We start from the raw sequence: 54,648 nt of genomic DNA, 5'->3' as shown, positions 1-54,648 counted from the left end.
CTACCGCACGTTCAAGCCCGAGCGTGACGGCCTGTTCTGCGCGCGCATCTTCGGTCCGATCAAGGATTACGAGTGCCTGTGCGGCAAGTACAAGCGCATGAAGTACAAGGGCATCGTCTGCGAGAAGTGCGGCGTCGAGGTGACCGTGTCCAAGGTCCGCCGCGAGCGGATGGGGCATATCGAGCTCGCCGCGCCCGTGGCCCATATCTGGTTCCTGAAGTCGCTCCCCTCGCGCATCGGCCTGTTGCTCGACATGCAGCTCAAGCAGCTCGAGCGCGTGCTGTATTTCGAGGCGTATATCGTCACGGAGCCGGGGCTGACCCCGCTCGAGAAGTACCAGCTCATGACCGAGGACGAGCTGCTCGAGGCGCAGGACGAATATGGCGAGGACGCCTTCTCGGCCGGCATCGGCGCGGAGGCGGTCCGCAAGATGCTCGAGGACCTGGACCTGGTCGGCGAGCGCACGCAGCTCCTCGAGGAGCTTGCGGTAACGAAGTCCGAGCTCAAGCCCAAGAAGATCATCAAGCGGCTGAAGGTCGTCGAGAGCTTCATCGATTCGGGCAACCGCCCGGAGTGGATGATCCTGGAGGTCGTGCCGGTCATCCCGCCCGAGCTGCGCCCGCTGGTGCCGCTCGACGGCGGCCGGTTCGCGACGTCGGACCTGAACGACCTGTATCGCCGCGTGATCAACCGCAACAATCGCCTGAAGCGGCTGATGGAGCTGCGCGCGCCGGACATCATCGTCCGCAACGAGAAGCGCATGCTCCAGGAGGCGGTCGACGCCCTGTTCGACAACGGCCGCCGAGGCCGGACGATCACGGGCGCCAACAAGCGTCCGCTCAAGTCGCTGTCCGACATGCTCAAGGGCAAGCAGGGCCGCTTCCGCCAGAACCTGCTCGGCAAGCGCGTCGATTATTCGGGGCGGTCGGTCATCGTGACGGGTCCGGAGCTGAAGCTGCACCAGTGCGGCTTGCCGAAGAAGATGGCGCTCGAGCTGTTCAAGCCGTTCATCTATGCGCGCCTCGACGCCAAGGGTCTGTCGATGACCTTGAAGCAGGCGAAGAAGTGGGTCGAGACGGAGCGGAACGAGGTCTGGGACATCCTGGCCGAGGTGATCCGCGAGCATCCGGTGATGCTGAACCGCGCGCCGACGCTCCACCGTCTCGGCATCCAGGCGTTCGAGCCCGTGCTGATCGAGGGCAAGGCGATCCAGCTGCATCCGCTCGTCTGCTCCGCGTTCAACGCCGATTTCGACGGCGACCAGATGGCCGTCCACGTTCCCCTGTCGCTCGAAGCGCAGCTGGAAGCGCGCGTGCTGATGATGTCGACCAACAACATCCTCTCGCCCGCCAACGGCAAGCCGATCATCGTGCCGTCGCAGGATATGGTGCTCGGGCTCTATTATCTGTCGATGATGAAGGAAGGCGAGCCCGGCGAGGGCATGATGATCTCCGACATGTCGGAGGTCCATCAGGCGCTCGAGGCCAAGGCGGTGACGCTGCACACCAAGATCATCAGCCGCGTTCCCCAGACGGACGAGGCGGGCAAGCCCTATATGAAGCGCGTGGAGACGACGCCGGGCCGGATGCTGCTCGGCGAGACGCTGCCGCAATCGTCCAAGGTGCCCTTCGAGACCGTCAACCGCCTCCTCACCAAGAAGGACGTGGGCGACGTGATCGACGAGGTCTATCGCCACACCGGCCAGAAGGAGACGGTGCTGTTCGCCGACGCCATCATGGCGCTGGGGTTCCGCCACGCGTTCAAGGCCGGCATCTCGTTCGGCAAGGACGACATGATCATCCCGGGCGAGAAGATCGCGCTCGTCGACGAGACGCGCGGCCTGGTGAAAGACTTCGAGCAGCAATATCAGGACGGCCTGATCACGCAGCAGGAGAAGTACAACAAGGTGATCGACGCCTGGAGCCGCTGCGGCGACCAGGTGGCGGCCGCGATGATGAACGAGATCAAGGCGGTCAAGAAGCTCCCCAACGGGCGCGAGGCGCCGATCAACTCGATCTACATGATGGCCCATTCCGGCGCGCGTGGTTCGCAGGCGCAGATCAAGCAGCTCGCCGGCATGCGCGGCCTGATGGCCAAGCCGTCGGGTGAGATCATCGAGACGCCGATCATCTCGAACTTCAAGGAAGGCCTGACCGTCCTCGAATATTTCAATTCCACCCACGGCGCCCGCAAGGGTCTCGCGGACACGGCGTTGAAGACCGCCAATTCGGGCTACCTCACCCGCCGTCTCGTCGACGTGTCGCAGGATTGCGTCATCATCGAGGAGGATTGCGGCACCGAGCGCGCGCTGGAGATGAAAGCGATCGTCCAGGGCGGCACGACCATCGCGTCGCTCGGCGAGCGCATCCTGGGCCGCACCACGGCCGAGGACGTGGTCGACGCCAAGACGGGCGCGGTCGCGATCCCGTCGGGCACGCTGCTCGACGAGGCGATGATCACCCGGATCGAGGGGATCGGCATCGTGTCGATGAAGATCCGCTCGCCGCTGGTTTGCGAGTCGAAGATCGGCGTGTGCGGCAAGTGCTACGGGCGCGATCTCGCCCGCGGCACGCCCGTCAACATCGGCGAGGCGGTGGGCGTCATCGCGGCGCAGTCGATCGGCGAGCCGGGCACCCAGCTGACGATGCGGACCTTCCACATCGGCGGCGCGGCGCAGCTCAACGAGCAGTCGAATCTGGAGGCCCATGCCGACGGGACGGCCGTCTACCGCGACCTGCGCGTGATCGTCGACCAGCGGGGGCGCCGCGTGGTGCTGTCGCGGTCGGGCGAGATCGCGATCCTCGATATGGACGGCCGCGAGCTGGCGGTCGACCGCATCCCCTACGGCGCGTACGTGCTGTTCGACGACGGGCACATCGTGTCCAAGGGCGACCGCATGGCCGAATGGGACCCGTTCACCATGCCGCTCATCACCGAGAATCCCGGCATCGTGAAGTTCCAGGACCTGATCGAGGGCAAGACGCTGACCGAGATCACCGACGAAGCGACGGGCATCGCCCAGCGCGTCGTCACCGAATATCGGGCCACGACCAAGTCGAAGGAGGATCTGCGTCCGCGCATCACCCTGCTCGACGACGCGTCGGGCGAGGCGGGCCGCTACATGCTCGCCTCGGGCGCGACGCTCTCGGTCGAGGATGGTGCCCAGGTCCAGGCCGGCGACGTCGTGGCTCGCGTGTCGCGCGAGAGCGCCAAGACGCGCGACATCACCGGCGGTCTGCCGCGGGTGGCGGAGCTGTTCGAGGCGCGCAAGCCCAAGGAGAATGCGATCATCGCCAAGGTCTCGGGCCGGGTCGTGTTCGGCAAGGACTATAAGGCCAAGCGCAAGATCGGCATCCAGCCCGAGGATGGCGGCGACGTCGTGGAATATCTGATCCCGAAGTCGAAGGTCATCGACGTGCAGGAAGGCGACTATGTCAAGCGCGGCGACAATCTGATCGGGGGCAGCCCCGATCCGCACGACATCCTGGAAGTCATGGGCATCGAGCCGCTGGCCGAATATCTCGTGTCGGAGATCCAGGAGGTCTATCGTCTGCAGGGCGTTAAGATCAACGACAAGCACATCGAGACGATCGTCCGACAGATGCTGCAAAAGGTCGAGATCATCGAGTCGGGCGACACCACGCTCCTGGTCGGCGAACAACTCGACCGCGAGGAGATGGAGGCGGTCAACGCCAAGCTCGACGCCAAGCAGTCGCCGGCCCAGGGCAAGCCCATCCTGCTCGGCATCACCAAGGCGTCGCTCCAGACCCGAAGCTTCATCTCGGCGGCGTCCTTCCAGGAGACCACCCGCGTCCTCACCGAGGCGGCGGTCCAGGGCAAGCAGGACAATCTGATGGGCCTGAAGGAGAATGTCATCGTCGGCCGGCTGATCCCGGCGGGCACCGGCGCGGGGATGAACCGGCTGCGTGTGGCGGCATCCAGCCGCGACGCCGCGCTCAGGGTGCAGCAACGCGCGCTGGCGGCGGCCCTGGTCGCCCCGGACTCGGCGGCCGAGCTGCGCGAGGCGGAGAATAGCCGCGACGCGCGCGAGGCAGGCGGAACCGGCGACGATCCGCTCGCCCAGGTCGTGACCTCGGGCACGGGCACCGACGAGGATGCGGGCGAGTATCTCGACCGCGCTCCCGATGCGACCGAGTTCCTCGACCGCGACTGATCGGTTCCAGCGTGAGATGATGAAAACCGCCGTCCGGGGACGCCCGGGCGGCGGTTTTCATTGGGTCAGATCGCGAGCAGGATGATCCCGGCGAACAGCAGGCCGGTCATGAGGCTGGTACGGTCGGTGAGCGCGAACACGACCGGGTCGTCGTGCAATTCCCCTCGAGCCGAGAGCAGGATCACTCGGCTGATCCAGGCTAGCAGGAGCGGACAGGCGCCCCATAGCCAGTCAGGACGGCCGTAGAGCCGCGCCATTTCGGGGCTCGAAAGATAGAAGGCGAAGACCAGGACCGCCGCATAGCCGGCGGCTGCAGCAAGCGCGGTCATCGTCGGCAGATCGATCGTTCGGTAGCCGCGTCCCGCAATGTCGAGCCGGCCTTCATCGCGCGTCATCACCAGTTCCGAACAACGCTTCACGATGGCGAGGCTCAGAAAAATAAAGATGCAGAAGAGCAGCAGCCAAGGCGAACGCTCTGTGTGCGCGGCGACGGTGCCGGCCACGACCCGAACCGTATAAAGGCCGCTTAGCGCGATGACGTCGACCACCATTTCGCGTTTCAGCACGAATGAATAGGCAAGCGTCGCGCCGATATAGCCGACTAGAACGGCCAGGAACTCGGGGAAAGCCGCATTCCCGCACCGACGGCGGCGATCGCCAGAACCGCCGCCATCATGATCCCATGCCAAATGGGTATCATGCCCGACGCGAAGGGCCGCAGGCGCTTTCGGGGGTGCAAGCGATCGGCGCGAAGGTCGAGCAGGTCGTTCAGCACATAGGCCGCGGATGCGGCGAGGCAGAAAGCGACAAAGCCCAGAAAACTGTCGGCTAGCACCGATCCCGTCACCCGGTGCGACGTAATCACCGGCACGAAGATCAGCAGATCCTTGGACCATTGGTGGGGACGCATGGCCCTCACATAATCGCGGAGCCGGCGAGCTTCGGCGGTGTCGATCGTGATCCGACCCTGGTACATCAGCCGGCCATCGTCGGCGACGGAGCAGGAACGAGACGCCGCGCGCGCAATTCCGACACGATGACCAGCGACGCCGCCACCAGTAGAATCGCGGGATTGATAACCACCTGTAGCGACACGCCGTCGATGAACAGATAGTTCTTAGGCGCGAGCATCAGGCAGGACGCGATCAGCGCCGCTCCGCCCGCGCGGGACAAGGGTCGTGGCTCGACTGCCAAGGCTGCGGGAACGAGGACAAAGACGAGCAGGTGATAGTCGGTGATCACGGTCGAGCCGAGCGTATAGGCGGCCAGGACCAGGAACAACATGGACGATGACGCAAGGGGTTTGCACCAATGGAGCCATGCACCGATCCCGATCAGGCCGAATGCGACGGCCGCTGCAAGCAGGTCTAATCCCGGCCGATAGCCGAGCATCAGCTTGAGCGCTCCGTAGAGCGACGAGCCATAAGCCAGTCCGAGATCGCCGATAACGTAGAAGTCATAGTAATTGGAAAGACCTTGGATAAAGGACGACAACGAATAATCGGGGTAGAGCATCGAGGCGCCGAGGAGCGATGCCGCGAACAGGCCCGATCCCGCAACGACCAGCGTCACCGCCGCGCGCCGTGGAAGCGGCTGGAGCGCGATTAGGGGCAGCGCGAAGACAATCGCGTTGGGCCTGATGTTGACCGCCAGCGCCAGCAGGATCGCGGCTGTGGCAGGCGACCGTCCACGGATCGACAACCATAGCGCATGAATGATCAGCAGGGCGGTGACGCCGGCATAGACATTGCCCCGGGTCGCCATCATCAACATCGGGTAGCTGATCGTGCCCAGACCGATCCAGGCGAGCTTGCCGGCTCCGTCGAACCGCGCGGCCAGCCATGCCCAATACGCCCACAACGCCGCGAGCGTCGCTCCGAAGAGGAGCGTGGGATCGATCGCGCGCATCGCCGCTGCGTTCAGGAGGCAATAAAGCGCGGTCAGCGGCGGTACGAATAGATGCGTCAGTCCGCCCGCACGAAGGGCGGCGATCCCGGCAAAGGGGTTGGCGACCTCCCACTGGGCGACACGGTCCCGCATCCATGGCCCCCATGCGACGGGTCCCGGCGCCGGGAAGGAAAGAATAAACTTGAAGAAGTCGTCGTATCGTTCGCTCAGGTCATAAAGGAAGATCGAATAGGGTGGTCCATGGCCGGTATGGGCGGCGACCATGTTGAAGACCAAATTCGACGCGGTTGCGGCCAGCATGACGAGCGCCGCCAGCCGCATTACATTGATCGTGCGGGTTCCCTGCGCGTCGTCCCACATCGAAAAAGCGCCCTGATCGCCCGTGCCCGCCTCCCTATCCCGGCAACAGGGTTAATTTTCGGCTACCATGATCGGGGATTGCGATGGATCGGACCCGAGGCGGCGCCCCTTTGCATAGACCCTACCAAGTCCTAGTCAGGCTTGGTGCGCTGTCACGGGGGAGAACATTATGGACGGCATTGATCGTTCGCCCGACCGGAGCGATGACGCGGACCCCCGCCCGCCCGACATGACCCATGCGGGGCTGTTCCTGCGCTTCCTGCGGTTCGGGGCGCTCGCGTTCGGCGGACCCGTCGCGCAGATCGCCATCATCCGGCGCGACCTGGTGGACGAGGAACGGTGGATCTCCAGCCACCGCTTCAATCGCCTGCTGGCGGTGATGCAGGTGCTGCCGGGACCGGAGGCGCACGAGCTGTGCGTGCATCTGGGAATCCGGGCCAAGGGGCGGCTGGGCGGAGTGCTGGCCGGGCTGGGCTTCATGCTGCCCGGCTTGGTGCTGATGCTTTTACTTGCCTGGGCCTATACCAGCCTGCCGGTCCGCGGGACGGCGATCGATGCGCTTTTTCTGGGCGTCCAGGCGGCGGTAATCGCCGTCATCGTCCGCGCGGTGCACCGGATCGGCGAGCATATCCTCGTCGACCGGCGGCTTTGGCTGATCGCGGCGGCGGCGGTGGGAGCGTCGCTGCTGGGGGTGAGCTTCTGGATCGTCCTGCCCGTATCGGGCGCGAGTTACGCGCTGCTGGCGAGCGGACGCCACCTTGCGGCGGCGGCGCTGATCGCGCTGGCGGGCGCGGCGGCGATTCTGCTCGCGTCGGGGCAGCCGGTCGAAGCCGGTGCGCTGTCCGACACCGCGCCGAGCGTCGCCGCGCTGTTCTGGGCCGGGCTGAAGGGCGGGCTGCTGACGTTCGGCGGCGCCTATACCGCCATTCCCTTCGTCCGCAACGACACGGTCGGGCGCGGCTGGATGACCGACGCGCAATTCCTCGACGGGCTGGGGCTGTCGGGGGTGCTGCCCGCGCCGCTGGTGATCTTCGCGACCTTTGTGGGCTATGTCAGCGGGGGCCTGGCGGGGGCGCTGGCGATCACGGCGGGCATGTTCGGCCCGGCTTTCGCCTTTTCGCTGCTCTTCTACGAGCGGCTGGAGGCGGTGGCCGAGCATGAGAAGCTGCGCGGCTTCCTGGCGGGCGTGGCGGCGGGGGTCGTCGGGCTGATCGCGGTGACGCTGCTCGACCTGGCGCGCACCGCCGCCGCGCGGACGCCGGGCCCGCTGGCCAGCGCGGCGATCTTCACGATCGGTCTCGTTATCCTATACCGGTGGCGAAGCAAGCTCGCGACCCCGCTAGTGCTCGGTATCGGCGCTACGATCGGGGCGGTCGCGCTCGGCTAGCCGCGTTCCTCATTGGCGATCACCCAGTCCACGATCATGTCCGCCGCGGCTTCGGGCGTCATCGCGGTCGTGTCGATCCTCAGATCGGGATCGACGGGAGCTTCATAAGGCGAGTCGATGCCGGTGAAATTGGCCAGCTCGCCCGCCCGCGCCTTGGCGTAGAGGCCTTTCACGTCGCGGCGCTCCGCCTCGGCCAGCGGCGTGTCGACGAAGATCTCGGCGAACTCGCCGGGCGCCATCATCGCGCGCACCATCTCGCGCTCGGCGCGGAAGGGAGAGATGAAGGCGGTGAGCACGATCAGCCCTGCATCGGTCATCAGCCGCGCGACCTCGCCCACGCGCCGGATATTCTCCACCCGGTCGGCGTCGGTGAAGCCCAGGTCGCGGTTGAGCCCGTGGCGCACATTGTCGCCGTCGAGCAGGAAGCCGTGCCGGTTCATCCGCCGCAACCGGACATCGACCAGATTGGCGACCGTCGACTTGCCCGCTCCCGACAGCCCGGTGAACCACAACACTATCGGCCGCTGGTTCTTGAGCGCGGCGCGGCTTTCGCGGGGCACGTCGATCGCCTGGGGGTGGATGTTCCCGGCGCGGCGCAGCGCGAAGTGGAGCACGCCCGCCGCCACCGTGTCGTTCGTCTCCTTGTCGACCAGAATGAACCCGCCCAGCTCGCGGCTGTCGGCATAGGGTTCGAACACGATCGGGCGGTCGGTCGACACGGTGGCGACGCCGATCCCGTTCAGCTCCAGCGTGCGCGCCGCCAGCCGGTCGAGCGTATCGACATCGACGCGGTATTTGGGCGGCTGAACCTGCGCCGTGACCGTCTGCGTCGCGAGCTTCAGCCAGTATCCGCGCCCCGGCAGCAGGGCCGTGTCGCTCATCCACACCAGGGTCGCCTCGAACTGGTCGGCGACCTGGGGCGGATCGCCCGCGGCGGCGATCACGTCGCCGCGCGAGCAATCGACCTCGTCGGCGAAGGTCAGCGTCACCGACCGCCCGGCCTCGCCCGCGTCCAGATCACCGTCAAAGGCGACCACGCGCGCGATACTCGTGGTTCGTCCCGACGGCAGCACCCGCACCGCGTCCCCCGGCCGCACCGTCCCGCTCGCGACCGTCCCCGCGAAGCCGCGGAAATCCAGGTCGGGGCGGTTGACCCATTGCACCGGCATCCGGAACGCGCGCTCGGCTTCGGCCTCGACCGACACCGTCTCCAGATGATCGAGCAGCGTCGGACCTGCGTACCAGGGCATGGCAGGCGAGGCGGCGATGACATTGTCGCCGCGAAAGCCCGAGATCGGGATCGCGACCGTTTCCTCCGCCCCGATCTCGCGCGCAAAGGCGGCGTAGTCGGCGACGATCGCGTCGAAGCGCGCCCGGTCGTAACCGACCAGGTCCATCTTGTTGACCGCCAGCACAAAACGGCGGACGCCGAGCAGGTTGACCAGATAGCCGTGCCGCCGCGTCTGGGTCAGCACGCCTTTGCGCGCATCGACCAGGATCACCGCCAGATCGGCGGTCGACGCGCCGGTGACCATGTTGCGCGTATATTGCTCGTGCCCAGGCGTGTCGGCGACGATGAACTTGCGTTTCTCCGTCGAGAAATAGCGATAAGCGACGTCGATCGTGATTCCCTGCTCGCGCTCGGCCGCAAGCCCGTCGACGAGCAGGGCGAAATCGATCTCCGCGCCCTGCGTTCCCACCCGCGCCGAATCCGCGCGCAGCGCCGCGAGCTGGTCGTCGAAGATGGTGCGCGTGTCGTGGAGCAGCCGCCCGATCAGCGTCGACTTGCCGTCGTCCACCGACCCGCAGGTGATAAAGCGCAGCAGCGACTTGTTCTCGTGCCCGCGCAGATAGGCGTCGATGTCCGCGCCGATCAGCGCGTCGGGGCGGTAGCCGGTCAGAAATAGCCCTCCTGCTTCTTGCGCTCCATGCTGGCCGCGCCGTCATGGTCGATCGCGCGGCCCTGGCGCTCGGAGGTGGTGGTGAGCAGCATCTCCTGGATCACCGCGTCGAGCGTCGCGGCGTTGCTCTCGACCGCCCCCGTCAGCGGATAGCAGCCGAGCGTGCGGAACCGGATCGAGCGCTCGACGACCCGCTCCTCCGGGCGCAGCGGAAAGCGATCGTCGTCGACCATCAGCAGCATTCCGTCGCGCTCCACGGTCGGGCGCGGCGCGGCGAGGTAGAGCGGCACGATCTCCAGCGCCTCGCGCCGGATATATTGCCAGATGTCGAGCTCGGTCCAGTTGGACAGGGGAAAGACCCGCATCGATTCGCCCGCGCGGGTCCGGGCATTGTACAGGCGCCACAATTCGGGACGCTGGCGTTTGGGGTCCCAGCGATGGCTGGCGGAGCGGAAGGAGAAGACGCGTTCCTTGGCGCGACTCTTCTCCTCGTCGCGGCGCGCGCCGCCGAACGCAGCGTCGTAACCGCCGGCGTCCAGCGCCTGACGGAGCCCTTCGGTCTTCCACAGATCGGTGTGGAGGCTGCCGTGATCGAAGGGGTTGATGCCGCGCGCCAGCGCGTCGGGATTGCGGTGGACGATCAACTCCATCCCCGCCTCGGCGGCGGCGCGGTCGCGCAGCGCGTACATGTCGCGAAACTTCCAGGTCGTGTCGACATGGAGCAGCGGAAAAGGCGGCGGCGCGGGAAAGAAGGCCTTGCGCGCGAGCTGGAGCATCACCGCCGAATCCTTGCCCATCGAATACAGCATCACCGGCCGCGCGGCCTCCGCCACGACCTCGCGCATGATGTGGATGCTCTCGGCCTCCAGCCGGTCGAGATGGGTCAGGTCCGCCATGTCCCGCTATCTAGGGCGCGCGATCCCGGCCCGCACGACGCTTTCGCCTCCACCCCGGCATAGCCCAGCTTGGCGGCGCGGGTCAGCCCGCCGGCCGTGCCAGCGCGCCGGCGACCATCGCCTGAAGATCGCCGACGCGGAAGGGCTTGCGCAGCACCGGCACGTCGGGCCCGGCGGCGTCCTCGATCGCGGCGGTGTCGGAATAGCCGCTCACGAACAGCACGGGCAATTCGGGGCATCGCACCCGCGCCGCGCGCGCCACCTCCGCGCCGTTCATGCCGGGCATGGCGAAGTCGACCAGCAGCAGGTCGGGGCATTGCGCGTCGATCATTTCCAGCCCGATGGGCCCGTCCTCCGCCTCGACCACCAGATAGCCGAGCGCGTCGAGCGCATCGACCAGCACGCGCCGCACATCGGGATCGTCGTCGACCACCAGCACCGTCGCGACGGTCCCTTGCGCTTCCCCGGCCATCGCCGCCTCGTCCGTATCGACCCGCACGGGGGCGTCGGTCCGGGGCAGCAGGATGCGCACCGTCGTCCCCTCGCCCACCCGGCTGTCGATCCGCACCGCGCCGCCGGTCTGGCGCGCGACGCCATAGACCTGGCTCAGCCCCAGCCCCGTGCCCTTGCCCACGCCCTTGGTGGTGAAGAAAGGATCGAAGGCGCGCGCCAGCGTCTCGGCGTCCATTCCGGCGCCCGTATCCGCTACCGCCAACTCCACATAGTCGCCGCTCGCCAGTTCGGGATCGTCCTCCACCCGGCGCAGCGCGGTCGCGACGGTCAGCGCCCCCGCGTCCGTTCCCGCGCCCGTCATCGCGTCGCGCGCGTTGATCGCCAGGTTGAGCACCGCCATCTCCACTTGCGTCGCGTCCGACAGCACCGCCGCGTCGCCCGCCTCCAGGTCGAAGCGCAGGTCGATCATCGGCCCCAACGTCCGCGCCAGCAGGTCGCGCATCCCGCCGACCAGCCCGGCGACGCTCAGCGGCTTGAGCTCGATCCGCTGCGCGCGGGAAAAGGCCAGGAGCTGGCCGGTCAGCTTGGCCCCGCGCTCGGCGGCCTGCAGCCCCGCCTCGGCATAGCGCTTCACCCGGTCGAGGTCGTCGGGCCGGCGCCGGATCAGGTCGAGGCTGCCGACCACGGCGCCGAGCAGATTGTTGAAGTCGTGCGCGATCCCGCCCGTCAGCTGTCCCACAGCCTCCATCTTCTGCGCCTGGCGCAGCGCGTCCTCGGCCTGGGCGAGCCGCTCCCGCTGACGCATCCGTTCGGTCACGTCATAGGCGATGAGATAGGCCGCCCAGACTTCGCCGTCGTCGCGGCGCAGCGAGCGGAAGCGCATATCGTACCAGCGGCGCTCCACGCCGGGATCGCCCCATTCCGATTCGATCGCGAACTCCTCGCCCGCCAGCGTCCGCCGCCATACGGCTTCCGCCCGCTCGCGCTCATCGGCGTCGGGCAGCAGATCGAGCAGGCGGTCGCCGACCCTAGGCTCCGCGCCGTACACCCGTCGATAGGCCGCCACCGCCGCCGCGTTGATCGCCAGGAACCGGAGATCCCCGCTCAGCACCTGGATCTCGGCGTCGGTGCGCTCGACGATCTCGGCCAGGACGCGGCGCTCGGCGAGTTCCTGGGCGACCCGCGCCTCGAGCTCGGCGTTCAGGCGGCGCAGTTCGTCCTCCGCCCGGCGTTCGGCGTCGATGTCGAGCGAGGCGACGACCGCGCCGACGATGCGCCCGTCCGCATCATGCTTGGCCGCGGCGATGAACCTGATCCAGGCCAGCCGCCCGTCGCCGCGCTGGTAAAGCACCTCCAGCGACGGCCGCTCCTCCCCCGCCAACGCGCGCGCCAGCGGATATTCAGGCCCTTCCACCCGTCGCCCGTCGGGGTGATAGCCGATCCAGTCGCGATAGGAGTCGATATCGGGCGAGGGCAGCACGGGGTGGCCGGTGATCCGCTCGACCTGCGTGTTGCCCCCGGTGATCCGACCATCGGCGTCCGCGAAGACGAGCCCGACCGGCGCCGCCTCGACCACCGCGCGCAACCGCTCTTCGCTCAGCCTGAGCGCCGCCTCCGCCTCGCCCCGCGCGGTGTCGTCGCGCAGGGTCAGCACCGCGCCGATCTGCACGCCGTCCGCGTCGTGCACGGGTTGCGCCGATCCGATCGCGAGCACCTCGCTGCCGTCCGCCCGGCGGATGCGCCAGCGCGCGTCGGTCACCGTCTCGCCATGGATCACCGCGCGGGCGAGCGGCAGCTCGCGCGGCGGATGCGGTCCACCGTCCTCGGCCAGAAGAACATAATTGCGTGCATCTTCCGTGGGCACGACACCGACGGTCGAGGTGCCGTGGAGCCGTTCGGCCGCGGCGTTGACGAAGGTGACCCGCCCTTGCGCATCGGTCATGATCACACCCTCGGCGAGCTGGCCAAGCATCGCCGCCCGCTCCGCCGCCTGGGCGTTCGCCTCCTCCGTTGCGGACCGCAGCGCGTCCTCGGCCGCCTTGCGCCGCGACACGTCCACCACCAGCGCGTGGAAACCTTCCACCATTCCGTCGCCGGCGCGGCGCGGCACGAAGCTGATCTCCACGTCGCGCGTCCGCCCGTCGGCATAGCCGAGCCGGGACGAGAATTCCACGAGCTCCCCCGCCAGCGCCTGATCCATCCGGTCCTTGACCGCCGCATAGGAGACGTCGCCGATCACCTCGCGCACGGTGCGCCCGACCAGTTCCTCGGGCGGGGTCAGCAACCAGTCCTGATAGGTGCGGTTGACGAAGCGGTAGCGTTCGTCGCGGTCGATATAGGACAGGAGCACCGGCATGGCGTCGCTGACCATCCGCAGCTCGGCCTCGCTCTCGCGCGATCTACGCTCCGCCTCGACCCGCTCGGTGGTCTCGGTGACGATCGCGAGGACGCCCGCCGGCTCGCCCGCCTCGCCGAGCACCGGGGAGTAATCCAGGTCCATCCACACGCGCTCGGCCGTGCCGCTGCGATAAAGCGTCAGCTCCTGCCCCCGATAGGCCAGGGTGCCCCCGGCGAGCCCGACGCGCATCACATGGTCGTTGAAGTCGGCGACCTCCGCCCAGCCCTCGCGCACCTTGGAGCCCAGCAGCGCGGGATGGCGCCCACCCGCGAACACCGAATAGGCGTCGTTGTAGAGCATCACGCCGTCCGCGCCCCACAGCATCACCATCGCCACCCGCGATCGCAGCAGGATCGCGGTCGCGGTGCGCAGCGACTGCGGCCAGTCCCCGATCGGCCCCAGCGGAGTCGCGGCCCAGTCCCGCGCGGCGATCAACGCCCCGCACGCGCCCCCGCCGTTCAGGAATGCCGGACCTGTCGGGGTTGCGGCGTCCACCAAGTTCGTCCTTCCCCCCTCGCCCCGGCGGCGCCCGGCCGTTCGCGCGCCGGTTTAGGCGTTCCGCCACCGTCGTAAAGAGCCCCGCCGAAATGGCGTTGCGACCCGCCGCGCCCGGGCCCATGCTTTGGGCGAACAACGAAAGGGATCGCGGTGGAAAAGATGCGGGTCACGAACGGCGAAATCGAGCTGAACGTCATCGTCGACGGGCCCGCCGACGGCTCCCACCCGCCCATATTGTGCGTCCATGGCTGGCCCGAGCTCAGCCATAGCTGGCGCAACCAGATCGCCCATTTCGCGGGCGCGGGGCACCGGATCGCCGCGATGGACGTGCGCGGCTATGGCGAGAGCAGCAAGCCCCACCCGGTCGAGGCGTACACCATGGCCGAGCTCTGCGCCGACGTCGCCGCCGTGATCGACGCCTTTGGCGGCCGCGCGATCCTGTTCGGGCATGACTGGGGCGCCCCGATCGTCTGGAACACCGCCGTCCGCCATCCCGATCACGTCCTCGCCGTCGCAGGGCTAAGCGTTCCGTACACCCCGCTGAACGACCGTTTCTTCCTCGACGTGATCGATCAGGTCTACCCCGACAAATTCTTCTACCAGCTCTATTTCCAGCAGGAAGGCGTCGCCGAGGCCGAGTTCGCCGCCGACCCCGACACGCTGCTCAAAATCTATTGGGGCATCTCCGGCGAGGGCGTCGCCGAGGCGTTCGCGGAGCCCAAGGGCCGCGACGCGCAGTTCCTGACGGGCATGCCCAAGCCCGGCCGCCTCCCCGACTGGCTGAGCGCGGAGGACCTGGCCCTGTACAACGCGGCATTCGCCAAGGGCGGCTGGCGCGGCCCCCTCAACCGCTACCGCGCTCAGCGGCTCGACTGGGAACAGCGCGCCGCGGTCCAGGGCAGGCACGTCACCCAGCCCGCCTGCTTCATCGCGGGTACGCTCGACCCCGTCCGCCGTTTCATGCCCGGCTATGACGTGTATGCGAACGCCGACACCTATTGCGACGACTTCCGCGGCACCACGCTGATCGAGGGCGCGGGCCACTGGGTGCAGCAGGAAGCCCCGGGCGCGGTCAACGCGGCGCTGGCGGCGTTCGTGCGGGGGGTGTGAGGGCCCTCTTCACCGCGCCCACTTGCCCGGACGAGTGACGAGGCCGCGTCCGCGCCCCGCGCGGTCGCGAGTCCTCGTCACTCCCATTCGATCGTGCCCGGCGGCTTGGAGGTGTAGTCATACACCACCCGGTTCACGCCGCGTACCTCGTTGACGATGCGGGTCGACACGCGGGGCAGGAAGTGGCCGGGGAAGTCGAACGCTTCGGCGGTCATGCCGTCGGTCGAGGTCACCGCGCGCAACGCCAGCACCGATTCATAGGTGCGGGCGTCGCCCATCACGCCCACGGTGCGGACGGGAAGGAGCACCGCGAAGGCCTGCCAGATCGCGTCGTACAGCCCGGCCGCGCGGATCTCCTCCAGATAGATGGCGTCTGCACGGCGCAGGATGTCGCAGCGCTCGCGCGTGACCTCGCCGGGGATGCGGATCGCCAGGCCGGGGCCGGGGAAAGGATGCCGGCCCACGAACGCGTCGGGCAGCCCCAGTTCGCGCCCCAGCTCGCGCACCTCGTCCTTGAACAGCTCGCGCAGGGGTTCGACCAGCGCCATGTTCATGCGCTCGGGCAGGCCGCCGACATTGTGGTGGCTCTTGATCGTCACCGACGGCCCGCCGGTAAAGGACACGCTCTCGATCACGTCGGGGTAGAGCGTTCCCTGGGCCAAGAACCCCGCCCCGCCGATCTTCTTCGCCTCCGCCTCGAACACGTCGATGAAGGTGCGGCCGATGAACTTGCGCTTGAGTTCCGGGTCGCCGATCCCGGCCAGGCCGTTCATGAACAGGGTCACCGCGTCGACATGGACGAGCGGGATGTTGTAATGGCCCCGGAACAGCGACACGACCTGCTCCGCCTCGCCGCTCCTGAGCAGGCCGTGGTCGACGAAGACGCAGGTGAGCTGCTCGCCGATCGCCTCGTGGATCAGCACCGCGGCCACCGCCGAATCGACGCCGCCCGAGAGCCCGCAGATGACCCGGCCCGACCCGACCTGGGCGCGGATGTCGGCGATCTTCGCCGCGCGGAACTCCGCCATCGTCCAATCCCCGGCCAGCCCGCAGACATGGCGCGCGAAATTGGCGATCAGCTTGGCGCCGTCGGGCGTGTGGACGACTTCGGGGTGGAATTGCATCGCGTAGATGCGGCGCGCATCGTCGGCGATGACCGCATAAGGAGCGCCAGCGCTCGCCGCGACCGATCGGAAGCCCGGCGCGAGCGCGGCGACATGGTCCCCGTGGCTCATCCACACCCGGTGGCGCTCGCCTTCCCTCCACAGCGCGTCGAACAATTGGCAGCGATCGGCGATGTCGATGAAGGACGACCCGAACTCGCCCGCCATGCCGCGCTCGACGCTGCCGCCCAGCTGCGCGGTCAGCGCCTGCTGGCCGTAGCAGATGCCCAGCATCGGCCGCCCGGAATGGAGGATCGCGTCGGGAATGCGCGGGGAATCGGGATCGACCACCGACGCCGGCCCGCCGGACAGGATCACGCCCGCCGGGTTCATCCGCGCGAACGCCTCGGCGGCGGACTGGAAGGGCGCGATCTCGCTATACACCCCCGCCTCGCGCACGCGCCTGGCGATGAGCTGCGTCACCTGGCTGCCGAAGTCGACGATGAGGATGGTGTCGGGCTGGTTCATGGCGCGGGCGTGTAGCCGTGGCGCGCGCGTACGGAAAGGGCCGCGCCCCTTGCGAGACGCGGCCCTTCACGGTCGGATGAAGTCGATCACGCCGCTTCGCTGTAATCCTCGTCGGTCATCACCGGGCCGGAGTCCTGCCCCTTGGCGGACACGTCGCGGTCGACGAACTCGATGATCGCGATCGGCGAGGCGTCCGACAGGCGGATGCCGGCCTTGATCACGCGGGTATAGCCGCCGTTGCGCGCGGCGTAGCGGGGGCCCAGCACCTCGAACAGCTTAACCAGCTGCGCGTCGTCGAGCAGCCGCGCATGGGCGAGGCGCCGGTTCGACAGACCGCCACGCTTGGCTAGCGTGATCAGCTTCTCGACATAAGGGCGCAGTTCCTTGGCCTTGGCGACCGTGGTGGTGATCTGCTCGTGCTTGATGAGCGCCGCCGCCATGTTACGGAACAGGGCCAGACGATGGGCGGAGGTACGCTGCAGCTTACGGCCGCCGACGCGATGGCGCATGATATCAGTCCTTCGGTTCGTCCAGGGGCCGTGTCAGGCACCCCCGGCCGGGCGGAGGAGCCGCCCGAAGCGGGCCTAACAGCCGATCACCCGCGACAAGTCAAGCCGGTGCCCGCCGCTCAGTCCTCCGTCACGCTGATGGACAGGCGCCGGCCCGGCGGCGTCGCGTCGACCGTGTCGAGTTTCGCCAGCAGGTCATCGAACGCGTCGTCATGTTTTACCGGAAAATGCCGCGAGAATCCGCGTCCGAGGACGTCAAGGTCGCCACGGGTCAGAAACCCGACCGCGACGATCCGGTTGTCGGCCCGATCAGTAGCCATGTCGCTTCTCCCATATCGGCGTCTCCAACCAGCAAGGAGCCGAATGGTCGCAATCGTTACGGGGCAGCGTCGAAACAAAGCGGAGTGGGTTCCAAAGGTCGCGGCATGATCTATGGCAGTGGCAGACGTTATCGCTCCGCCCTGTCCCCATCGAGGACGGTCCGGCCGACCGGGGAGAAGAGCTTGACCGATCAACGCCCGCTTGCCGCCGTCGTCAGCTCGCTGTCGGCGGTGACGCTGGCGTCGGTGCTCGACCAGAGCGTGGACTGCGTCAAATTGGTCGGGCTCGACGGCACGATCCAGTACATGAACGGCAACGGCCTGTGCGCGATGGAGGTCGACGACCTGTGCGCGATCCAGGGCCAAAGCTGGGCCGATCTGTGGCCCGACGAGGCGCGGGGCGCGATCCTCGCCTCCTATGAAAAGGCCAGCGCCGGCGAGGCCGTTCGCTTTCGCGCCTTCTGCCCGACGGCGCGGGGCACCCCGAAATGGTGGGACGTGACCGTGTCGCCCGTGTCGAACGCGGGCGGCGTCCATGCCGGTTTCCTGTCGATCTCGCGCGACGTGACGGAGAACCAGGCGACGAGCGAGGCGCTGACGATCGCCGCGGCCGAGATGAAGCACCGGCTGAAGAACACCTATACGATGATCGGCGGGCTGCTTCACGGCTATGCGCGCGGCGATGCCGCCTTGGAGGCGTTCGCGGGAGAGATGGCGGGGCGACTGGCGGCGCTGAGCACCGCGCAATCCTTGTTCGTGTCGGACCAGGCGCCGTGCGAGGTGACGAGCCTGATCCCGGCGCTCGTGGCTCCCTTCGACAGCCCCGCCTGCCCCGTCGTCATCGACGCGCTGCCCGCGACGGCGGTCGAGCAGGGACAGGCGGACGCGATCGCGCTGGTGATCGGCGAACTGGCGGTCAATTCGGCCAAGCATGGCGCGCTGGCCCGGGGCGGCTCGGTGCATGTCGGCTCGGCGGTCGAGGCGGACCGCCTGTCGATCCGCTGGACCGAACGCATGAACGGCCGCATCCTCAACCGCGAACGCGAGGGCGGCCAGGGCCTCAGGCTGATGGAGCGGATCGTCCGCGCGCGGCGCGGCAGCTTCGCGATCGACTGGCGCGACGACGGGCTGGCGGTCGAACTCGTCTTCGCGCTGGCGTGAGGCGGCCGACCCGTTACGACGATGCGGGCGATGGGAGACGGATGATGCGGACATGGGCTCTGTTGGCGGGGATCGCGGCGGCGCAATCGGTGGCGGCGCAGATGGCGACCCCCTCCCCCGTCCAGCGCGAGGCGATCCGGGAGGATGTCCGCATCCTGTCGAGCGACGCGTTCCTGGGCCGCGGGCCGGGCGAGCGCGGGGAGACGGCGACGCTGGCGCATCTGCGCGCGCAGTTCGAGGCGGCGGGGCTTCAGCCGGGCGGCGCGAACGGGTCCTGGTTCCAGGAGGTGCCGCTGATCCGGCTGGACAAGGGCGCCTTGTCGTTCGACCTGCGGGTCGGCGGCGTCGCGCTGCCGCTGGAACGCGCGCGCGACTGGAGCATCGGGGCGTCGCACGAGGGACGCGCCGCCGTCGCGAACGCGCCGCTCCTGTTCCTGGGGTTCGGCGTCCACGCGCCCGAACTGGGCTGGGACGATTACACGGGCGCCGACGTGCGCGGCAAGGTGGTGGTGATCCTGCCCAACGATCCCGATTTCGCCCGCGACACGGGGCCGTTCGGCGGGCGGGCGCGGAGCAAATACGCGGGCGGCAAGGCCAAGGCCGCGTTCGACCGGGGCGCGGTCGGCGTGCTGACGGTGCACCGCACCGCGCTGACGAGCTGGCCCTGGCAGCAGATCGCCAATAGCGACCCGAACGCGACCTTCCGACCGGCGAGCGCGCCCGCCCCGACCGGCCCCGCACGGCTGACCGGATACATCACCGGGGAGCTGGCGGCGACGCTGTTCGCGCGCGGCGGGCTCGATTTCGAGGCGCTGGTCGCGCGCGCGCAGGAGCCGGGCTTCCGCGCGGTGGCGATCCCGAACGCGACGCTGAGCGCCGGGGCGACGGTGACCGCGACGCCCACCGTCACCCGCAACATCCTCGCCAGGCTAGAGGGAACGACCCGCGCCGCCGAGACGGTGTTGTTCGGGGCGCATTGGGACGCGTACGGCGTCGGGCCGGCGGATTCCACCGGTGACACGATCCGCAACGGCGCGGTCGACAATGCGGTAGGCACGGCGACGTTGCTGGAGGTCGCGCGCGCCTTTGCGCGAGGCCCGCGGACGCAGCGCTCGCTGCTGTTCATCGGCTATACGTCCGAGGAAGACGGGCTGCTCGGCGCCTATCACTATGCCGCCAATCCGGTCCGGCCGCTGGCGACGACGGCGGCGGTGTTCAACCTCGACCCGCATCTGGCGCTGTCCCTGACCCGCAGCGTCGAGCTGATCGGCGCGGGCAAGGTCGACCTGGAGGACGATCTCGCGCGGCTGGCGGGTGCCCAGGGCCGCCGGATCGAGCCGGAGGTTTCGCCCGAGGCGGGCTGGTATCAGCGGTCCGACCATTTCGCCTTCGCCGCCGCCGGGGTGCCGAGCCTGTATTTCCGCGCGGGACGCGACCTGGCGAGCGGCGGACGGGCCGACGCCGCCGTCGAGCAGTATAATTCGCAATGCTATCACCAGCGCTGTGACGAGTTCCGGGAGGAATGGGACATGGCGGCCGCCGCGCAGGACGGGGCGCTCGTCCTGGCACTCGGGCGCGAGATCGCCGATGGCGGGCGGTGGCCGCAATGGCGCTCGGGAGTCGAATATCGCGCGGTGCGCGCGAAGACCGACGACGCCCGGCGATGACGGTTGCGCCGGCCGGGAGCTTGGCTCACACTTTCCGCAAATCTGGGAGCCGATCGATGCGCCACCTTCTCGCTACCACCACCCTTCTCGCGCTCGCCGCGGCCGCATCGGCCCAGCAGGTCGCGACCCGGACCGTCGGCGCCGCGACGCTGGAGAACGTCCCCACCATCCCCGCCGAGGTGACGGAGGCGGTCTCGCGCTACCAGCAGAGCCGGTCGGCCGGGGTCGTCGATTGGGCCGACGACGGCAGCCTGCTGATCACCACCCGCTTCGGCGCCACCGCCCAGCTCCACCGTGTCGCCGGGCCGGGGATGGACCGCCGCCAGATCACCTTCGCCGCCGAGCCGATCGCCGGGGCGCGATCGATCCCCGGGTCGGACCGCATCCTGTACGGCCGCGACACGGGCGGCGATGAATGGTTCCAGCTCTACGCCATGGGCCCCGACGGCCGGTCGGTGCAGTTGACCGAGACGGGCACGCGCAACAGCGGGCCGGTGATCGCGCGCGACGGGCGCCGTCTCTACTGGTCGCGGTCGAGCAAGGGGTCGAGCGACTACGACATCCTGGCCGCCGATCCCGCCGATCCGGCATCGCGGGTCGTGATCCACAAGGGCGCGGGCGCGATCGGCGTGGACGACGTGTCGCCCGACGGGCGGACGCTGCTCCTGTCGCGCGCGCTGTCGAACATCGAGCAGAAGCTGTACGTCATGCCCGTCGCGGGCGGGACCCCGCGCGAGATCGCGACCGGAACGCCCGCGCTGCTCCAGGCCGCGCGGTTCGGGCGCGGCGGCACCACCGTGCTCGCCGTCAGCGACCGGGGCAGCGACGTGAAACGGCTGGTCGAGATCGACGTCGCATCGGGTCGGATGACCCCGATCAGCCCCGCATCCAAGTGGAATGTCGAGGATTTCGACCTGAGCGACGACGGCCGCGTCCTCGCCTATGCGGTGAACGAGGACGGCTATTCGAGGGTGGTCGTCCGCGACCTCGTCACCCGCCGCGCGCTGCCGCAACCGACGCTGCCGGCGGGGGTGGTCGGCACCATGCGGCTGTCGCCCGACGGCCAGCGGCTGGCGATCGGCCTCGCCTCGCCGACCGCGCCCGGCGATGTGTGGGTGTGGGACACGGGCGCGGGCAAGCTGACGCGGTGGACGGAGTCGGAGATCGGCCCGATCGACCGCGCGACCCTGCCCGAGCCGAAACTGATGCGGTTCGAGAGCTTCGACAAGCTGTCGGTTCCCGCCTTCGTCTACCGTCCCAAGAAGGCGGCGGCGGGCGCGAAGACCCCCGTGCTGATCTCGATCCATGGCGGGCCGGAGGCGCAGGCGCGGCCCGGCTGGTCGCCGACGATCGCCAGCTTCGTCGACATGCTGGGGGCGACGGTGATCGTCCCCAATGTGCGCGGGTCTGACGGCCATGGGACCAGCTATCTCAACCTCGACAATGCCGAGAAGCGCGAGGATTCGGTCAAGGACATCGGCGCGCTGCTCGACTGGATCGCCAAGCAGCCCGATCTGGACGCGAGCCGGGTGGCGGTGATCGGCGGGTCCTATGGCGGCTATATGTCGCTGGCGGCGATGACCATGTATTCGGACCGGCTGGCGGGCGGGGTCGATCTGTTCGGGATCGGCGACTGGACGACCTTCCTGGAGAAGACCGAAGCGTATCGCCGCGACCTGCGCCGCGCCGAATATGGCGACGAGCGGACGCCCGCGATGAAGGCGGTGTTCGCGCGCATCTCCCCGCGCGCCAACGTCGCCCGGATCACCAAGCCGATGCTGATCGAACAGGGCGCCAACGACCCGCGCGTGCCCCGCGCCGAAAGCGAGCAGATGGTCGCTGCCCTGCGCGCGCGCGGCGTGCCCGTGTCCTACCTGCTTTTCGCCGACGAAGGCCATGGCTGGCGCAAGAAGCCCAACAGCGACCTGAGCCTGCAGGTCGAGACGGTGTTCCTGCGCGGCGTGCTCGGAACGCCGGCGGCGGACGGCGTGGCGAGTACCGCGCCCGCCATCACCGCCCGCTGACGGGCGGGGCCGTGTTCGCGCGGGTGGCGGTACTGCTCGCGCTGCCGCTGTCCGCTTGCGCGGCGCCCCCGATGTCGGCACCGTCCTCGCTCGCACCGTCCCGAGCGGCCGGGCCGGCCGACGAGGGAGAAAGGCGGATCATGGCCGCCCATCCGGGCGTCGTCCGCCGGGTCGGTGCGACCTTGTTCATCGGACGCACCGAACTGACCGACATAAGCTGCGAGGTGGACGTCGATAGCTGCGTGACGTTCCGGGCCCGCGACCTACTTATCGAGGGGCGGCTCTTCGGCGTCGATGTCGGCTATTACGAAGGACAGGATTACGTCGTCGCCACGACGGAGTCGAACTGGATCACGACGGGCGAGAAGCCGGTGTTCTCGCCCGATGCCAGATACCTGGCCGCGGCGGTGTTCAACGAGGCTTATGAGACCATGACCGAAGGTTTCCACCTCTGGGCGGTCGACGGCCTGACCTTGCGCCGCCGGATCGTACCCGAAGCGCTTTCCTACACCGCCGACCTCGCCTGGCTGGGCAACGCGTGCCTGTCCTTCACCGCCCAGGATTCGTATGTCCAGGGGGCCGCCCCGACCCGGTCGACCTGGTACGTCGTCGCCGATCGGCCCGAATGGCGACTGACGAACAAACGCGATGCGCGCTGCCCGTGAATTCAGGCGTCGCTCAGCGTTGCACCCCCGACCGCGTCGTCCCGCTGATCGAGACGTCGGGTTCGGACGAGAAGCTGCGGATCACCGTGTCGAAACGGCCGCCCTCGATGCGTATCTCGTTGAAGGCGGGCGGGGTCGCGCGGGTGCGTTTGGACAGCGTGCCCGCGCCGATCATGCGCACGGTCCAGCCGCTCCGATCGACGGGCACGTCGAACGCGTCGTGGACATGGCCCGACAGCACCGCATGAGCGCCGGCGGCGGCGAGCGCGGTGAGCGCTTGCTCGCCATTCTCGGTCCGGGCGGTGCCGCGCGTCCCGGCCTCCACCAGCGGATGGTGACCCGCGACGAAGATCAGGTCGCCGCGCGGCGCCTTGGCGACCGCCGCCAGCGCGCGGTCGAGCGCGGTGCGGCTGACATGACCCTTGGACCAGTTCCACCGCCACTGGGCACGCGCGGTCGTCTGGAGCGGCACGATCGTCAGGCCGGGCAGGTGCAGTTCGCGCTCGATCATCCGTTCCAGCTTCTCGTAGCGCTTGTACGGGAACAGGAAGCGGCGGACCGGGTCCCAATAATAGGGGATGTCGTGATTGCCGACCTCCAGCGTGACAGGGACGTTCAGCGCGCGCAGCCAGTTCGCCCCCGCCTCGAACTCATGCGCGCGCGCGCGCATCGTCAGGTCGCCGGTCATGATCACCGCGTCGGGCTTCTCGGTGGCGACGAGCCCGTCGAACCAGGCGATCGCCGCCTTGTCCTCGGCCCCGAAATGCACGTCGCTTACGTGGAACAGCTTCATCGACACCCTCCAGAGCCGCGCACAACGCGCCGACGCCCAAGCCGGGCCAGCGCATAGATGAGCGAGGCGGGCAAAGGCCACCCCGTGACGCCCGACGGACGCTACTTCGTCGTGCGGGGGCGGTTGTGGCGGTGCTCGGACCCGGCGCTCTCGCCCGAGCGGCGGGCGGCGCTGGTCCGCGACCTCATGGACGCGCGGCGACGGGTCGGGTCGTCCCTGAAGGCCGGGGATGCCGACGCCGAGCGCGCGGCGCGGGCCGACGTGCACCGGGCGAAGCTGGCGCTGGGGGAGAGAGGGCCGGTGTGGTGGGCCGACGGGGCGGCGGACTGGAACCGCCATATGGCGAAGAACACGCCTTATGCGGACTGGTGGGCGGGGTCGGCGCGATCCCCTCCCCTCCCTGGATAGGGAGGGGAGCAGGGTCAGATCCCCCCGCCGGTCACGTCCTTGCCCGCCGCTTCCAGGTCGCGGGTCAGATCGGCGACGCAGCGGTCGACCAGCGCCTCGTCGGGGCTGCGGACCACGAAATTCGCGCCGACGCGCCCGTCGCGGAAAAAGGGATAGCTGCCGATCGACACGCCTTCATGCGTCGTCTCGGCGGTGCGCAGCAGGTCGGCGACCTCCGATTCGGCGACCCAGCAGCCGACCGACTTGGACACGACGGGGCGCCCGCCCTCCAGCGTGCCCGTCAGCGCGTCGAGCATCCCGGCGGTGATATGCGGCACGCCGGCCATGATGAACAGGTTGCCGACGCGGATGCCCGGCGCCCCCGACAGGCGGTTGGGGATCAGCTCCGCGCCCTCGGGCACCCGCGCCATCCGCGCCCGCGCTTCGGTCAGGCCGCCGCGCGGTTCGTAATAGCGGGTCAGCACCGCCATCGCGTCGGGGTGATGGACGACGCCGACGCCCAGCGCCTCGGCGATCGCGTCGACGGTGATGTCGTCATGCGTCGGGCCGATGCCCCCGGTCGTGAAGCAGTAATCGTTGCGGGCGCGTAGCGCGTTCACCGCCTCGACGATCGCCTCGGTGCGGTCGCCCACGACGCGCACCTCGGCCAGCCTGATGCCTTGGACGTTGAGCCAGGACGCGACCTGCGCGACGTTCTTGTCCTGGGTGCGTCCCGACAGGATCTCGTCGCCGATGACGATGAGCGCGGCGGTCCAGATGCGTTCGGGTTCCATGCCCCCCGTCTTAGCCGCGCCGGCCACCCTCGCAAAGCGGAAGAGGCGCGGTTATATGCCTGGATCATGACCGATTACGTCTCCGTCACCGCCGACGCGCCCGAAGGCCGGACCGGCGCCATCAAGCTTCACGGCCGCGCCGCGTTCGACGGGATGCACCGGGCGGGGCGGCTTTGCGCCGAGACGCTCGACATGCTGGTGCCGCACATGGTGCCCGGCGTCGCGACGGCCGAGATCGACCGGCTGATCTACGACTTCATCCTGGCGGGCGGCGGGGTGCCTGCGACCCTGGGCTATCGCGGCTACACCCACAGCTCGTGCATCTCGATCAACCATGTCGTGTGCCACGGCATCCCGTCGGACAAGACGCTGAAGTCGGGCGACATCGTCAATGTCGACGTGACCCCGATCCTGGACGGGTGGCACGGCGATTCGAGCCGCATGTACCTGATCGGAGACGTGCCGCTAAAGGCCAGGCGGCTGGTGGAGGTCACCTATGAATGCCTGATGCTGGGCTTAGAACAGGCGCGGCCCGGCAACATGATGGGCGACGTCGCCCATGCGATCCAGCGTCACGCGGAACGCCACCGTTACGGCGTGGTGCGGGATTTTTGCGGCCACGGCCTGGGGCGGCTGTTCCACGACGCGCCGGAAGTGGTGCATGTCGGCAAGCCGGGCACCGGCCCGGAGCTGAAACCGGGCATGATCTTCACCGTCGAGCCGATGATCAATATCGGACGGCACGACGTGAAGCTGCTCGACGATGGCTGGACGGCGGTGACGCGTGATCGGTCGCTATCCGCTCAGTTCGAACATTCGATCGGCATCACCGACACGGGCTGCGAGATCTTCACGTTGAGTCCCAAGGGATATACCCAGCCGCCGTATAACTGACAGCGGACCACCCAAGTCTTCCGATCACGATTCAACGTCTTACCAATAGGCGATTGCACCGTCACCGGATCGAGCATAGATTTTCCCCGATCTTGGGGAGGCTGAAATGCGCGACACCTTGACGGCCCTGGCGTTGATCTCCGGACTGGGGAGCGCGCCGCCGTTGCTCGCCCAGACAAGCCCTGCGCCCGCGACGGCCGACGCCGATCGGCCGGCCAGGACCCCGTCCGGCGCGACCTTCACCGCGCCCAAGGCGTGGACGCTCCGGAACGCGCCGCGCTTCGCGGAGGTGATCGCGCCGGAAGGTGACGTGAAGATCGCGATCGTCAATGTCGGGCCCGCCGCCGACGCCAAGGCCGCCGCGGCCGCGGCCTGGGCCGCTTACGCGCCCGCCGCCGCGCGCGCGCCCAAGCTCGTCACCGCGCGCCCGCCGCGCAACGGCTGGGACGAGCGCCACTATGTCGATTACGAGGTGTCGCCCAACGAGCGCCGCTTCATGAGCGCCTTTGCGCTGCGGTCGGGCCCGAACTGGACGGTGATGATCGCCGACGGCGCCGAGGCTACCTTCGAGAAGCGTGGCGCCGCCGCCAGCCTGGTGTCGCAGAGCATCCGGCCCGCCGGCTATTCGCGCGAGAGCTTCGCCGGACGCGCCGCGCGCCCGATAGACGCCGCGCGGATCGCCGAGCTGCGCGGCTTCGTCCAGACCGCGATGCGCGAGCTGGGCATCCCCGGCGCGGCGTTCGCGATCACCGACCGCGACCGGACGGTCTACGCGACGGGGCTGGGCGTACGCGAGATCGGCAAGCCGACCCCGGTCGACGCCGATAGCCAGTTCATGATCGCGTCGAACACCAAGGGCATGGCGACCCTGCTGCTCGCCCGGCTGGTCGACGAGGGCCGGCTGCGCTGGGACCAGCCGGTGACCTCGGTCTATCCGGCCTTCAAGCTGGGTAGCGCGGACACCACCGCCAAGGTCCAGGTCCGCCACTTGGTGTGCGCGTGCACGGGCCTGCCGCGCAAAGACATGGAATGGCTGTTCAACACCGGCCCGACCACCCCCGCTTCCGACACCTTCGTCCAGCTCGCGGCGACGCAGCCGACCAGCGGGTTCGGCGAGGTGTTCCAGTACAACAACCTGATGGCGTCGGCGGCGGGCTATGTCGGCGCCCATATCGTCCACCCCGGCATGGAGGTGGGCCGCGCGTTCGACCGGGCGATGGACGAGAAGATATTCCGGCCGCTGGGCATGACGGTCACGACGTTCGACTTCGACCGGGCGACCGCAGGCAATTGGGCGCGGCCGCATTCGGACGGGCTCGACGGCAAGCCCGCCGCGACGCTCGACGCGGGCATGGCGCTCAACCGCGCGGTCGCGCCCTTTCGTCCGGCCGGCGGCGCCTGGTCGACCGCCAACGACCTGGTGAAGTATGTCCGCTTCGAGCTGCGCGAGGGCCGGCTGGATGACGGGCGGCAATGGGTGACGCCCGCCAACCTGCTCGAACGGCGCGTACCGACCGTGCCCGTCGGCGAGGACGTGACCTATGGCATGGGGCTGGAGGTCAACCGTTATTGGGGCGTCCCCGTCGTCCATCACGGCGGATCGATGGGCGGTTACAAGAGCGACATCATGCTGGTGCCCGATGCCGGCATCGGCGCGGTGATCCTGACCAATGCCGATAACGGCCAGTCGCTGCTCCGCCCCTTCATGCGCCGCCTGCTGGAACTGCTCTACGACGGCAAGCCCGAAGCGGCGGGCGACGTGACCGCGTCGGCGGCGCGGATCAGGGCCGAATTCGCGACCGAGCGCGCCAAGCTGACCGCGCCCGCCGACCCGGCGATCGTGGCGAAGCTGGCGCGGCGCTATCGCAGCGCCGAGCTGGGGCGGCTCGACGTGGAGCGGCGCGGCGCCGAGACGCTGTTCCGCTTCAACACGATCGTGACCCCGGTCGGGACGCGGCGCAACGACGACGGCAGCGTGTCGATGGTGCTGACCGACCCGACGGTGCTCGGCTTTCCGCTGGTCATCGCGGACACGGGGGGCAAGCGTCAGCTGATCGTGCGCGACAGCCAGCACGAATATCGCTTCGACGCGGTGGAATAGGGCAGAAGCGCGGGAGTGACGCGGGTGGCGCACGTCGCTATTGGCCCGCCCATGACCGAGACCGCCCCCCGGATCACCCCGGACATCGTCGCCGAGCACGGCCTGTCCCCCGAAGAATATGACCGCGTCCTCCACGCACTGGGCCGCGAGCCCAATCTGGTCGAACTCGGCATCTTCTCGGTCATGTGGTCCGAGCATTGTTCGTACAAGTCGAGCCGCATCCATCTGAGGAAGCTGCCGACCACGGGCGACTGCGTGATCCACGGGCCGGGCGAGAATGCCGGGGTGGTCGATATCGGAGACGGCCAAGCGGCGATCTTCAAGATGGAGAGCCACAACCACCCGAGCTATATCGAGCCCTATCAAGGCGCGGCGACGGGCGTGGGCGGCATCCTGCGCGACGTGTTCACCATGGGCGCGCGCCCGGTCGCGAACCTCAACGCGTTGCGCTTCGGACGGCCCGACCATCCCCGCATGCGTCACCTGATCGCGGGCGTGGTGCAGGGCATCGGCGGCTATGGCAATTGCGTGGGCGTGCCGACGGTCGGCGGCGAGGTGAATTTCCACCGGGCCTATGACGGCAACATCCTGGTCAACGCGATGACGGTGGGCGTGGCCGACCAGGACAGGATATTCCTGTCGGCGGCGTCGGGCATCGGCAATCCGATCGTCTATGTCGGGTCCAAGACCGGCCGCGACGGCATCCATGGCGCGACCATGGCGTCGGCGGATTTCGGGGAGGACGCCGAGGCGAAGCGCCCCACCGTTCAGGTCGGCGATCCCTTCACCGAGAAACTGCTGATCGAGGCCTGCCTTGAACTGATGGCATCGGACGCGATCGTCGCGATCCAGGACATGGGCGCGGCGGGCCTCACCTCGTCCTCGGTCGAGATGGCGTCGAAGGGCGGGGTCGGGATCGAGCTGGTGATGGACGACGTGCCCCAGCGCGAGAGCGGCATGACGCCCTATGAGATGATGCTGTCGGAAAGCCAGGAGCGGATGCTCATGGTGTTGAAGCCCGGCCGCGAGGACGAAGCAGCGGCGATCTTCCGCAAATGGGAGCTCGACTTCGCGGTCATCGGGCGGGTGACGGAAGCCGGTCCGAATGGGGGCCGGATGGTGCTTCGCTGGCGCGGCGAGACGGTGTGCGACATTCCGCTCGGCCCGCTGGCCGACGATGCGCCCTGTTACGACCGGCCGCACGTCCCGACCGAGCCCCCCGCCCCCCTGGCCCACTTTCCCGAATGCGAGGACCCGGCGGCCGATCTGCTCAAGCTCATGGCCTCGCCCGACCTGGCGTCGCGGCGGTGGATCTGGGAGCAGTACGACCACATGGTCGGCGCCGATACCGTCCAGCGCCCCGGCGGCGACGCCGCGGTGGTGCGGGTGCACGGGACGGAGAAGGGGCTGGCGATCACCACCGATTGCACCCCGCGCTACTGCTTCGCCGACCCGGTCGCGGGCGGGCGGCAGGCGATTGCCGAGACATGGCGCAACCTGTGCGCCGTCGGCGCCAGGCCGCTCGCCGCGACCGACTGCCTGAACTTCGGCAATCCCGAGCGCCCCGAGATCATGGGCCAGCTCGTCGGCTGCATCGAGGGCATGGCCGAGGCCTGCCGCGCGCTCGACTTCCCGATCGTCAGCGGCAACGTGTCCTTGTACAACGAGTCGAAGGCGACCGGCGGCGGTTCGGCGATCCTGCCCACCCCCGCGATCGGCGGGGTCGGGCTGCTCGACGACTATACCCGCTCCGCCACGATCGGGTTCAAGCAGCCGGGCGACGTGATCCTGCTGGTCGGCAACCGCGTCGGGCATCTCGGCCAGTCGCTCTATCTGCGCGAGTTGCACGGCATCGAGGGTCGCGACGCGGGTCCCCCGCCCCCGGTGGACCTCGACGCGGAGCGGCGGACGGGCGCGCTGATCCGCCACCGTATCGGCACGCGGTGCCTGACCGCCGTCCACGATGTTGCCGATGGGGGTGTCGCGGTGGCGGTCGCGGAGATGGCGCTGGCGGGCGGCATCGGCGCGATGATCGACCGGCCATTGGGGCTCGGGCCGGCGCGCGCGCTGTTCGCGGAGGATCAGGGGCTCTACGTCGTGACCATCCAGGACATGGCGCTGCTCGACTTCCTGATGTCGACCGACGCGGCCGGCGTCGAGGTGATGCCGCTGGGGCGCACCGGTGGCAAGCGGCTGATCTTCGAGCTGCCGCACGGCGACTATGTCGTCACTCTCGACCGGTTGCGCGCGGCGCATGAGGGCTTCTTCCCCGCGCTGATGGGAGCGGACGCGGCGCTTGCGTAACGGCGGCATCGACTGGCGCGGCGGAATCGCGGCGGCGCTGGCGATCGGCGTGCTGCCGATCGCGGCGGTGCTCGCCCTGGTCGCCGGGGTGGCGATGCTCGGGCTGGGCATGGCGGGGCTGTTCATGACGGTGATGGCCTTTCTGTTCAGCGAAGGCCGCGCCGCGATCGCGCTCGTCGCGCTCTGGTGCTGGGCGGGCTCGGTCGCCTGCGCCTATGCGACCGTCACGGCGGTCGAGGCGCTGGGTGCGCTGGACTGGCGCCCGCTGCCCAGGCTGGCGCTGATCCTGGGCATGGTCGTGCTGCTCTATCCGGGTCTGTGGTTGCCCGGCGGGGTGGCGCGACTCGGCATGGGTGCTTAGGCGCGGTCGCCATGACCCCGTTGCCCGCCACCGAGACCGAGGCCGCCGCCGAGCTGGAGACGCTCGCCGCCGAGATCGCGCGGCACAACCGGCTATATCATATGGAGGACGCGCCCGAGATTTCGGACGCCGAGTACGACGCGCTGGTCCGGCGCAACACGGCGATCGAGGCGGCCTTTCCGGGGCTGGTGCGCGCCGACTCGCCCGCGCAGGCGGTCGGTGCCGCGCCCGCGTCGCACCTGGCCAAGGTCGCCCATGCGCGGCCGATGACCAGCCTGGACAACGCGTTCGCCGACGAGGAGGTGGTCGAGTTCGTCGCGCGTGTGCGCCGTTTCCTGAAGCTTCCCGACGACGCGCCCGTCGCGCTGACCGCCGAGCCCAAGATCGACGGACTGTCCTGCTCGCTCCGCTACGAGCGGGGGCGGCTCGTCCAGGCGCTCACGCGCGGCGACGGCGCGGTCGGCGAGGACGTGACGGAGAATGTCCGCACGATCGCCGACATACCCGAAACGCTGGCGGGCGAGGCGCCCGACCTGTTGGAGGTGCGCGGCGAGGTCTATATGAGCAAGGCCGATTTCGCCGCGCTCAACGCCCGGCTGCTCCGCGAGGCGGAGGACCCGGCCAGGGCGCGGCAATTCGCCAATCCGCGCAACGCCGCCGCGGGATCGCTCCGCCAGAAGGACCCCGGCGTCACCGCGACCCGGCCGCTCCATTTCCTCGCGCACGGGCTGGGCGAGGCGTCCGCCCTGCCGTTCGACACGCAGGAGCGGCTCGTCGCGCAGTGGCGGGAGTGGGGTTTTCCCGTCGACCCGCGCTTCACGCGCTGCGCCGATGTCGCAGCCGCGCTGGAGGCATATCGCGCGATCGAGGCGGCGCGCGCCGACCTGCCCTTCGACATCGACGGCGTCGTCTACAAGCTCGACCGGCTCGACTGGCAGGCACGGCTGGGCATCGTCGGGCGGGCGCCGCGCTGGGCGATCGCGCATAAATTCCCGGCGCAGCGGGCGCAGACCACGCTCAACGGCATCGACATCCAGGTCGGCCGCACCGGCGCGCTGACCCCGGTCGCGCGGCTGGAGCCGGTGACGGTGGGCGGCGTGGTCGTCACCAACGCCACGCTCCACAATGCGGACGAGATCGCCCGGCTGGGGGTACGGCCCGGCGACCGCGTGGTGCTCCAGCGCGCGGGCGACGTGATCCCGCAGATCGTCGGCAATCTGACCCGCGACGCGGAGCGGCCCGACTTCGTGTTTCCCGCCACCTGCCCCGACTGCGGCTCGCTGGCCGAGCGTGGCGAGGGCGAGGTGGTGGTGCGCTGCACCGGGGGGCTGGTCTGCCCGGCGCAGCGGGTCGAGCGGCTGATCCATTTCGTGTCGCGCCACGCCTTCGACATCGCCGGGCTGGGGCTGGTGCGGGTCGAGGATTTCTTCCGCGACGGCCTGATCGCCTCCCCCGCCGACATCTTCCGCCTCCACCGGCACCGCGAGGCGCTGGTCGCGCGCGAGCGGATGTCGGAACTGGTCGTCGACAAGCTGCTGGCCGCGATCGACGAGCGGCGGCGGATCGGGCTCGACCGCTTCCTGTTCGCGCTGGGCATCCGCCATGTCGGCGAGGTGACCGCGCGCGACCTGGCCCGGCGCTATGTCTCCGCGCGCGCTTTCGCCGCAATGATCCGCGCTGCGCTCCGTGTCCGCCGCGCCACCGTGCCGGCCATCGGCGAGCCCGAGCGCCGCTTCGTGCTCCGCCGCGGCCGTGCGCTGGTCGCCGCGATCGAGACGGCGGGGATCGGCCCCGAGGTCGCCGACGCGCTGCTCGGCTTCTTTGCGGAACGGCACAACCGCGCCGTCGTCGCCGACCTGCTCCGCGAGGTCGAACCGCTCGACTTGGTGCACGAGACCCGCGCGTCCGAGGTATCGGGCAAGACGGTCGTCTTCACCGGCTCGCTGGAGACCCTGTCGCGCGACGAGGCCAAGGCACAGGCGGAGGCTTTGGGCGCGCGCGTCGCCGCTTCGGTATCGGCCAAGACCGACTTGGTGGTCGCGGGGCCGGGCGCGGGATCGAAACTCAAGAAAGCCGCCGATCTGGGCGTGCGCGTGATCGACGAGGCAGGCTGGGCGGAAATCGTCGCGGGATCGGCCTGACACCGGGCCGCTGATGTTTTTTTGCAACGCAGCGGAACCGTTTGGTAACCCGCGCGAGTCGCGCGCCGCTTTGTCATCGAAGCGCAATAATGATCGCGCAGGGCACCTCGGAACGGCGACCGGAGTCGCCGAACCGGACAATTAGGCTCCTCAGGGGAAATTCAATGCGGAACAAGTTCCTGTTCGGCGCGGCCGCCGTCGCGCTCTTCGCGCCGGCCTCGGCCTGGGCGCAGTCCACCGGCTCGGTCGAGCTGAACGCCGAAGCCGAGGCCACCGAAGAAGTGGTCGTCACCGGCAGCCGTGTGAGCCAAGGCATCGAGGGCATCCAGATTCCCGACAGCCCCAAGGCACGTCAGGTCCTGACCAACGAGTTCCTGCAGCGTGGCACGCCGGGCAACACGGTGCTGAACGCCCTTAACATCGTGCCGGGCGTCAACTTCACCCAGTCGGACCCGTACGGCTCGTCGGGCGGCAACATCCGCATCCGCGGCTTCGACGGCAACCGCATTTCGCTGACCTTCGACGGCTTTCCGCTTAACGATACGGGCAATTACGCGATCTTCTCCAACCAGCAGCTCGACTCCGAGCTGGTCGACGAGATCAACGTCAATCTGGGCGCGACCGACGTCGACAGCCCGACCGCGAGCGCCGCGGGGGGCACCATCAACTACCGCACCATCATCCCGCGGGAGGAGATGTCGGCGACCGGCAGTTTCACCGCAGGCGAGGATGACTTCACCCGCGCTTTCGTGCTGCTTCAGTCGGGCAACCTGACCGCGTCGGGCACCCGCTTGTTCATCGCCGCGTCCACCGCGAGCAATGACAAGTTCAAGGGCCCGGGCCGCATCTACAAGCAGCAGTTTAACGGCGGCATCTATCAGCCGATCGGCGGCAATGGCGACTTCATCCGCGTGTCGGCGCATTACAACCAGAACCGCAGCAACTTCTATCGCAACCCGTCGATCACCGACCTGCGCGGCGCGTTCGGGACCACGATCATCCCGGCAGCGACCGCGTTCAGCTCCGCCAATCCGATCGAGGTGGGCGGCAACTTCACGGGCGCGCAGGAGGAAGCGATCTTCGGGATCGAGCGCGACCGGTTCTGCGCGCGTCCGACGCCGGGCGCGGGTCCGCAGAACGAGACGAACACCTGCACCAACTACTTCAACCTCTTCCAGAACCCGTCCAACACGGGCAACGTCCGCGCCAACTCGCGCTTCTCGCTCACCGAAAAGCTTACGCTCACGGCCGACGTGGCGTTCCAGTACGTGCTGGCGAACGGCGGCGGCACGTCGGTGCTGGCGGAGAACAGCGCCCGCGCGCGCGGCGGCTCGACGACGGCGGGCGGCGTCGATTTCAACGGCGACGGCAATTTTGGCGGTACGGTCCTGGTGAACGGGGTTCCGACCTTCCAGCCGGACATCGCGCGCTTTTACACGCCCAATAACACCAGCACCCGCCGCGTGACCGCGCTGGCGTCGCTCATCTATCGCTTCGACGACGACAATCTCGCTCGCGTCGCCTACACCTATGACCGCGGCCGCCATCGCCAGACCGGCGAGTGGGGCTTCCTCGACACCGTCGGCAATCCGGAGAACCCGTTCGGCGGACGCAACGGGACCGACGTGGTCACCGCAGACGGCTTCCAGTTCCAGCAGCGTGATCGCCTCTCGGTCGCGCTCCTGAACCAGGTGTCGGCGGAATATGTGGGCAACTTCTTCGACGACGCGTTCCGCGTCCAGATCGGTCTGCGCGCGCCGTTCTTCGAGCGCGACCTGGAGACCTTCTGCCCGATCGAGGCACGGGGCAGCGGCTTCGCCTACTGCACCAGCGAGCCGCTCTCCACCCTGCGCGTCATCGCGCCGGACGCGGTAGTGCCGACGACGGGCGCCACACCGTATTTCGCGCCCTTCGCCGCCAACTACAAGTTCGACTCCATCCTGCCCAACGCCGGTTTCGTGTACAAGTTTTCGGACTCGCTCGAAGGCGTGAGCATGTTCGGTAGCTACGCCAAGGGCTTCTCCTCACCGCGTACCGACAACCTCTACCGTGCGCCGCGCGTCGAGATCGACCCGGAGACGACGGACACGTTCGATCTGGGGCTGCGCTACACCTCCCGGCGCATCCAGGCCCAAGCGGTGGGCTGGTTCATCGGGTACAAGAACCGCATCGTGACCTCGTTCGACGTCGATCAGGGAATCTCGGTCGACCGCAACGTCGGCCGCGTCGAAAGCTATGGAGCGGACGTGAGCGTCACGGTGCGCCCGGTCGACTTCCTCGCGCTGACCGCCTTCGGATCGTACACCAAGTCCGAGTTCCAGTCGGACGTGCTGCTCGGCAGCGATGCGAGCGGTCTCCAGATCTTCGCACCGACGCGCGGCAAGCAGCTTCCCGAGACGCCGGAATACCAGGTCGGCGGTCGGGCGCAGTTCTCCTATGGCGGCCTGGATGTCGGCGTGCAGGCCAAATATGTCGACGAGCGGTTCGCGACGGACGTCAACGACGTGGTGGTCTCCGACTACACGCTGGTCGATCTGGACGTGCGCTACAGCCTCGAATCGCTCGGCCTGCCGCGCACCTTCGTCCAGCTGAACGTGCAGAACGTGTTCGACGAGTTCTATTTCGGCAACATCTCTACCCAGACCTCGGCGGGAACGATCGGGGCGGTGCAGAACGCGAACGGGTCGTTCACCGGCGGCATCGCCGGGGCCAACCCGAACTTTTCCGTCGGCTTCCCGCGTACCTTCACGGCGGGCGTGCGGTTCGAGTTCTAGAACGTCGGCTCGATCGAAACAGGCGAAAGCCGTCGCCCCCACCGGGGCGGCGGCTTTCGCTTTAAGGGCGGCGCCGGGTTCCCCGTCGTCGCTCGCGCGCCTATAACCGCCGCATCCCATGGCCACGCTCGCACCCCCCTCCCCGCCCCTCGACCATTCGGGCCTGCGCGCGCGCGTGCTCGGCGCGCGGCCGTTCTTCGAGAACAAGACGCGCGCCTTCTGGACGCTCCAGGCGGTGGGGTGGAGCGGCTATCTGCTGCTGCGCGGGGTGTCGTCGATCTCGAACGGGCCGCAGCTCGACGTGATCATCCCCGTCATCGTCGAGGCGATCGTCGGCTATTGCCTGACGCTGCTGCTGTCGACGCTTTATGGCGGCTATCGCCGGATGGGGCGCGTGCCCGGCGTGCTGCTCGCCATCGCGACCTTGGTCGCGGCGACCTTTCTTTATGCGGTGATCGACGCCTTCACCTTCTCGTTCCTGAAGGAGGCGTCGCCGGGGCTCAGCCTGACGCTGGTGCTGGGGTCGGTGTTCCTCAACTTCACCGTGCTGGCGGGCTGGTCGGCTCTCTATTTCGGGATCAACTTCTACCTGATCGTCGAGCAGCAGATCGACGAGCTCAAGGTATTGGAGATGCAGGCCAGCTCGGCGCAGCTGGCGATGCTGCGCTACCAGCTCAATCCTCATTTCCTGTTCAACACCCTCAACTCGATCTCGACCCTGGTGCTGCTCAAGCAGACCGAGCGCGCCAATGCGATGCTGTCGCGGCTTTCCTCCTTCCTGCGCTACACGCTCGCCAACGAACCCACCGCACATGTGACCGTCGCGCAGGAGGTGGAGACGCTGAAGCTGTATCTCGAGATCGAGAAGATGCGCTTCGAGGAACGGCTGCGCCCGTCATTCGAAGTCGACCCCCGCGTCGAGCGCGCGCGCCTGCCCTCGCTCCTGCTGCAGCCGCTGGTCGAGAATGCGATCAAATATGCGGTCACCCCGCAGGAGGAAGGCGCCGAGATCAGCGTGCTGGTGCAACTGGCCGGGGAACGGGTGCGGATCGCCGTATCCGACACCGGCCCGGGCTTGCGCGACGCGTCGCGCGCGCCGACCCCGTCCCACGCACTTTCAACCGGGGTGGGGCTCACCAATATACGCGAGCGACTGGTCCAGGCCTATGGCCCGAACCATCGCTTCGATACCCGCTCCACCCCGGCGGGCGGGTTCTCGGTCGAGATCGAGATCCCGTTCCAGCTCGACGACGTGAACCGGGACCTGAACAAGGAAGCCGCATGACCATCCGCACCATTCTCGTCGACGACGAGCCGCTGGCGATCCAGGGCCTGGAAATCCGCCTCATGGCGCATCCCGATGTCGAGATCGTCGACCGGTGCCAGAACGGCCGCGAGGCGATCCGCTCGATCAAGACGCACAAGCCGGACCTGGTGCTGCTCGACATCCAGATGCCCGGCTTCGACGGCTTCTCGGTCGTCCAGGGGCTTATGGAGGTGGAGCCGCCGCTCTTCGTCTTCGTCACCGCCTATTCCGACCATGCGCTCCGGGCGTTCGAGGCGCAGGCGGTCGACTATCTGATGAAGCCCGTCGAGGAGTCGCGCCTCGCCGACACGCTCGACCGCGTGCGCCAGCGCCTGTCGGACAAGCGCGGCGCCGAGGAGACGGAGAAGCTGAAGGAAGTCCTCGCCGAGGTCGCCCCCGACGCGGTCGACGACATGGCGGGCGAGGCGAATGCGGGCGATCATGCCTCCAACCGCTTCGAGAAGCTGATCAACATCAAGGATCGCGGGCAGATATTCCGCGTCGATGTCGACACGATCGAACGGATCGACGCGGCGGGCGATTACATGTGCATCTATACCGGCGACAACACGCTGATCCTGCGCGAGACGATGAAGGATCTGGAGAAGCGCCTCGATCCCCGCCGCTTTCAGCGCGTGCACCGCTCGACCATCGTCAATCTCGACCTGGTCAAGCAGGTCAAGCCGCACACCAATGGCGAATGCTTCCTGGTGCTGGGGTCGGGCGCCAGCGTGAAGGTGTCGCGCTCCTACCGCGACGTGGTGGCGCGCTTCGTCCATTGAGCGCGGCATATTGGGGGTCCCAAGCCCGGCCGGTTGCGGCTAAGCCCTTCGGAAACGACGAAGGGTCGCTTGCCGGATGTTGACTGAAGCCAGGGCCGCGCTGGCGGGTATCGCGCTGATCTGCGCAGGCGCGACCGTGCGCGCGGAAACGCCGCGCGACCTCCTGACCCATGCCTCGTTCCACGACCGCGACAAGGCCGTGGCGATCAAGCGGGTCGCGCTCGCCCATGCCGCCGCCGCCGCCCAGCTTCAGCGATCGCCGAACGACCGCGAGGCCGCGCTGATGCAGGCGACCGCGTTGGGCTATCGCGCCAAGCTCACCGGCAGCCGGAGCGACGCGATCGCCGCGCGCAAGGTGATGGAACAGCTCGTCGCCCGCGTTCCGGGCGATCCCGAACGCCAGGTGGTGCTCGGCGCCTGGCATATGGGCGCCGTCCACAAGCTGGGCCGGATGGTCGCGCGTGCGGCGCTGGGGGCGAGCAAGTCCGCAGGGATCGCGGCGCTCGATCGCGCGGTCGCGCTGGGCGGGGGACGCGCGATGTTCCCGGCGCTGGCCGGGATGCTGCGCCTGGAGATGGACCCGACGGACCCGCGCGGCCGCGCGCTCGTCGAGGCCGCGGCCCGCGGCGCGACGCCCACCGCCATCGACCGCCAGCTGCAACGCGGCGCCGCGGCGGTCTTGAAGCCTCTGCGCGCGGGCGACAAGGACGCGACCCGCAAGCTCGCCTCGCTGATGCTGCCCTTCGGGCGTATCGACGGGAACTGAGCGGGCAGGCGGCGGACATGCTCGCGCCGCACCGCAACATCTGCTAAGGACCCGCGCATCATGCTTACCCTAGATGCCGTAACCGTCCGCCTTGGCGGGCGCGTCATCCTCGACCGCGCCTCCGCGTCGCTGCCGCCCGGCTCGCGCGTGGGGCTGATCGGGCGCAACGGCGCGGGCAAGTCGACACTGGTGCGCGTCATCGCCGGGCTGCTCGATCCCGATGACGGGTCGGCCGACATGCCGCGCGGCGCCCGCATCGGCTATCTGGAGCAGGAGGCGCCCACCGGGCCCGCCACCCCGTTCGAGACCGTGCTCGCCGCCGATACGGAGCGCGCGGCGCTGCTGAAGGAGAGCGAGACCTGCCACGACCCCGACCGGCTGGGCCATGTCCATGAACGGCTGCTGGCGATCGACGCCTATGCCGCGCCCGGCCGCGCGGCGCGCATCCTGTCGGGGCTTGGCTTCGACGAGGAGGCGCAGGGGCGGCCGCTCGACAGCTTCTCGGGCGGGTGGAAGATGCGTGTCGGCCTTGCCGCGCTCCTGTTCTCGCAGCCCGACCTGCTGCTGCTCGACGAGCCGTCCAACCATCTCGATCTCGAAGCGGTGCTGTGGCTGGAGGATTTCCTGCGCTCCTACCGGGCGACGATCGTCGTCGTCAGCCATGAGCGCGACTTCCTCAACAACGTCGTCGACCACATCCTGCACCTGAGCGGCGGCAAGGTGCAGCTCTATCCCGGCGGTTACGATGCGTTCGAGCGCCAGCGCGCCGAGCGGCTCGCGCAGATCGAGGCGGCGCGCACCGCTCAGGCGACCCAGCGCGCCAAGCTGCAGGATTATATCGCGCGCAACTCGGCCCGCGCCTCGACCGCCAAGCAGGCGCAGAGCCGCGCCAAGGCGCTCAGCAAGATGCAGCCTATCGCCGAGCTGCACGAGGACCCTTCGCTGCGCTTCGACTTTCCCGATCCGACCGAGCTGCGCCCGCCGCTCATCACGCTCGACATGGCGAGCGTCGGTTACGGCAACGTGCCGATCCTGAAGCGGCTGAACCTGCGGCTCGACCCCGATGACCGGATCGCGCTGCTCGGCCGCAACGGTAACGGCAAGACCACGCTGGCGCGGCTGCTCGCCGCCCAATTGACGGCGATGGAGGGCGAGATGGCGTCCTCCGCCAAGATGAAGGTGGGCTATTTCACCCAATATCAGGTCGAGGAGCTGGACGGCGACGACACCGCGCTGGAGCATATGGCGCGCGTCATGCGCGGGGCGAGCCCGGCGGCCGTACGGGGGCAGTTGGGGCGCTTCGGCTTTTCGGGGGACAAGGCGATCACGAAAGTGGGCCGGTTGTCGGGCGGCGAGCGCGCGCGGTTGGCGCTGGCGCTGGTGACGCGCGACGCGCCGCACCTGCTGATCCTCGACGAGCCGACCAACCATCTGGACGTCGATGCGCGCGAGGCGCTGGTCCAGGCGCTGAACAGCTACACAGGCGCGGTGGTGGTCGTCAGCCACGACCGCCACATGCTAGAGATGACCGCCGACCGGCTGGTGCTCGTCGACGAGGGCACCGCGCGCGAGTTCGACGGGACGCTCGACGATTATATCCGGCTGGTGCTGACCGGCGACAGCAAGCCGGCCGCGTCGAAGAAGGACCGCAAGGAGGACAAGCGGCTCGCCGCCGCCGCGCGCGAGGCGGACAAGCTCGCCCGCCAGAAATTACGCGACTCGGAGGCCGAGGCCGCGCGGCTGACCGCCCAACGCGACGCGATCGACAAGGCGATGTTCGACCCCAAGGCGGCCGATCCGCAGCTCGCCCGCCTGAGCATGACCGACCTGATGAAGCGCCGCGCCGAGCTGCAGGCCAAGGTCGAGGCGGCCGAGGCGCGCTGGCTGGCGGCCAGCGCGGTGCTGGAGGAAGCGGCCTAGGGCTGGGGCGTCTCGGTCGGCTCGGGGTCCGCCTCGTCCGCGCCGACGGCGGGCCGTTCGATCCAGGCCTCGACCTCGCCGGACAGCTTGAGCGTCAGCGGGCGGCCGCGCCGGTCGACCTTCTTGCCCAGCGCGACGCGGATCCAGCCCTCGGACAGGCAATATTCCTCGACGTCGTGGCGCTCCGTGCCCTTGAAGCGGATGCCCACGCCGCGTGCGAGCAGCGCTTCGTCGAAATAGGGACTGTCGGGGTTGGTGGACAGGCGGTCGGGAGCGGTGTCGGTCATGGCACGCGCCCTAACCGCATCGGCGCTCGCCCCGCCACAAAAAAGCGGCGCGAGGTCGATGACCCCGCGCCGCTCCTGTCCCACGATCCGCCGAAGCCGGCGTCAGTAGCCGTAATAGCCGCGCGGGGCGGGGTAATAGCCGCGAGGCTGGTAATAGCCACCGCCGAACCCGTCGCGATAGCCGTTGCGGTAGGCACGGCGCTGCTGACGCGCCAAGCGCCGATCAACGACATAGCCGCGATCGAACGCGTAGCCGCGCGGATAATAGCCGCCACCGTAGAAGCGCCGGTCGTAGAAGCGGTTGCGGTTGCTCGACGCGATCGCCGCGCCGATGCCCAGCCCGACAATGCCGCCGAGCACCGCGCCCGCCGCCACGTCGCCGCCGCCGCGATTGTAGCGCCGGTAGCGCTGCGCGTCGGCCGGAGCCGCCGCGGTCAACGCGGTCGCCGCGAGCGTTACGCCCAGGACCGCCTTCGTCATCAGATTACCCATAACAGACCTCCTCACAATTACGCTCAGTCCGCTCTAGAAACGCCTAACGATGCGAGCGTATCCAGGGGTTTAGCCGGGTCGATCTGAACCGGGGTAGAACGGGTCGTTCAGGAACGGGAGTGGATGGCATGGCGCACTGGCTGCTCAAGACCGAACCCGGCAGCTATGGCTGGGCCGACCTGGTGCGGGACGGCGGCACCGAATGGGACGGCGTGCGCAACGCCGCCGCCGCCAACCACCTCCGGGCGATGCGGGAAGGCGACCTGGCGCTCCTCTACCATTCGGGCGCGGACAAGGCGGCGGTCGGCATCGTCCGCGTGGCGCGGGAGGCGCGCAAGGACGGCGCAGACGGGAATTGGGTGTCGGTCACGATCGAGCCCGTCGCGCCCCTCCCGCGCCCCGTTACCCTCTCCGCGATGAAGACCGACCCCCGCCTCGCCGGCATGGCGATATTGCGCCGGCCCCGCCTGTCGGTGTCGCCGGTCGGAGAGGCGGAATGGGCGGTGCTGGTGGAGATGGCCGAGTGACCACGCTGCTGTTCGTCTACAACGCCGATGACGGCCTGTTCGCCGCGATCGGCGACGCGGTCCACAAGCTCGTCTCGCCGGACAGCTATCCCTGCTCGCTCTGCGCGATCACCTATGGCGCGGTGCGGATGCGGCCGGAGTGGCGAGCCTATTTGCGGTCCGTCCCCTACCCCGCTCGGTTCCTGCATCGCGGCGCGTTCGCACGCGCCTATCCCGGCGTCGCGGTTCCGCTACCCGCCATCCTGCTCGATGCCGGACACGACGATCCCCGCCTCCTGGTGGACGCGGGGACGCTCGATCGGATCGACGGGGTCGAGGCGCTGATCGCCGCGCTCGACACCGCCTTGTCCCGGATTTAGGCCGCCTGCTTGGCCCGGCTGGCCTTCTTGCGCTCGTGCGGGTCGAGGTGGCGCTTGCGCAGGCGGATCGACTTCGGCGTCACCTCGACCATCTCGTCGTCGTCGATGTACGCGATCGCCTGTTCCAGCGTCAGCCGCTTGGGCGGGGTCAGGCGGATCGCGTCGTCCTTGCCGCCCGAGGCGCGGAAGTTGGTGAGCTGCTTGGCCTTCATCGGATTGACTTCGAGGTCGTCGGTCTTGGCGTTCTCGCCGATGATCATGCCCTCATAGAGCGCCTCGCCGGGGGCGACCATCATGATCCCGCGCTCCTCGAGCGGACCCAGCGCATAGGCGTTCGCCTCGCCAGAGCCGTTGGAGATGAGGACGCCGTTCTTGCGGCCCTCGATCGGGCCCTTGTGGGGACCGTATCTCTCGAACAGCCGGTTCATGATGCCCGTGCCGCGCGTGTCGGACAGGAATTCGCCATGATAGCCGATCAGCCCGCGGCTGGGCGCGGAGAAGGTGATGCGCGTCTTGCCGCCGCCCGAGGGGCGCATGTCGGTCAGGTCGCCCTTGCGGCTCGCCATCTTCTCGACGACCGTGCCCGAATATTCGTCGTCGACGTCGATCACGACCGTCTCGTACGGCTCCTCGCGGCCGCCCTCGCCGTCGCGGAACAGCACGCGCGGGCGGCTGATGCCGAGTTCGAAGCCTTCTCGGCGCATCGTCTCGATCAGCACGCCGAGCTGGAGCTCGCCGCGCCCGGCGACCTCGTAGCTGTCGCGGTCGGCGGCCTCGGTCACCTTGATTGCGACGTTCGACTCGCCCTCGCGGAGCAGCCGGTCGCGGATCATGCGGCTGGTGACCTTCGACCCCTCGCGACCCGCCATCGGGCTGTCGTTCACCGCGAAGCGCATCGACAGCGTGGGGGGATCGATCGGCTGGGCGTGGAGCGGCTCGGTAACGCTCGGGTCGGCGATGGTATTCGCCACGGTCGCCACCGTCAGTCCGGCGAGCGAGATGATGTCGCCGGCCTGCGCCTCCTCCACAGGAACGCGCTCCAGTCCCCGGAATGCCATCAGCTTGGACGCGCGGCCCGTTTCGACGATGTTGCCGTCGTTATCAAGCGCGTGGATCGGCGCGTTGACCCGGATCGAGCCCGAGGCGACGAGCCCGGTCAGGATACGGCCGAGGAAATTGTCGCGGTCCAGCAGCGTGACCAGGAACTTGAACGGCCCGTCGGGATCGGCCGCGGGCGCAGGGACATGCTCGACGATCTTCTCGAACAGGGGCGCCAGCGTACCCTCGCGCACGTCGGGATTGTCGCCGGCATAGCCGTTGCGGCCCGACGCGAAGAGCACGGGGAAATCGAGCTGCTCGTCATTGGCCTCCAGCGAGACGAACAGGTCGAACACCTCGTCGAGCACTTCCTGCGCGCGCGCGTCCGAACGGTCGATCTTGTTGACCACGACGATGGGCTTCAGACCCAGTGCCAGCGCCTTGCCGGTCACGAACTTGGTCTGCGGCATCGCGCCCTCGGCGGCGTCGACCAGCAGGATCACGCCGTCGACCATCGACAGGATGCGCTCCACCTCGCCGCCGAAATCGGCGTGGCCGGGCGTGTCGACGATGTTGATGCGCGTGTCGCCCGCCACCCCATGCCATTCGACCGAGGTGCATTTGGCGAGGATGGTGATCCCGCGCTCCTTTTCGAGGTCGTTCGAATCCATCGCGCGCTCTTCGATGCGCTGATTGTCGCGATAGGTGCCCGACTGGCGGAAGAGCTGGTCGACGAGCGTGGTCTTGCCGTGATCGACGTGCGCGATGATGGCCACATTGCGGAGGCTCATGGAAATTCCTGATATGCGTGAAGGGATATTGGGCGCGCCCATAGCCGAATTGGTGCGTTGCGGGAAGGGCGGCGCGACGATTGCCCGACGACCCGTCCCGTCCGTCGCCTTTTCCCCCGCCATCCGTCCCGCGATCGCACATCGGCGCGTCGCGTTCGTCGATCGGCCGGCGAGCGCCCCGGGAAAAGCCGCGTTAACCGCGAACACGGCTCGCCTTCCCGCCCGTCTTGCTGCTTGTCGCGTCGACGATGATGATGCCGGCGGCGGGAATGGGGAAGGCGACGGGAAGATGGCCAGGGCGGGGATGGCGGCAACGGGAACGACGGCGGGAATGGCGACGGCGCGCATCGCGGCGCGGTTCACGCAGGCCCGCTGGATCGTGCCCGCGATCATGACGCTGGCGCTGGCGTTGCGCCTCGCCATCATGCTCGTCCTGCCGCAGCAGCCGGTCTCGGACAGCCTGTGGTATCTCGACCGCGCCGCCGATCTGGTACGCGGGCTCGGCTATCAGGAGAAGGGCCACCCGACCGCTTTTTGGCCCGTCGGCTATCCGGCGCTGCTCGCCGCCAGCCAGACCGCGTTCGGCCCCTCGCTGCTCGGCCCGCTGCTCCTGAATCTCGCCGCCGCCGCCGCGACGCTGGCGCTGATCCTCTGGTTCGCGCGGCATCTCGGCGCGGGCGAGCTGGCGGCGAGGCTCGCCGCGCTGCTTTATGCGCTGTATCCCGCCCACATCGTCTATGCCGGCCAGACCGCGTCGGAAACCACCTCGACCGCGCTCGCCATGGCCGCGTTCGCGCTGCTGATCGCCGGCCGCCGCCGGGCCGCACTGCTGGTCGCCGCCGGGCTGCTGTTCGGCGCGGCGACGCTGATGCGCGCGCAGCTACTGCTCTTTCCCATCGGCGCGATCGTCGCGCTCATGATCGTCTATCGCGATGTCCGCTGGCGCGACGGCCTGCGCGTCGCGCTTCTCGTCCATCTCGCGCTGGCCGCCGTCGTCGCCCCCTGGACCTGGCGCAACTGGCGCGAGCTGGGCGCCTTCGTCCCTGTTTCCACCAATGGCGGCATCGCGCTCTATTACGGCGCCAACGACCGCACGACCGGTGGCTGGTACGCTTGGGAACGCACCCCCGTCTGGGATCAGGTCGTTCCCATCCCCTATGCCCAGCGGGTCGAGCGCCAGGTGGAACTCGATCGCCACTTCAAGGTCGCCGCGACACGCTGGATCGCCGACCATCCCGGTCGCTGGACCGCGCTCGGCGTCCGCAAGGTCGCCCTGCTCTGGCTCAAGGACAGCGACGCCTTTTGGGGGCTCCATGCCACCTATCCGGCCCGATCGGGCCTCTGGCGCGCGGTGCAGGCGTTGAACCAGCTTTTCTATCTGGCGCTTCTCGCGCTCGCCGCCGTCGCGCTCTGGACGGCTGGCCGCGCGCGCTGGCGCGGCCCGGAAGCGCGCTGGCCGTTGCTGCTGCTCGGCTGCATGCCCGCCTTCGCCACGCTGACCGCCTTCGCCTTTACCGGCCAGATCCGTTACCATTATTCCGCGATGCCGTTCCTGATCGTCGCCGCCGGCTGGACGCTGGCCCGCCTTCTCGCGCCCCATCCGGCGGCCCACGGCCCATTGCGAGCTGGTGTCAGGCGTTCTACATCGCCAACACACTTGCCGTGACGGGTGTTCGCCGTCATTCTGCGCGCCGATACTGGAGACGAGATGATGGCGACGACTGCGCCGACGACCGGCCCGAACCTGACCGCCGAAACGGAACTGGTGCTCACCGCGCCCGATCCCGTGCCCGTGGTCACGGCCGCAAAAGCGGCGGGGCTGGTGCCCGTCGAGGCGGGAGTGAAGTCGAAGCTCGACGAGCGGGTCGAGGGCTTCGTCGCCGACCTGGTGGCACAGGACGTCAACTCTCCCGAATTCGGGCGGCGCGTCGACGCGATCACCGCCATGGGGCAAAAGGAGATTCGCGAGGCGGCGGGCCAGTCGAACCGCTTTCTCGACCGCCCGATCCGCGCGATGGACAAGGAGACGGGGGTGGGCAACGACCTCGCCCAGCTCCGCCGCGTCGTCGAGGATCTCGATCCCGGCAAGCGCGGCTCGCTCACCGCCCCGAAGAAGCTGTTCGGGATGATCCCGTTCGGCAGCCGGATGCGCGACTATTTCGACAGCTATAAATCCTCGCAGACGCATATCGCCGCGATCCTGAAGTCGCTCGCCAGCGGCAAGGACGAGCTCCTGATGGACAATGCCGCGATCGACACGGAACGCGCGAATCTGTGGGCGGCAATGGGTCGGCTGGAGCAGATGATCCACCTGTCCAAGGCGATGGACGCCAAGCTGGAGGAGAAGGCGGGCGAACTCGACCACAGCGACCCGGCCAAGGCAAAGGCGATCCGCGAGACGGCTTTATTCTACACCCGCCAGCGCACGCAGGACCTGCTGACGCAGATGGCGGTGACCGTGCAGGGCTATCTGGCGCTCGACCTGGTCAAGAAGAACAATGTCGAGCTGGTGAAGGGCATCGACCGCGCCTCGACCACCACCGTCTCGGCGCTGCGCACCGCCGTCACCGTCGCGCAGGCGCTGACCAACCAGAAACTGGTGCTCGAATCGATCACCGCGCTCAACACGACCACGGCCGGGCTGATCGACTCGACGGGCAAGCTGCTCAAGGACAATACGGCGCGCATCCACGAACAGGCGGCGTCGGCGACGATCCCGCTGGATACGCTGAAGCGGGCGTTCCAGAACATCTACGACACGATGGACGCGGTGGACACGTTCAAGCTCAAGGCGCTCGATTCGATGAAGACCACCGTCGACGCGCTGTCGGGCGAGGTGGAGCGGTCGCGCGGCTATATCGCGCGCGCCGAGGGCGCCGCGCAGAATGCCGGCGCGCTCACCGGCCCCGCCTCCAGCCCGTATAAACTGGAATCGGTGTGATGGCGTCGCGCGGCCCCACCGATGTCGACGCGCAGATCGAGCGCGCGCGCGAGGTGATGGCGCGCGTGTCCGCCGATTACCGGGGCACCACCAAGCGCGCGCGGCGCAGGGCGCGATCGGCGGGCCGCAAGCTCGTGTGGATGGCTTTCGTGAATGCGCTTATCCTGGTCACCGCGGGCGTGATCGGCTTGAACCATGCGCTGGGGCTATTTGGTGGACTGGCGGTGCTCCTCCTCATGGCGGCGGTGACGCTCGGCATCGCGATGACCCCCGCCGCCCGAGCCCCGACGGAACGCAAGCTGCGCGAGGTCGACATCAAGGCGCTACCCGCCCAGACCGAACGCTGGCTGGAGGCGCAGCGACCCGCCCTGCCCCCGCCCGCGCGGACGCTGGTCGATCAGATCGGCGTCCGGCTGGAAACATTGACGCCCCAGCTCGCCGCGATCGAGAATGAGGGCGAGGCCGCCCATGAACTGCGTCGCCTGATCGGCGAGCAACTGCCCGCGTTCGTCGGCGACTATCAGAAGGTCCCCGCGCCGCTCCGCGCCCAGCCGCGCAACGGGCGGACCCCCGACGCGCAGCTCGTCGACGGCCTGCGCCTCATCGACGGCGAGATCGCCGCGATGACCGAGCGGCTGGCGCAGAGCAATCTCGACTCGCTACAAACCCGCGGCCGGTTCTTGGAGATCAAGTACAAGGGCGACTGACCCTCTCCGTTCCGGCGGGCGGGAGGAAATGTCAGCCTCGCGCCCTGCCCTCGAACCGTTCCAACGCCGCCGCGTGCAGGCCCGGCGCGGTCACCAGCAGCCCGAATGCCCGGGGGTCGGGCTTGTTGAAGCCGATCGCCCCGCCCAGCGCATCGGTAACGGTGGCGCCCGCCTCGCTCGCGATCAGCGCGGCGGCGGCGATGTCCCATTCATGGCCCCAGCGCCGGGTCGCGACGAGATCGGCTTCGTCGGCGGCCACCATCGCGACGCGCAGCGCGATCGAGTTGGGCTTGGCGACCGCGACCAGGTCGCGATCCGCCTTGGGCAGCGCGTCGGCGGGCACCCGCGCGCCGGTCAGCACCGTCCGGTCGCCCGCGCGCAGCCGAACGCCGTCGCGCCAGGCGCCGCCGCCGAGCGTCGCGGTCCATGTCTCGCCGCGCGCCGGGGCGTCGAGCACGCCGAGCACCACCCGCCCGCGCTCGACCAGCGCCACCGACACCGCCCAGCCTCGGCGTCCGCGGATATAGTCGCGGGTGCCGTCGATCGGATCGACCACCCACACATGGTCGCACTCAAGCCGGTCGGGGCGGTCGGCCGTCTCCTCCGACAGCCATCCCGCATCGGGGAGCAGGTCGGCCAGGGCCGCCCGCAGCTGCCGGTCGACCGCCAGATCGATCTCGCTGACGGGATCGCCCGGCGCCTTTTCCCAGCGGTCGAAATCGGTCCGCCACCGCGCCATCGCCATCCGCCCCGCCTCGGCGACGATCCCAGTCACGCCATCGAGCAGCGCGCTCGCGACCTCAGCCACTCGCCACGGTCATGCCGTCCACGCGGATCGTCGGCACGTTGACGCCGTGGCGGAATTCCAGGTCGTTGGCGGGGGTGAGCCGGCGGAACATGTCCTTGAGATTTCCCGCAATCGTGAACTCGGCGACCGACCCCGCGATCCGGCCGTCGACGATGCGGAAGCCCGACGCGCCCCGGCTGTAATCGCCCGTCACGCCGTTGACGCCCTGGCCGATCAGCTCGGTGACGAGCACGCCCTCCGCGATGTCGGCGATCAGGGTCGCGCGGGGCACGCGGCCGGCCGCCATGAACAGGTTGCTCGTCGACACGCCCGGCCCGCCGCCGACGCCGCGCGCGGCATGACCCGTCGGCTCCAGCCCGAGCTGGCGCGCGGAGGCGGAATCGAGCAGCCAGGTCTCCAGCATCCCGTCCTCGACGATCTCGGTCGGCGAGACGGGCAGTCCCTCCCCGTCGAAAGGCCGCGAGCGCAGCCCGTGCGGCCGGTGCGGATCGTCGCGGATCGTGACACCCGGCGCGAATACCGCCGTGCCCAGCGCGTCGAGCAGGAAGCTGGTGCGCCGGGTGATCGCCTGCCCGCCGATCGCCCCGATCAGATGCCCCAGCAGCGACGCGCCGACGCGCGGATCGAAGACGATCGGATAGGCGCCGGCGCGCGGCTTGCCCGGCGACAGCCGCGCCACCGCGCGCTCGCCCGCCAAGCGCCCGATCGCCTCGGGCGGGTCGACCCGCGACAGGTGACGCGCGCCGTGATGGGCGTAATCGCGCTGCATGTTCCCGCCCTCTCCGGCGAGCACGCTGGCCGACACGCCGTAACCGGTCGCGGCATAGGCGCCCGCGAAGCCGTGGCTGGTGGCGAGCGCCCAGACCGAGCGCGAGGCGCTGGCCGATCCCCCCTCGCTGTTGGTGACGCCCGGCACCGCGCGCGCCGCGTCCTCGGCGGCGAGCGCCAGGTCGCGCAGGGCCTGCGGCTCGGGATCGGCGCGGTCGTCCAGGTCCAGGAGCGGCGGGTTGCCGCGCATCAGCCGCTCGGCGGGTGCCAGCCCGGCCCAGGGATCCTCGGGCGCCTCGCGCGCCATCGCCACCGCGCGTTCGACCAATGTCGCCACCGCGTCGTCGGACAGATCCGAACTCGACACGCTCGCCGACCGCGCGCCGATGAAGACGCGCAGGCCCAATTCGCCCGATTCGGACCGCCCGACATCCTCCAGCTTGCCCAGGCGGACGGAGACGTCGAGGCTCCGATCGGCGGCGAACACCGCGTCGGCGGCGTCGGCGCCCGCCGCCACGGCGCGCTCGACGATGGCATGGGCGCGGTCGCGCGCCTGATCGGGGGTCAACATGGGCGCGAGGTAGGCCGCGCGCCGGACGCGCGCAACCATCAGCCTCGGGCGTCAGGCGGTGCCGACCACCAGACAGGCCAGGAACATCAACAGCCCGGCGCTGCGGTTGCTGCGGAAGCGGTCGAGCGCGTTCGCACCGTCGGCGGGACGCAGAGTCGCCGCCTGCCAGCCCAGATGCGCCGCGACCGGGAGCAAGGCGAGCAACGCCAGCGGATCGGGGCGCACCCGCCAGATCGCGACACCCCAGGCGGCGACCGCCAGCGCGTAAAAGGCGCCCACGCCCGGCCTCACCCGCCCGCCCAGCGCGCGCGCGGAGGACCGCACCCCGATCAGCGCATCGTCGTCGATGTCCTGCACCGCGTAGATCGTGTCGTATCCGATCACCCAGGCGACCGATCCCAGATAGACCGCCGCCACCGCTAAGCTAAACCCGCCCGCCACCTCCACCCAGCCGACCAAGGCCGCCCAGGAAAAGACGATGCCCAGCCATGCCTGTGGCCACCAGGTGATGCGCTTCATGAAAGGATAGCAGGCGACCGGCGCGAGGCTCGCCACCGCGACCAACGCGGCCGGGGGGCGGAGCTGGAGCAGGACGACCAACCCGACCAGTGACAGGGCGACGAGCCACGTCCAGGCCCCGCGCACCGACACCAGCCCGCTGGGGATCGGCCGCGCGGCGGTGCGCGCGACGCGGGCGTCGAGATCGCGGTCGACGATATCGTTATACACGCACCCCGCGCCGCGCATCGCGATGCTGCCGACCAGCAGCAACGCGATCAGGTCCCACCGCTCGATCGCCCCGCCCGCCAGCGCCACCGCCCAGGCGCCGGGCCAGAAGAGCAGCCACCACCCGATCGGCCGATCGAACCGCGCGAGCAACGCCAGCCCGCGCACCCGCCGCGGCAGGCGGGCGACGAGCCCGCGATGCTGGCTGTCGGGGGTGGTGGAGAAGGTCATGTCGGGAGCGCATGGGACAGATCGCCGCCAAGGTGAAGGGGGTCGACCGACACGCTTTCGCCCGCGCGATCGAGCGCCTATGTTTCCGGCATGAAACGCGTACTTCCCGCCCTGCTCCTTGCCTCCTTGATCGCGACCGCCGCGCCGGCCGCCCCGCGTGCGACCGGTCCCGAGGGCATCTGGCGCAACGCGCGCGATACGGTGCGCATCCGCGTCCAGCGCTGCGGGCGCGGGCTGTGCGGGCGCGTCGTCCAGGCGGCGCCCGTCGCGCGGGAGGCGGCGGCGGCGGGCGGCACGCCGCGCCTCGTCGGCACCGACCTGTTCCGGGGGCTGGAACGTGGCGAGGACGGCCTGTGGTATGGCGAGGTCTATGTCCCCGACCTGGGCCGCGCCGTCGAGGGTTCGCTCGAACAGGTGAACCGCGACCTGCTCGTCGCAGAGGGCTGCCTGTTCGCGGGCTTCGGATGCAAGACGCAGGAATGGACGCGCGTCCGTTGACCGCCCCGAACCGACGATGATCGGTCTGTCGGTCGCGATCGGGCGCTTCGTCGAGGCGTTGTTCTGGGCGATCCTGCGCGTCGCGGGCGGGGTCGCGGCGATGGCGGTCGTCGGCGCGCTCGGGCTCGCCTGCGCGTGGCTGCTGGCGCGCAAGCTCTGGCGGATGCGGACGGCAAGACGCTGATGGCCGCCACCCCGGCCTGGCCGCCGCGCTCCACCCCCCGCCTGTTCGTCGACGCGGCGCTTGCCGAAGGCCCCCGCCGGATCGACGGTCCGCCCGCCCATTACCTGCTGTCGGTGATGCGGCTGAAGGTCGGCGACGCGGTGAAGCTGTTCGACGACCGCAGCGGCGAATGGCTGGCGGTGGTGGAAGCGACGGGCAAGCGCGACCTCCATGTCCAGCTCACCACCCTGCTGCGCCCGCGCGAGCCTGTGCCCGACATGTGGCTGTGCGCCGCGCCCCTGAAGAAGGGGCGTGTAGACTGGGTGGCGGAAAAGGCCTGCGAGCTGGGCGTGGCGCGGCTCGTCCCCGTGCTCACCCGCCGCGCGGTCGTCGACAAGCCCAACACCGACCGGCTCCGCGCGCACATGATCGAAGCCGCCGAGCAATGCGACCGCACCGCGCTCCCCGTCCTCGCCGATCCGGTCAAGCTCGCCACGCTGCTGCGCGACTGGCCCGCTGACCGCGCGCTGTTCTTCGCCGACGAGGCCGGGGGCGAGCCTGCCGCCGCCGCGATGCGCGCCCGCCCCGGCCCCGCCGCGATCCTGATCGGCCCGGAAGGCGGCTTCGCCGACGCCGAACGCGAGGCGATCCGCGCGCTGCCCCGGGCGGTCGGCGTGTCGCTCGGTCCCCGTATCCTTCGCGCCGACACCGCCGCCGCCGCCGCCGTGGCGATCTGGATGAGCGTCGCGGGCGATTGGTGATGCTTTGGGCGGGGAGGATTTACGGTTGCCCCCGCCCCGCCTAAGGCCCGGCCATGACGACCAAGACCGTTTCGGATAGCAACTCGACGCGGATCGAGTCGCGCGACCAGCTCATCGCGACTTTCGCCAAGGGCGAGAAGCCGCCGGAACGCTGGCGCATCGGCACCGAACACGAGAAGTTCGTCTACCGCACCGCCGATCACCGCGCGCCGTCCTATGACGAACCCGGCGGCATCCGCGACCTGCTCCTGGCGCTGACCGAATTCGGCTGGACCCCCGTCGAGGAGAATGGCCGCGTGATCGCGCTGGCGGGCGCGGACGGATCGGTCAGCCTGGAGCCGGCCGGCCAGTTCGAGCTGTCGGGCGCCCCGCTGGAAACGCTTCACCAGACCTGCGCGGAGACGGGCCGCCATCTGGAGCAGGTCAAGGCGGTCGGCGACCGGCTCGGCCTGGGCTTTCTGGGCCTGGGCATGTGGCCCGACAAGACCCGCGCCGAGCTGCCGCGCATGCCCAAGGGCCGTTACAAGATCATGCTCGACCATATGCCGCGCGTCGGCACCATGGGGCTCGACATGATGCTGCGCACCTGCACCATCCAGGTCAATCTCGACTATTCCTCCGAGGCCGACATGGCCAAGAAGTTCCGCGTCGGCCTGGCGCTCCAGCCGCTCGCCACCGCCCTGTTCGCCAACTCGCCCTTCACCGAAGGTCGCCCGAACGGGATGCTGAGCTATCGCAGCCATATCTGGTCCGACACCGATCCGCACCGCACGGGGATGCTGCCCTTCGTGTTCGAGGACGGGTTCGGCTATGAGCGCTATTGCGACTATGCGTTGGATGTGCCGATGTACTTCGTCTATCGCGACGGGCGCTATCTCGACGCGGCGGGCCTGAGCTTTCGCGATTTCCTGCGCGGCGAGCTGGCGATTTTGCCGGGCGAGAAGCCCAGGATCGAGGACTGGACCGATCACCTGTCCACCGCCTTTCCCGAAGTGCGGCTGAAATCCTTCCTAGAGATGCGCGGCGCCGATGGCGGCCCCTGGAACCGCATCTGTGCGCTGCCCGCTTTGTGGGTCGGGCTGCTCTACGACCAGGGCGCGCTCGACGCGGCGTGGGACCTGGTCAGGCACTGGTCGCTGGACGAACGCCAGACGCTGCGCGACGCGGTGCCGGCCCAGGGGCTGGATGCCCCGATTCCCGGCGGCGGACGCCTGCGCGACATCGCGGGCGAAGTGCTCGACATCGCCCATGCCGGCCTCAAGGCGCGCGCGCGCGGCAATTTCGCGGGCGAGGACGAGACGGGGTTCCTGGATCCGCTGCGCGAGGTCGTGCGGTCGGGCAAGACGCATGCCGAGCGGATGCTCGACCGCTATCACGGCGTCTGGGGCGGCGATGTGAGCCGGGTCTATCCCGAGGAAAGCTTCTAACCGCGCAGCCAGGCGAAGAAGCGCGGCACCGGGCCGTTGCGCGCCATCCAGGCGTGATACTCGGCATAGGCCGGGTCGCTACGCAGATGCCGCTCTTCCGTCCGCGCGCGCCAATAATAGACCCCGCCGACCGCCGCGAGCAGCAGGGTCGCGCGCGCGCCCTCCACCAGCCCGGCGGTCGACAGCATCGGCAGCGTCGACAGCCACCAGAACAGATTCTTCGACAGATAGGCCGGATGCCGCGACCATGCGTACGGCCCGTGCGTCAGGATGCCGCGATGCGTGAGGTTGGAGAAGCGCAGCCCAAACGCCACCGTCGCCCAGGCGTAGATGGCGGTCAGCGCCACCAGCGCTGCGCCGACGATCGCCTGCACCCAGGGCCAGCCGCCTAGCCAATGGACCCAGTCCGACGTGCCCGGATGATAGTCGAGCGGCCCGCCGGCGCTCATCAGGATGAAGGGCGGATAGCAGATCAGCGCCGCCATCCACGCCGCCGCATGGGGGTTGGCCGAGCGGATATGCGCGTCGAGGGGGCGCATCGTCAGGATATAGCCCACGCTGGCGAAGGCGACGTCGACGACGAACATGATCGTGATCAGCAGCCGCGCCAGCGCCACCGGATCGCGCAGCGCGGCGCCCCAATCGGCGCGGATCATCTCTCCGAACCCGCCGGGCGCGATCGCCAGCATGAAGGCCAGGAAGAACGCCTTCACCCCCCAGGCCCGCAGATGCGCGAAGATCGCCTCGGGATCGTGCGGTTGACCCATCAGCCAGCTGCCCAGCGCATGCGCGCCGTCACGGGGCTCGCCGAGACGCCGGTCGATCCACAGCACATAGGGCACCGACAGCGCGAACAGCACCGGCGCGGCCACGGTGAAGCACCACATGGCGAACTGGAAATTGCCCTGCCAATAGAAGCGACCGGTCGCATAGATCAGCGCGATCGCGGCCCAGGTCGCCCACAGGCCCGCCAGCTTGGTCAGGCTGTCGTCGATCGTCTCGCGCCACGGCCGCGCGGCCGTCCAGTCGATCCCCGTCGAGGGGCGGCGGTGCACCTTGTCGACCAGCACCGACCATAGCAGCATCGGCACCGCACAGGCGAGCAGGTTCACCAGCGCCGAATAAGGCCCGTCGAGCCCGTACAGCTTGGCGACCGCGATCCACGCGG

At 69.1% G+C, this 54,648-nt stretch carries 45 protein-coding genes; 27 read left to right on the top strand and 18 right to left on the bottom strand.

Annotated features, from left to right (window positions below; all coding sequences use genetic code 11):
- The coding region (gene rpoC / locus VF592_RS04190; RefSeq protein ID WP_331004355.1) for a DNA-directed RNA polymerase subunit beta' at window positions 1-4,174 on the top strand (4,174 nt) is incomplete at its 5' end.
- Window positions 4,175-4,239: 65 nt separating this feature from the next.
- Here the strand turns inward: rpoC and VF592_RS04185 are convergent.
- The 3 genes from VF592_RS04185 to VF592_RS04175 are packed head-to-tail and all read right to left on the bottom strand — an operon-like array spanning window position 4,240 to window position 6,403.
- On the bottom strand, window positions 4,240-4,740 hold the full coding sequence (locus VF592_RS04185) for a hypothetical protein (protein WP_331004354.1): 501 nt from the start codon (window positions 4,738-4,740) through the stop codon (window positions 4,240-4,242).
- A gap of 35 nt (window positions 4,741-4,775) precedes the next feature.
- Window positions 4,776-5,150 carry a UbiA family prenyltransferase gene (locus tag VF592_RS04180; RefSeq protein WP_331004353.1) on the bottom strand — a complete coding sequence of 125 codons (375 nt, stop codon included), beginning with the start codon at window positions 5,148-5,150 and terminating at the stop codon, window positions 4,776-4,778.
- Complete coding sequence (locus tag VF592_RS04175; RefSeq protein ID WP_331004352.1) at window positions 5,150-6,403, bottom strand: hypothetical protein; 1,254 nt, start codon at window positions 6,401-6,403, stop codon at window positions 5,150-5,152. The genes VF592_RS04180 and VF592_RS04175 overlap by 1 nt, the downstream gene beginning before the upstream one ends.
- 208 nt (window positions 6,404-6,611) lie before the next feature.
- On the opposite strand from VF592_RS04175, the gene chrA reads away from it, so the two are divergent.
- Window positions 6,612-7,829 (top strand): chromate efflux transporter, encoded by a 1,218-nt coding sequence (gene chrA, locus VF592_RS04170; protein WP_331004351.1) that lies wholly within the window; start codon window positions 6,612-6,614, stop codon window positions 7,827-7,829.
- Here the strand turns inward: chrA and cysN are convergent.
- The 3 genes from cysN to VF592_RS04155 all read right to left on the bottom strand — a co-directional run bounded on the left by cysN (window position 7,826) and on the right by VF592_RS04155 (window position 13,972).
- On the bottom strand, window positions 7,826-9,730 hold the full coding sequence (cysN, locus tag VF592_RS04165) for a sulfate adenylyltransferase subunit CysN (protein WP_331004356.1): 1,905 nt from the start codon (window positions 9,728-9,730) through the stop codon (window positions 7,826-7,828). The two genes, chrA and cysN, sit on opposite strands and share 4 nt — an antisense overlap.
- A complete protein-coding gene (gene cysD, locus VF592_RS04160; RefSeq protein ID WP_331004350.1) occupies window positions 9,727-10,626 on the bottom strand; it encodes a sulfate adenylyltransferase subunit CysD in 900 nt (299 codons plus the stop codon). The genes cysN and cysD overlap by 4 nt, the downstream gene beginning before the upstream one ends.
- 82 nt (window positions 10,627-10,708) lie before the next feature.
- A complete protein-coding gene (locus VF592_RS04155; RefSeq protein WP_331004349.1) occupies window positions 10,709-13,972 on the bottom strand; it encodes a PAS domain-containing protein in 3,264 nt (1,087 codons plus the stop codon).
- Between the two features lie 162 nt (window positions 13,973-14,134).
- Between VF592_RS04155 and VF592_RS04150 the strand changes: the two genes are divergently transcribed.
- The gene (locus VF592_RS04150) at window positions 14,135-15,085 is read left to right on the top strand and encodes an alpha/beta hydrolase (RefSeq protein WP_331004348.1); all 951 of its coding nucleotides are present in this window, start codon (window positions 14,135-14,137) and stop codon (window positions 15,083-15,085) included.
- 77 nt (window positions 15,086-15,162) lie between these two features.
- On the opposite strand, the gene guaA is transcribed toward VF592_RS04150, so the two are convergent.
- The 3 genes from guaA to VF592_RS04135 form a co-directional block, all read right to left on the bottom strand.
- Window positions 15,163-16,716, bottom strand: coding sequence for a glutamine-hydrolyzing GMP synthase (gene guaA / locus VF592_RS04145; protein WP_331004347.1), 1,554 nt, complete (start codon window positions 16,714-16,716; stop codon window positions 15,163-15,165).
- Between the two features lie 86 nt (window positions 16,717-16,802).
- The gene (gene rplQ, locus VF592_RS04140) at window positions 16,803-17,225 is read right to left on the bottom strand and encodes a 50S ribosomal protein L17 (protein WP_331004346.1); all 423 of its coding nucleotides are present in this window, start codon (window positions 17,223-17,225) and stop codon (window positions 16,803-16,805) included.
- A 119-nt stretch (window positions 17,226-17,344) separates the two neighbouring features.
- Window positions 17,345-17,545 carry a hypothetical protein gene (locus VF592_RS04135; protein ID WP_331004345.1) on the bottom strand — a complete coding sequence of 67 codons (201 nt, stop codon included), beginning with the start codon at window positions 17,543-17,545 and terminating at the stop codon, window positions 17,345-17,347.
- Window positions 17,546-17,728: 183 nt separating this feature from the next.
- On the opposite strand from VF592_RS04135, the gene VF592_RS04130 reads away from it, so the two are divergent.
- The 4 genes from VF592_RS04130 to VF592_RS04115 all read left to right on the top strand — a co-directional run bounded on the left by VF592_RS04130 (window position 17,729) and on the right by VF592_RS04115 (window position 23,062).
- Window positions 17,729-18,706 carry a PAS domain-containing protein gene (locus tag VF592_RS04130; RefSeq protein WP_331004344.1) on the top strand — a complete coding sequence of 326 codons (978 nt, stop codon included), beginning with the start codon at window positions 17,729-17,731 and terminating at the stop codon, window positions 18,704-18,706.
- Window positions 18,707-18,750: 44 nt separating this feature from the next.
- On the top strand, window positions 18,751-20,373 hold the full coding sequence (locus tag VF592_RS04125; RefSeq protein WP_331004343.1) for a M28 family peptidase: 1,623 nt from the start codon (window positions 18,751-18,753) through the stop codon (window positions 20,371-20,373).
- Between the two features lie 56 nt (window positions 20,374-20,429).
- Window positions 20,430-22,397 carry a S9 family peptidase gene (locus VF592_RS04120; RefSeq protein ID WP_331004342.1) on the top strand — a complete coding sequence of 656 codons (1,968 nt, stop codon included), beginning with the start codon at window positions 20,430-20,432 and terminating at the stop codon, window positions 22,395-22,397.
- Window positions 22,398-22,537: 140 nt separating this feature from the next.
- Entirely contained in the window at window positions 22,538-23,062 is a 525-nt protein-coding gene (locus VF592_RS04115) for a hypothetical protein (RefSeq protein WP_331004341.1), read from the top strand.
- Between the two features lie 13 nt (window positions 23,063-23,075).
- Here VF592_RS04115 and VF592_RS04110 read toward each other — a convergent pair whose 3' ends face one another.
- Window positions 23,076-23,855, bottom strand: a complete 780-nt coding sequence (locus tag VF592_RS04110; protein WP_331004340.1) for a metallophosphoesterase — start codon at window positions 23,853-23,855, stop codon at window positions 23,076-23,078.
- A 57-nt stretch (window positions 23,856-23,912) separates the two neighbouring features.
- On the opposite strand from VF592_RS04110, the gene VF592_RS04105 reads away from it, so the two are divergent.
- Window positions 23,913-24,263: a hypothetical protein gene (locus VF592_RS04105; RefSeq protein ID WP_331004339.1), complete on the top strand. Its 351-nt coding sequence runs from the start codon at window positions 23,913-23,915 to the stop codon at window positions 24,261-24,263.
- 14 nt (window positions 24,264-24,277) lie between these two features.
- Here the strand turns inward: VF592_RS04105 and VF592_RS04100 are convergent, their stop codons facing one another.
- A complete protein-coding gene (locus tag VF592_RS04100) occupies window positions 24,278-25,036 on the bottom strand; it encodes a competence/damage-inducible protein A (protein WP_331004338.1) in 759 nt (252 codons plus the stop codon).
- Between the two features lie 66 nt (window positions 25,037-25,102).
- Here VF592_RS04100 and map point away from each other — a divergent pair, with 66 nt between their 5' ends.
- The 10 genes from map (at window position 25,103) to VF592_RS04050 (ending at window position 40,385) form a co-directional block, all read left to right on the top strand.
- A complete protein-coding gene (gene map, locus VF592_RS04095) occupies window positions 25,103-25,930 on the top strand; it encodes a type I methionyl aminopeptidase (RefSeq protein ID WP_331004337.1) in 828 nt (275 codons plus the stop codon).
- A 106-nt stretch (window positions 25,931-26,036) separates the two neighbouring features.
- On the top strand, window positions 26,037-28,031 hold the full coding sequence (locus tag VF592_RS04090; RefSeq protein ID WP_331004336.1) for a serine hydrolase domain-containing protein: 1,995 nt from the start codon (window positions 26,037-26,039) through the stop codon (window positions 28,029-28,031).
- A gap of 51 nt (window positions 28,032-28,082) precedes the next feature.
- Window positions 28,083-30,335: a phosphoribosylformylglycinamidine synthase subunit PurL gene (gene purL, locus VF592_RS04085; RefSeq protein WP_331004335.1), complete on the top strand. Its 2,253-nt coding sequence runs from the start codon at window positions 28,083-28,085 to the stop codon at window positions 30,333-30,335.
- On the top strand, window positions 30,328-30,696 hold the full coding sequence (locus VF592_RS04080) for a hypothetical protein (RefSeq protein ID WP_331004334.1): 369 nt from the start codon (window positions 30,328-30,330) through the stop codon (window positions 30,694-30,696). Before purL ends, VF592_RS04080 begins: the two co-directional genes overlap by 8 nt.
- An 11-nt stretch (window positions 30,697-30,707) precedes the next feature.
- Window positions 30,708-32,837 carry an NAD-dependent DNA ligase LigA gene (gene ligA / locus VF592_RS04075; protein ID WP_331004333.1) on the top strand — a complete coding sequence of 710 codons (2,130 nt, stop codon included), beginning with the start codon at window positions 30,708-30,710 and terminating at the stop codon, window positions 32,835-32,837.
- 164 nt (window positions 32,838-33,001) lie between these two features.
- Window positions 33,002-35,611, top strand: coding sequence for a TonB-dependent receptor (locus VF592_RS04070; protein ID WP_331004332.1), 2,610 nt, complete (start codon window positions 33,002-33,004; stop codon window positions 35,609-35,611).
- 118 nt (window positions 35,612-35,729) lie between these two features.
- Window positions 35,730-36,896, top strand: a complete 1,167-nt coding sequence (locus VF592_RS04065) for a sensor histidine kinase (RefSeq protein ID WP_331004331.1) — start codon at window positions 35,730-35,732, stop codon at window positions 36,894-36,896.
- Complete coding sequence (locus tag VF592_RS04060) at window positions 36,893-37,699, top strand: LytTR family DNA-binding domain-containing protein (protein WP_331004330.1); 807 nt, start codon at window positions 36,893-36,895, stop codon at window positions 37,697-37,699. Before VF592_RS04065 ends, VF592_RS04060 begins: the two co-directional genes overlap by 4 nt.
- Window positions 37,700-37,775: 76 nt before the next feature.
- Window positions 37,776-38,465 carry a hypothetical protein gene (locus tag VF592_RS04055; protein ID WP_331004329.1) on the top strand — a complete coding sequence of 230 codons (690 nt, stop codon included), beginning with the start codon at window positions 37,776-37,778 and terminating at the stop codon, window positions 38,463-38,465.
- 60 nt (window positions 38,466-38,525) lie between these two features.
- Window positions 38,526-40,385, top strand: a complete 1,860-nt coding sequence (locus VF592_RS04050) for an ABC-F family ATP-binding cassette domain-containing protein (RefSeq protein WP_331004328.1) — start codon at window positions 38,526-38,528, stop codon at window positions 40,383-40,385.
- Here the strand turns inward: VF592_RS04050 and VF592_RS04045 are convergent.
- Entirely contained in the window at window positions 40,382-40,672 is a 291-nt protein-coding gene (locus tag VF592_RS04045; protein WP_331004327.1) for a DUF3297 family protein, read from the bottom strand. The two genes, VF592_RS04050 and VF592_RS04045, sit on opposite strands and share 4 nt — an antisense overlap.
- A gap of 102 nt (window positions 40,673-40,774) precedes the next feature.
- On the bottom strand, window positions 40,775-41,152 hold the full coding sequence (locus VF592_RS04040; protein ID WP_331004326.1) for a hypothetical protein: 378 nt from the start codon (window positions 41,150-41,152) through the stop codon (window positions 40,775-40,777).
- A 140-nt stretch (window positions 41,153-41,292) separates the two neighbouring features.
- On the opposite strand from VF592_RS04040, the gene VF592_RS04035 reads away from it, so the two are divergent.
- Together VF592_RS04035 and VF592_RS04030 are read left to right on the top strand one after the other, a co-directional pair.
- A complete protein-coding gene (locus VF592_RS04035; protein ID WP_331004325.1) occupies window positions 41,293-41,691 on the top strand; it encodes an EVE domain-containing protein in 399 nt (132 codons plus the stop codon).
- Entirely contained in the window at window positions 41,688-42,050 is a 363-nt protein-coding gene (locus VF592_RS04030) for a hypothetical protein (RefSeq protein ID WP_331004324.1), read from the top strand. The genes VF592_RS04035 and VF592_RS04030 overlap by 4 nt, the downstream gene beginning before the upstream one ends.
- On the opposite strand, the gene typA is transcribed toward VF592_RS04030, so the two are convergent.
- Window positions 42,047-43,879, bottom strand: a complete 1,833-nt coding sequence (gene typA, locus VF592_RS04025) for a translational GTPase TypA (RefSeq protein WP_331004323.1) — start codon at window positions 43,877-43,879, stop codon at window positions 42,047-42,049. The genes VF592_RS04030 and typA overlap by 4 nt on opposite strands.
- A 289-nt stretch (window positions 43,880-44,168) precedes the next feature.
- Between typA and VF592_RS04020 the strand changes: the two genes are divergently transcribed.
- Genes VF592_RS04020 through VF592_RS04010 form a run of 3 tightly spaced genes read left to right on the top strand, consistent with a single transcriptional unit; the run spans window position 44,169 to window position 47,527 of the window.
- Window positions 44,169-45,545 (top strand): hypothetical protein, encoded by a 1,377-nt coding sequence (locus tag VF592_RS04020; protein ID WP_331004322.1) that lies wholly within the window; start codon window positions 44,169-44,171, stop codon window positions 45,543-45,545.
- A gap of 45 nt (window positions 45,546-45,590) precedes the next feature.
- A complete protein-coding gene (locus VF592_RS04015) occupies window positions 45,591-46,820 on the top strand; it encodes a toxic anion resistance protein (protein ID WP_331004321.1) in 1,230 nt (409 codons plus the stop codon).
- A complete protein-coding gene (locus tag VF592_RS04010; RefSeq protein ID WP_331004320.1) occupies window positions 46,820-47,527 on the top strand; it encodes a hypothetical protein in 708 nt (235 codons plus the stop codon). The genes VF592_RS04015 and VF592_RS04010 overlap by 1 nt, the downstream gene beginning before the upstream one ends.
- A 31-nt stretch (window positions 47,528-47,558) precedes the next feature.
- Here the strand turns inward: VF592_RS04010 and VF592_RS04005 are convergent, their stop codons facing one another.
- From VF592_RS04005 to ubiA, 3 genes are read right to left on the bottom strand one after another with little or no spacing between them, the layout of a single operon-like run.
- On the bottom strand, window positions 47,559-48,335 hold the full coding sequence (locus tag VF592_RS04005; protein ID WP_331004319.1) for a 3'(2'),5'-bisphosphate nucleotidase CysQ: 777 nt from the start codon (window positions 48,333-48,335) through the stop codon (window positions 47,559-47,561).
- On the bottom strand, window positions 48,328-49,674 hold the full coding sequence (locus VF592_RS04000; protein ID WP_331004318.1) for a TldD/PmbA family protein: 1,347 nt from the start codon (window positions 49,672-49,674) through the stop codon (window positions 48,328-48,330). Before VF592_RS04000 ends, VF592_RS04005 begins: the two co-directional genes overlap by 8 nt.
- Before the next feature lie 51 nt (window positions 49,675-49,725).
- Window positions 49,726-50,631 carry a 4-hydroxybenzoate octaprenyltransferase gene (gene ubiA, locus VF592_RS03995; protein ID WP_331004317.1) on the bottom strand — a complete coding sequence of 302 codons (906 nt, stop codon included), beginning with the start codon at window positions 50,629-50,631 and terminating at the stop codon, window positions 49,726-49,728.
- A 90-nt stretch (window positions 50,632-50,721) separates the two neighbouring features.
- Here ubiA and VF592_RS03990 point away from each other — a divergent pair, with 90 nt between their 5' ends.
- The 4 genes from VF592_RS03990 to VF592_RS03975 are packed head-to-tail and all read left to right on the top strand — an operon-like array spanning window position 50,722 to window position 53,480.
- Window positions 50,722-51,129, top strand: a complete 408-nt coding sequence (locus tag VF592_RS03990; protein WP_331004316.1) for a DUF2147 domain-containing protein — start codon at window positions 50,722-50,724, stop codon at window positions 51,127-51,129.
- 16 nt (window positions 51,130-51,145) lie between these two features.
- Window positions 51,146-51,313 carry a hypothetical protein gene (locus tag VF592_RS03985; RefSeq protein ID WP_331004315.1) on the top strand — a complete coding sequence of 56 codons (168 nt, stop codon included), beginning with the start codon at window positions 51,146-51,148 and terminating at the stop codon, window positions 51,311-51,313.
- The gene (locus VF592_RS03980) at window positions 51,313-52,053 is read left to right on the top strand and encodes a 16S rRNA (uracil(1498)-N(3))-methyltransferase (RefSeq protein ID WP_331004314.1); all 741 of its coding nucleotides are present in this window, start codon (window positions 51,313-51,315) and stop codon (window positions 52,051-52,053) included. Before VF592_RS03985 ends, VF592_RS03980 begins: the two co-directional genes overlap by 1 nt.
- A gap of 53 nt (window positions 52,054-52,106) precedes the next feature.
- On the top strand, window positions 52,107-53,480 hold the full coding sequence (locus tag VF592_RS03975) for a glutamate--cysteine ligase (RefSeq protein WP_331004313.1): 1,374 nt from the start codon (window positions 52,107-52,109) through the stop codon (window positions 53,478-53,480).
- On the opposite strand, the gene VF592_RS03970 is transcribed toward VF592_RS03975, so the two are convergent.
- The coding region (locus VF592_RS03970; protein ID WP_331004312.1) for a methyltransferase family protein at window positions 53,477-54,648 on the bottom strand (1,172 nt) is incomplete at its 5' end. The two genes, VF592_RS03975 and VF592_RS03970, sit on opposite strands and share 4 nt — an antisense overlap.

The organism is Sphingomonas sp., from assembly GCF_036388435.1.
Lineage (GTDB): Bacteria > Pseudomonadota > Alphaproteobacteria > Sphingomonadales > Sphingomonadaceae > Sphingomonas.
The sequence above is the reverse complement of the archived record's forward strand: the minus strand, read 5'-3'. Positions and strand labels throughout refer to the sequence as shown.

Excerpts from the sequence above, each read along its gene's own strand:
- VF592_RS04180 (WP_331004353.1), bottom strand. The coding sequence starts at position 5,150 with ATGTACCAGGGTCGGATCACGATCGACACCGCCGAAGCTCGCCGGCTC.
- VF592_RS04175 (WP_331004352.1), bottom strand. The coding sequence starts at position 6,403 with ATGCGGCTGGCGGCGCTCGTCATGCTGGCCGCAACCGCGTCGAATTTG.
- chrA (WP_331004351.1), top strand. The coding sequence starts at position 6,612 with ATGGACGGCATTGATCGTTCGCCCGACCGGAGCGATGACGCGGACCCC.
- cysD (WP_331004350.1), bottom strand. The coding sequence starts at position 10,626 with ATGGCGGACCTGACCCATCTCGACCGGCTGGAGGCCGAGAGCATCCAC.
- VF592_RS04150 (WP_331004348.1), top strand. The coding sequence starts at position 14,135 with ATGCGGGTCACGAACGGCGAAATCGAGCTGAACGTCATCGTCGACGGG.
- guaA (WP_331004347.1), bottom strand. The coding sequence starts at position 16,716 with ATGAACCAGCCCGACACCATCCTCATCGTCGACTTCGGCAGCCAGGTG.
- rplQ (WP_331004346.1), bottom strand. The coding sequence starts at position 17,225 with ATGCGCCATCGCGTCGGCGGCCGTAAGCTGCAGCGTACCTCCGCCCAT.
- VF592_RS04135 (WP_331004345.1), bottom strand. The coding sequence starts at position 17,545 with ATGGCTACTGATCGGGCCGACAACCGGATCGTCGCGGTCGGGTTTCTG.
- VF592_RS04125 (WP_331004343.1), top strand. The coding sequence starts at position 18,751 with ATGCGGACATGGGCTCTGTTGGCGGGGATCGCGGCGGCGCAATCGGTG.
- VF592_RS04120 (WP_331004342.1), top strand. The coding sequence starts at position 20,430 with ATGCGCCACCTTCTCGCTACCACCACCCTTCTCGCGCTCGCCGCGGCC.
- VF592_RS04115 (WP_331004341.1), top strand. The coding sequence starts at position 22,538 with ATGGCCGCCCATCCGGGCGTCGTCCGCCGGGTCGGTGCGACCTTGTTC.
- VF592_RS04110 (WP_331004340.1), bottom strand. The coding sequence starts at position 23,855 with ATGAAGCTGTTCCACGTAAGCGACGTGCATTTCGGGGCCGAGGACAAG.
- VF592_RS04105 (WP_331004339.1), top strand. The coding sequence starts at position 23,913 with ATGAGCGAGGCGGGCAAAGGCCACCCCGTGACGCCCGACGGACGCTAC.
- VF592_RS04100 (WP_331004338.1), bottom strand. The coding sequence starts at position 25,036 with ATGGAACCCGAACGCATCTGGACCGCCGCGCTCATCGTCATCGGCGAC.
- map (WP_331004337.1), top strand. The coding sequence starts at position 25,103 with ATGACCGATTACGTCTCCGTCACCGCCGACGCGCCCGAAGGCCGGACC.
- VF592_RS04090 (WP_331004336.1), top strand. The coding sequence starts at position 26,037 with ATGCGCGACACCTTGACGGCCCTGGCGTTGATCTCCGGACTGGGGAGC.
- purL (WP_331004335.1), top strand. The coding sequence starts at position 28,083 with ATGACCGAGACCGCCCCCCGGATCACCCCGGACATCGTCGCCGAGCAC.
- ligA (WP_331004333.1), top strand. The coding sequence starts at position 30,708 with ATGACCCCGTTGCCCGCCACCGAGACCGAGGCCGCCGCCGAGCTGGAG.
- VF592_RS04070 (WP_331004332.1), top strand. The coding sequence starts at position 33,002 with ATGCGGAACAAGTTCCTGTTCGGCGCGGCCGCCGTCGCGCTCTTCGCG.
- VF592_RS04065 (WP_331004331.1), top strand. The coding sequence starts at position 35,730 with ATGGCCACGCTCGCACCCCCCTCCCCGCCCCTCGACCATTCGGGCCTG.
- VF592_RS04060 (WP_331004330.1), top strand. The coding sequence starts at position 36,893 with ATGACCATCCGCACCATTCTCGTCGACGACGAGCCGCTGGCGATCCAG.
- VF592_RS04055 (WP_331004329.1), top strand. The coding sequence starts at position 37,776 with ATGTTGACTGAAGCCAGGGCCGCGCTGGCGGGTATCGCGCTGATCTGC.
- VF592_RS04050 (WP_331004328.1), top strand. The coding sequence starts at position 38,526 with ATGCTTACCCTAGATGCCGTAACCGTCCGCCTTGGCGGGCGCGTCATC.
- VF592_RS04045 (WP_331004327.1), bottom strand. The coding sequence starts at position 40,672 with ATGACCGACACCGCTCCCGACCGCCTGTCCACCAACCCCGACAGTCCC.
- VF592_RS04040 (WP_331004326.1), bottom strand. The coding sequence starts at position 41,152 with ATGACGAAGGCGGTCCTGGGCGTAACGCTCGCGGCGACCGCGTTGACC.
- VF592_RS04035 (WP_331004325.1), top strand. The coding sequence starts at position 41,293 with ATGGCGCACTGGCTGCTCAAGACCGAACCCGGCAGCTATGGCTGGGCC.
- typA (WP_331004323.1), bottom strand. The coding sequence starts at position 43,879 with ATGAGCCTCCGCAATGTGGCCATCATCGCGCACGTCGATCACGGCAAG.
- VF592_RS04020 (WP_331004322.1), top strand. The coding sequence starts at position 44,169 with ATGGCCAGGGCGGGGATGGCGGCAACGGGAACGACGGCGGGAATGGCG.
- VF592_RS04015 (WP_331004321.1), top strand. The coding sequence starts at position 45,591 with ATGGCGACGACTGCGCCGACGACCGGCCCGAACCTGACCGCCGAAACG.
- VF592_RS04010 (WP_331004320.1), top strand. The coding sequence starts at position 46,820 with ATGGCGTCGCGCGGCCCCACCGATGTCGACGCGCAGATCGAGCGCGCG.
- VF592_RS04000 (WP_331004318.1), bottom strand. The coding sequence starts at position 49,674 with ATGTTGACCCCCGATCAGGCGCGCGACCGCGCCCATGCCATCGTCGAG.
- ubiA (WP_331004317.1), bottom strand. The coding sequence starts at position 50,631 with ATGACCTTCTCCACCACCCCCGACAGCCAGCATCGCGGGCTCGTCGCC.
- VF592_RS03990 (WP_331004316.1), top strand. The coding sequence starts at position 50,722 with ATGAAACGCGTACTTCCCGCCCTGCTCCTTGCCTCCTTGATCGCGACC.
- VF592_RS03985 (WP_331004315.1), top strand. The coding sequence starts at position 51,146 with ATGATCGGTCTGTCGGTCGCGATCGGGCGCTTCGTCGAGGCGTTGTTC.
- VF592_RS03980 (WP_331004314.1), top strand. The coding sequence starts at position 51,313 with ATGGCCGCCACCCCGGCCTGGCCGCCGCGCTCCACCCCCCGCCTGTTC.
- VF592_RS03975 (WP_331004313.1), top strand. The coding sequence starts at position 52,107 with ATGACGACCAAGACCGTTTCGGATAGCAACTCGACGCGGATCGAGTCG.